Source organism: Pokkaliibacter sp. MBI-7 (assembly GCF_029846635.1).
Classification (GTDB): Bacteria; Pseudomonadota; Gammaproteobacteria; order Pseudomonadales; family Balneatricaceae; genus Pokkaliibacter.
In genome coordinates this window covers 847,501-904,347 of record NZ_JARVTG010000002.1, presented here as the reverse complement: position 1 = coordinate 904,347, position 56,847 = coordinate 847,501, and the positions used below count along the sequence as shown (strand labels likewise).

The 56,847-nt window shown below is 56.3% G+C and carries 55 protein-coding genes (2 of these 55 cut by a window edge); 33 read left to right on the top strand and 22 right to left on the bottom strand.

Annotation, left to right across the window (positions count from 1 at the left end; translation table 11 throughout):
* Both QCD60_RS23795 and QCD60_RS23790 read left to right on the top strand, forming a co-directional pair.
* On the top strand, positions 1-101 hold the final stretch of the coding sequence (locus QCD60_RS23795; RefSeq protein ID WP_279789085.1) for a DHA2 family efflux MFS transporter permease subunit. It extends 1,495 nt beyond the left edge of the window; the window shows 101 of its 1,596 coding nt (coding positions 1,496-1,596); the start codon falls outside the window, past its left edge; it ends in the stop codon at positions 99-101.
* Positions 102-232: 131 nt separating this feature from the next.
* Positions 233-940: a LuxR C-terminal-related transcriptional regulator gene (locus QCD60_RS23790; protein WP_279789083.1), complete on the top strand. Its 708-nt coding sequence runs from the start codon at positions 233-235 to the stop codon at positions 938-940.
* Positions 941-955: 15 nt separating this feature from the next.
* Here the strand turns inward: QCD60_RS23790 and QCD60_RS23785 are convergent, their stop codons facing one another.
* The 6 genes from QCD60_RS23785 to glnH form a co-directional block, all read right to left on the bottom strand.
* Positions 956-2,707 (bottom strand): GGDEF domain-containing protein, encoded by a 1,752-nt coding sequence (locus QCD60_RS23785; RefSeq protein WP_279789081.1) that lies wholly within the window; start codon positions 2,705-2,707, stop codon positions 956-958.
* A 325-nt stretch (positions 2,708-3,032) separates the two neighbouring features.
* A complete protein-coding gene (locus tag QCD60_RS23780) occupies positions 3,033-3,986 on the bottom strand; it encodes a MurR/RpiR family transcriptional regulator (RefSeq protein WP_279789079.1) in 954 nt (317 codons plus the stop codon).
* On the bottom strand, positions 3,946-4,965 hold the full coding sequence (locus tag QCD60_RS23775; protein ID WP_279789077.1) for a C45 family autoproteolytic acyltransferase/hydolase: 1,020 nt from the start codon (positions 4,963-4,965) through the stop codon (positions 3,946-3,948). The genes QCD60_RS23780 and QCD60_RS23775 overlap by 41 nt, the downstream gene beginning before the upstream one ends.
* Positions 4,955-5,683 (bottom strand): glutamine ABC transporter ATP-binding protein GlnQ, encoded by a 729-nt coding sequence (glnQ, locus tag QCD60_RS23770; RefSeq protein WP_279789075.1) that lies wholly within the window; start codon positions 5,681-5,683, stop codon positions 4,955-4,957. The genes QCD60_RS23775 and glnQ overlap by 11 nt, the downstream gene beginning before the upstream one ends.
* Positions 5,680-6,336: a glutamine ABC transporter permease GlnP gene (gene glnP, locus QCD60_RS23765; protein ID WP_279789073.1), complete on the bottom strand. Its 657-nt coding sequence runs from the start codon at positions 6,334-6,336 to the stop codon at positions 5,680-5,682. The genes glnQ and glnP overlap by 4 nt, the downstream gene beginning before the upstream one ends.
* A gap of 118 nt (positions 6,337-6,454) precedes the next feature.
* Positions 6,455-7,192, bottom strand: coding sequence for a glutamine ABC transporter substrate-binding protein GlnH (gene glnH / locus QCD60_RS23760; RefSeq protein ID WP_279789071.1), 738 nt, complete (start codon positions 7,190-7,192; stop codon positions 6,455-6,457).
* 28 nt (positions 7,193-7,220) lie between these two features.
* Here glnH and QCD60_RS23755 point away from each other — a divergent pair, with 28 nt between their 5' ends.
* Both QCD60_RS23755 and QCD60_RS23750 read left to right on the top strand, forming a co-directional pair.
* Positions 7,221-7,592 (top strand): hypothetical protein, encoded by a 372-nt coding sequence (locus QCD60_RS23755; RefSeq protein WP_279789068.1) that lies wholly within the window; start codon positions 7,221-7,223, stop codon positions 7,590-7,592.
* A gap of 217 nt (positions 7,593-7,809) precedes the next feature.
* A complete protein-coding gene (locus QCD60_RS23750; protein ID WP_279789066.1) occupies positions 7,810-8,712 on the top strand; it encodes a transporter in 903 nt (300 codons plus the stop codon).
* Between the two features lie 255 nt (positions 8,713-8,967).
* Here QCD60_RS23750 and QCD60_RS23745 read toward each other — a convergent pair whose 3' ends face one another.
* The 7 genes from QCD60_RS23745 to QCD60_RS23715 all read right to left on the bottom strand — a co-directional run bounded on the left by QCD60_RS23745 (position 8,968) and on the right by QCD60_RS23715 (position 15,898).
* On the bottom strand, positions 8,968-9,771 hold the full coding sequence (locus tag QCD60_RS23745) for a cyclase family protein (RefSeq protein ID WP_279789064.1): 804 nt from the start codon (positions 9,769-9,771) through the stop codon (positions 8,968-8,970).
* A gap of 47 nt (positions 9,772-9,818) precedes the next feature.
* On the bottom strand, positions 9,819-10,802 hold the full coding sequence (locus tag QCD60_RS23740; RefSeq protein ID WP_279789062.1) for a fumarylacetoacetate hydrolase family protein: 984 nt from the start codon (positions 10,800-10,802) through the stop codon (positions 9,819-9,821).
* Positions 10,803-10,811: 9 nt separating this feature from the next.
* The gene (locus tag QCD60_RS23735; protein WP_279789060.1) at positions 10,812-12,005 is read right to left on the bottom strand and encodes an MFS transporter; all 1,194 of its coding nucleotides are present in this window, start codon (positions 12,003-12,005) and stop codon (positions 10,812-10,814) included.
* Between the two features lie 93 nt (positions 12,006-12,098).
* Positions 12,099-12,458 (bottom strand): Rieske 2Fe-2S domain-containing protein, encoded by a 360-nt coding sequence (locus QCD60_RS23730; protein WP_279789058.1) that lies wholly within the window; start codon positions 12,456-12,458, stop codon positions 12,099-12,101.
* A 14-nt stretch (positions 12,459-12,472) separates the two neighbouring features.
* A complete protein-coding gene (locus QCD60_RS23725; RefSeq protein ID WP_279789056.1) occupies positions 12,473-13,411 on the bottom strand; it encodes a VOC family protein in 939 nt (312 codons plus the stop codon).
* Positions 13,412-13,486: 75 nt separating this feature from the next.
* Entirely contained in the window at positions 13,487-14,617 is a 1,131-nt protein-coding gene (locus QCD60_RS23720; protein ID WP_279789053.1) for an FAD-dependent oxidoreductase, read from the bottom strand.
* A 111-nt stretch (positions 14,618-14,728) separates the two neighbouring features.
* A complete protein-coding gene (locus QCD60_RS23715) occupies positions 14,729-15,898 on the bottom strand; it encodes a prolyl oligopeptidase family serine peptidase (RefSeq protein WP_279789052.1) in 1,170 nt (389 codons plus the stop codon).
* 305 nt (positions 15,899-16,203) lie between these two features.
* Here QCD60_RS23715 and QCD60_RS23710 point away from each other — a divergent pair, with 305 nt between their 5' ends.
* Positions 16,204-17,127 carry a LysR family transcriptional regulator gene (locus tag QCD60_RS23710; RefSeq protein ID WP_279789050.1) on the top strand — a complete coding sequence of 308 codons (924 nt, stop codon included), beginning with the start codon at positions 16,204-16,206 and terminating at the stop codon, positions 17,125-17,127.
* A gap of 38 nt (positions 17,128-17,165) precedes the next feature.
* On the opposite strand, the gene QCD60_RS23705 is transcribed toward QCD60_RS23710, so the two are convergent.
* The 3 genes from QCD60_RS23705 to QCD60_RS23695 form a co-directional block, all read right to left on the bottom strand.
* Positions 17,166-18,350 carry a multidrug effflux MFS transporter gene (locus QCD60_RS23705; RefSeq protein ID WP_279789048.1) on the bottom strand — a complete coding sequence of 395 codons (1,185 nt, stop codon included), beginning with the start codon at positions 18,348-18,350 and terminating at the stop codon, positions 17,166-17,168.
* Between the two features lie 10 nt (positions 18,351-18,360).
* Positions 18,361-18,945, bottom strand: a complete 585-nt coding sequence (locus QCD60_RS23700) for a CerR family C-terminal domain-containing protein (protein WP_279789046.1) — start codon at positions 18,943-18,945, stop codon at positions 18,361-18,363.
* A 459-nt stretch (positions 18,946-19,404) separates the two neighbouring features.
* Positions 19,405-19,977, bottom strand: a complete 573-nt coding sequence (locus QCD60_RS23695) for a TetR family transcriptional regulator (protein ID WP_279789044.1) — start codon at positions 19,975-19,977, stop codon at positions 19,405-19,407.
* Between the two features lie 132 nt (positions 19,978-20,109).
* Between QCD60_RS23695 and QCD60_RS23690 the strand changes: the two genes are divergently transcribed.
* The 5 genes from QCD60_RS23690 (at position 20,110) to QCD60_RS23670 (ending at position 24,356) form a co-directional block, all read left to right on the top strand.
* On the top strand, positions 20,110-21,201 hold the full coding sequence (locus QCD60_RS23690; RefSeq protein ID WP_279789042.1) for an alkene reductase: 1,092 nt from the start codon (positions 20,110-20,112) through the stop codon (positions 21,199-21,201).
* Positions 21,202-21,269: 68 nt separating this feature from the next.
* Positions 21,270-22,052: an SDR family oxidoreductase gene (locus QCD60_RS23685; RefSeq protein ID WP_279789040.1), complete on the top strand. Its 783-nt coding sequence runs from the start codon at positions 21,270-21,272 to the stop codon at positions 22,050-22,052.
* Between the two features lie 72 nt (positions 22,053-22,124).
* Positions 22,125-22,937 carry an oxidoreductase gene (locus tag QCD60_RS23680; RefSeq protein WP_279789037.1) on the top strand — a complete coding sequence of 271 codons (813 nt, stop codon included), beginning with the start codon at positions 22,125-22,127 and terminating at the stop codon, positions 22,935-22,937.
* Between the two features lie 11 nt (positions 22,938-22,948).
* Positions 22,949-23,341: a hypothetical protein gene (locus QCD60_RS23675; RefSeq protein WP_279789035.1), complete on the top strand. Its 393-nt coding sequence runs from the start codon at positions 22,949-22,951 to the stop codon at positions 23,339-23,341.
* Between the two features lie 10 nt (positions 23,342-23,351).
* Positions 23,352-24,356, top strand: a complete 1,005-nt coding sequence (locus QCD60_RS23670; RefSeq protein ID WP_279789033.1) for an NADP-dependent oxidoreductase — start codon at positions 23,352-23,354, stop codon at positions 24,354-24,356.
* A 221-nt stretch (positions 24,357-24,577) separates the two neighbouring features.
* On the opposite strand, the gene prpF is transcribed toward QCD60_RS23670, so the two are convergent.
* The 3 genes from prpF to QCD60_RS23655 form a co-directional block, all read right to left on the bottom strand.
* The gene (gene prpF, locus QCD60_RS23665) at positions 24,578-25,771 is read right to left on the bottom strand and encodes a 2-methylaconitate cis-trans isomerase PrpF (RefSeq protein ID WP_279789031.1); all 1,194 of its coding nucleotides are present in this window, start codon (positions 25,769-25,771) and stop codon (positions 24,578-24,580) included.
* A gap of 90 nt (positions 25,772-25,861) precedes the next feature.
* The gene (gene acnD / locus QCD60_RS23660) at positions 25,862-28,492 is read right to left on the bottom strand and encodes a Fe/S-dependent 2-methylisocitrate dehydratase AcnD (protein WP_279789028.1); all 2,631 of its coding nucleotides are present in this window, start codon (positions 28,490-28,492) and stop codon (positions 25,862-25,864) included.
* A 33-nt stretch (positions 28,493-28,525) separates the two neighbouring features.
* Positions 28,526-29,224 carry a GntR family transcriptional regulator gene (locus QCD60_RS23655; protein WP_279789026.1) on the bottom strand — a complete coding sequence of 233 codons (699 nt, stop codon included), beginning with the start codon at positions 29,222-29,224 and terminating at the stop codon, positions 28,526-28,528.
* A 428-nt stretch (positions 29,225-29,652) separates the two neighbouring features.
* On the opposite strand from QCD60_RS23655, the gene QCD60_RS23650 reads away from it, so the two are divergent.
* The 21 genes from QCD60_RS23650 (at position 29,653) to QCD60_RS23550 (ending at position 50,269) form a co-directional block, all read left to right on the top strand.
* Positions 29,653-30,534 carry a Kdo hydroxylase family protein gene (locus tag QCD60_RS23650; protein WP_279789025.1) on the top strand — a complete coding sequence of 294 codons (882 nt, stop codon included), beginning with the start codon at positions 29,653-29,655 and terminating at the stop codon, positions 30,532-30,534.
* Positions 30,535-30,866: 332 nt separating this feature from the next.
* On the top strand, positions 30,867-32,183 hold the full coding sequence (locus QCD60_RS23645) for a hypothetical protein (protein ID WP_279789023.1): 1,317 nt from the start codon (positions 30,867-30,869) through the stop codon (positions 32,181-32,183).
* Between the two features lie 79 nt (positions 32,184-32,262).
* Positions 32,263-33,309, top strand: a complete 1,047-nt coding sequence (locus QCD60_RS23640) for a thiamine pyrophosphate-dependent dehydrogenase E1 component subunit alpha (protein WP_279789021.1) — start codon at positions 32,263-32,265, stop codon at positions 33,307-33,309.
* Positions 33,306-34,358: an alpha-ketoacid dehydrogenase subunit beta gene (locus tag QCD60_RS23635; RefSeq protein WP_279789019.1), complete on the top strand. Its 1,053-nt coding sequence runs from the start codon at positions 33,306-33,308 to the stop codon at positions 34,356-34,358. Before QCD60_RS23640 ends, QCD60_RS23635 begins: the two co-directional genes overlap by 4 nt.
* Entirely contained in the window at positions 34,348-35,712 is a 1,365-nt protein-coding gene (locus tag QCD60_RS23630; protein WP_279789017.1) for an acetoin dehydrogenase dihydrolipoyllysine-residue acetyltransferase subunit, read from the top strand. Before QCD60_RS23635 ends, QCD60_RS23630 begins: the two co-directional genes overlap by 11 nt.
* Positions 35,709-36,416 (top strand): HAD-IA family hydrolase, encoded by a 708-nt coding sequence (locus QCD60_RS23625; protein WP_279789015.1) that lies wholly within the window; start codon positions 35,709-35,711, stop codon positions 36,414-36,416. The genes QCD60_RS23630 and QCD60_RS23625 overlap by 4 nt, the downstream gene beginning before the upstream one ends.
* 131 nt (positions 36,417-36,547) lie before the next feature.
* On the top strand, positions 36,548-37,036 hold the full coding sequence (locus QCD60_RS23620; RefSeq protein ID WP_279789014.1) for a transcriptional regulator GutM: 489 nt from the start codon (positions 36,548-36,550) through the stop codon (positions 37,034-37,036).
* A gap of 90 nt (positions 37,037-37,126) precedes the next feature.
* Positions 37,127-37,744, top strand: a complete 618-nt coding sequence (locus QCD60_RS23615; protein WP_279789013.1) for a PTS glucitol/sorbitol transporter subunit IIC — start codon at positions 37,127-37,129, stop codon at positions 37,742-37,744.
* Between the two features lie 90 nt (positions 37,745-37,834).
* Complete coding sequence (locus QCD60_RS23610; RefSeq protein ID WP_279789012.1) at positions 37,835-38,851, top strand: PTS glucitol/sorbitol transporter subunit IIB; 1,017 nt, start codon at positions 37,835-37,837, stop codon at positions 38,849-38,851.
* Positions 38,852-38,941: 90 nt separating this feature from the next.
* The gene (locus QCD60_RS23605) at positions 38,942-39,316 is read left to right on the top strand and encodes a PTS glucitol/sorbitol transporter subunit IIA (RefSeq protein ID WP_279789011.1); all 375 of its coding nucleotides are present in this window, start codon (positions 38,942-38,944) and stop codon (positions 39,314-39,316) included.
* 142 nt (positions 39,317-39,458) lie between these two features.
* Positions 39,459-41,417: a phosphoenolpyruvate--protein phosphotransferase gene (gene ptsP, locus QCD60_RS23600; protein ID WP_279789009.1), complete on the top strand. Its 1,959-nt coding sequence runs from the start codon at positions 39,459-39,461 to the stop codon at positions 41,415-41,417.
* 175 nt (positions 41,418-41,592) lie between these two features.
* Entirely contained in the window at positions 41,593-42,588 is a 996-nt protein-coding gene (locus QCD60_RS23595; protein WP_279789007.1) for a sugar-binding transcriptional regulator, read from the top strand.
* Between the two features lie 56 nt (positions 42,589-42,644).
* Entirely contained in the window at positions 42,645-43,202 is a 558-nt protein-coding gene (locus QCD60_RS23590) for an SIS domain-containing protein (protein WP_104154918.1), read from the top strand.
* Between the two features lie 257 nt (positions 43,203-43,459).
* The gene (locus QCD60_RS23585) at positions 43,460-43,876 is read left to right on the top strand and encodes a putative quinol monooxygenase (RefSeq protein ID WP_279789004.1); all 417 of its coding nucleotides are present in this window, start codon (positions 43,460-43,462) and stop codon (positions 43,874-43,876) included.
* A 211-nt stretch (positions 43,877-44,087) separates the two neighbouring features.
* Positions 44,088-44,342, top strand: coding sequence for an Atu4866 domain-containing protein (locus QCD60_RS23580; RefSeq protein WP_279789002.1), 255 nt, complete (start codon positions 44,088-44,090; stop codon positions 44,340-44,342).
* A 47-nt stretch (positions 44,343-44,389) separates the two neighbouring features.
* Positions 44,390-45,313 (top strand): AraC family transcriptional regulator, encoded by a 924-nt coding sequence (locus tag QCD60_RS23575; protein ID WP_279789001.1) that lies wholly within the window; start codon positions 44,390-44,392, stop codon positions 45,311-45,313.
* A gap of 510 nt (positions 45,314-45,823) precedes the next feature.
* Entirely contained in the window at positions 45,824-46,282 is a 459-nt protein-coding gene (locus QCD60_RS23570) for a 2Fe-2S iron-sulfur cluster-binding protein (RefSeq protein WP_279789000.1), read from the top strand.
* 3 nt (positions 46,283-46,285) lie between these two features.
* The gene (locus QCD60_RS23565) at positions 46,286-48,451 is read left to right on the top strand and encodes a molybdopterin cofactor-binding domain-containing protein (protein WP_279788998.1); all 2,166 of its coding nucleotides are present in this window, start codon (positions 46,286-46,288) and stop codon (positions 48,449-48,451) included.
* Positions 48,452-48,456: 5 nt separating this feature from the next.
* Positions 48,457-48,843 (top strand): c-type cytochrome, encoded by a 387-nt coding sequence (locus QCD60_RS23560; RefSeq protein ID WP_279788996.1) that lies wholly within the window; start codon positions 48,457-48,459, stop codon positions 48,841-48,843.
* 77 nt (positions 48,844-48,920) lie between these two features.
* Positions 48,921-49,889 carry an XdhC family protein gene (locus QCD60_RS23555; protein WP_279788994.1) on the top strand — a complete coding sequence of 323 codons (969 nt, stop codon included), beginning with the start codon at positions 48,921-48,923 and terminating at the stop codon, positions 49,887-49,889.
* A 74-nt stretch (positions 49,890-49,963) separates the two neighbouring features.
* Positions 49,964-50,269: a YciI-like protein gene (locus QCD60_RS23550; protein WP_279788992.1), complete on the top strand. Its 306-nt coding sequence runs from the start codon at positions 49,964-49,966 to the stop codon at positions 50,267-50,269.
* A gap of 65 nt (positions 50,270-50,334) precedes the next feature.
* Here the strand turns inward: QCD60_RS23550 and QCD60_RS23545 are convergent, their stop codons facing one another.
* Positions 50,335-52,197, bottom strand: a complete 1,863-nt coding sequence (locus tag QCD60_RS23545; protein WP_279788990.1) for a CocE/NonD family hydrolase — start codon at positions 52,195-52,197, stop codon at positions 50,335-50,337.
* A 121-nt stretch (positions 52,198-52,318) separates the two neighbouring features.
* Complete coding sequence (locus QCD60_RS23540) at positions 52,319-53,767, bottom strand: Na+/H+ antiporter NhaC family protein (RefSeq protein ID WP_279788988.1); 1,449 nt, start codon at positions 53,765-53,767, stop codon at positions 52,319-52,321.
* A gap of 186 nt (positions 53,768-53,953) precedes the next feature.
* Here QCD60_RS23540 and QCD60_RS23535 point away from each other — a divergent pair, with 186 nt between their 5' ends.
* Both QCD60_RS23535 and QCD60_RS23530 read left to right on the top strand, forming a co-directional pair.
* Entirely contained in the window at positions 53,954-54,853 is a 900-nt protein-coding gene (locus tag QCD60_RS23535) for a LysR family transcriptional regulator (protein ID WP_279788986.1), read from the top strand.
* Between the two features lie 128 nt (positions 54,854-54,981).
* On the top strand, positions 54,982-55,419 hold the full coding sequence (locus tag QCD60_RS23530; RefSeq protein WP_279788984.1) for a thermonuclease family protein: 438 nt from the start codon (positions 54,982-54,984) through the stop codon (positions 55,417-55,419).
* Between the two features lie 27 nt (positions 55,420-55,446).
* Here the strand turns inward: QCD60_RS23530 and QCD60_RS23525 are convergent, their stop codons facing one another.
* Positions 55,447-56,847, bottom strand: the 3' portion of a protein-coding gene (locus QCD60_RS23525; RefSeq protein ID WP_279788983.1) for an acyl-CoA dehydrogenase. 183 nt of this gene lie beyond the right edge of the window; only the last 1,401 of its 1,584 coding nucleotides appear in the window; its start codon lies off the right edge, out of view; its stop codon occupies positions 55,447-55,449.

Genomic DNA, 56,847 nt, shown 5'->3' with positions numbered 1-56,847 from the left:
TGATGTGGGTCACCCTGTGCGCCTTGCCGCTGGTATTTCTGCTGGGCGGGCCCAAAGCCAGGCAGGCACCGGCCAGCAAGGACCATATCGCCATGGAATAACGTGAGGATATTCTCAGGAAGGTTGCGGTCACTTACCTTTCCAGAAAGCTATGTTCATCGCTACAAGGGATGGCTACACTGGCGGTCAGCTAAAGCACATTAATCAAGAATAATAAAAAGGGGAGATGACCATGCCCTACAACCCTGTTCCACACGCCGTTGACCCCTACGCCCTGCAGCAGGAGTGCATTCGCCTGCTGACCGGTATTGTTCCGGCTTCCGGTGCTGTGTCCTACACGGTGGACGGTAGCAAAGTCGTCCGTTATCTGACTCATGCCATTCATGCCCGTCAGCATCAGGCCTATCTCGACGGGCTATTTGAAATCGACCCCATGCACCCGAGCAAAATCATGACGACAGATATTCGGGTGCTGAAGATGAATGATCTGATCCCGTTTCAGCAGCGCAGCGCGAGCCCGTTCTACAGTGAATTTGTTCGTAGCTGGGGCATCCGCGATATCGTCGAGCTGTATTTGCGCGTCGATGATCAGCTGGTTGCCGGAGCTGCAGTCCTGCGGACGGAAGCGCTGCCCGAGTTTTCCTCCGCCGAGGTGAATCAGCTGCGGGCCGCCCAGCGGTTCATGGAATTCACTGCGCAGCAGTTGCTGCACACGCCGCAGCGACAGGCCTTCAGCCGCTTTTGCCACGAGTACGCCCTGACGGCCAAGGAAATACAGGTGCTTGAGCATCTGGCACAGGGCACGGCCAACAAGGTCATTGCCAGCGCACTGGACTGCTCGCTGGCGACGGTCAAAACCCACCTGCAACACATCTTTCGCAAGCTGGAAGTGAACAGCAAAGCCGAAATCATTGCTCTGCTGTACCGCACGAATCACTGACAGGCCAGTGATGGCTCAGGCGGCGTGGGGGTTATAGCAGTGTACGCAGTCACGCCCGGCATGCTTGGCAGCATAGAGCGCGGAGTCCGCATTACTGAGTAGCTCCTGCCAGCTGACGCCGCTCCCTTCTGCGATACCAAAGCTGGCAGTGACCCTGAGTGTCTTGCCATTGCCTGCTGGCAATAGCAGCTCCCGCAGCGCCTGCTGCAGGCGTGAGGCAAGATTGAGCGCGGCGTTGATGTCCGGTGCCAGCAGCAACACTGCGAATTCCTCACCACCGATACGGCCTACCAGATCATCGGGCCTGACATGGTTCGCCAGAGCCTCCGCCACGGCTATCAGCACCGCGTCACCGGTAGGATGGCCGTGGTTGTCATTGATCGCCTTGAAGTGATCAATGTCGAGCAGAATCAGAAAGCCACGACAGTGGCTAGTTGCCCTGTTCAGGCGGGACAGGACGGAACTGATAAAGGCGCGCCGGTTGAGCAGTTGGGTCAGTCCATCGGTATCAGCCTGATGTTTTAATTGCCGCGTCAGCGCGACCCGCTCCTGCAGGCGAAAGCCCAGGGTATCAATGGCCTCAAACAGCGGCTGTAGCTCCCTGACGTTACAGTGACGGCGCAGGCTGGTTTCCGTCTTTTCGTCCGCCAGAGCGATCACCACTTCACTGGCTTCAAGCAACGGTTTGAGTATGCGCAGATGCACCAGCAGCACGATGCCCGCAATCAGGCTGACAATTAGGGTGGCTACCAGTACGACGACGAAAAACTGACCGAGCGCCCGTTGTTTGTGCTGCTGAAATTCGCTGACCAGTTGATTGAGGTATGCATTGGACCAGTCTTCCAGTGGCGTCAGTACCTTGATGTAGTGCAGGGTGAATTCGGTAGCGTTCATGGAATAGGTACCACCATTCAGCCCTTCTCTGATCAGTCGGCGTACCAGCCGCCGACCATCGCCACTGAGCTGGGTAAGTGCCTGGTTTCCCAGCATGGCCACATCTCCCTGAGTGGGCAGGGCATCGGCATCAAACCACAGCATCTCCCAGTGCGACTCCATACGTGCCAGCGTTCGCTCACTGTCTTCCCGGTTTTGTGCCGGCATGGGGACGCCTGCCACCAGCGGTGCAATGATATGGGAGCCAAGGCGCCCGGCATCATCACGCAAACTGCACAGAACCAGAGCACGAATAATCGCTCCACTCAGTTCCGGGTCCTCACCGATCATCTGCGACGAACGGTTCAGCAGCAGTGCATTGAAGCTGTCGTAAGCCGCCATCATAGCCTTCACTGCTTGCTGCACATTGTCATAGGTATGCTGGGCGTCGGCATCGCTGTGGGGAAGCTGATCAGCACTGATGTCTACCTGCCGGCGGGAAGACGCCAGTACATTCACCACACGATCAAGCTGTGCGTCGGTAATGATGCCGTCACGCAGGCGTGCCAGAGCGTTATCGGTCTTTTGCCGTGCCTGCTGCAGTAACTGGCGCCTTGTGTTGAGGCCGTCAGCGTCACTGGCCAGCAGCAGATTGACAGGAGCGCGCTCAGCGCTGATCCGGTTGCCAGTTTCGATGATCAGATGCAGATCCTGCAGTATCTGGGCATTGAACTCGGCCCGTGTCAGCGAGTGATAAAGATGAGTGAGTACCGTCGCGGCCAGTGCTACCGACAGCAAGATAGCAGCCACTGCTCCCAGCCACAGCCGCCGGCTTATCTGGGCACGGTGGAAGGCGGGCGTTGTTGCAGTGTGGTCGATGGTTCGACGTTGCATAGTATTGTGGAAGGCTCCTGTCGGTCGTTCGGGCCAGCGCTGCGGGATACAGAGAAAGCCGTGCCTGATTTGCCAGAGCCGGAAGAGGTAACGTCATATTGCCGGCAGCAGTCAGGTAAGCATCAGGCAAAGAATAGGAAAGGAATACGGTACCCGTCAGTCCAGAACCAGAATATGGGCACCAGAACATCAGGGATTGGCGCTGAACGGGGCGTGTTGTTTACACATTGTGCGGTGAAGGGTTTACAGCATGAGCATGCCAGCAGGAGCAGACACTCCCGCTGGCAGGGAAGGGCGACCGCGATCTGCTGGCTGCAGATCTGCGTTACAGCTCGATATTAAGACGTTTGATCATCGCATCCCGCTCGGCCAGCGCCTGTTTGGCACTGTCGGGCATAGCGGCAGCACAGGCATTGATCAGACATTCTGCCAGCAGAATAAAGGTGGTGAGGGAGTTGGACAGGAAACTGGTGTCATGGGGGACAAAAAGTGCAGTCCTTGAGTGTTCAACCAGCGGTGAGCGCGCACCGTCAGTGATAGCCAGCAGAGTCAGACCTTTCTCCGCCGCCGCCGCTGCAGTATCGGCCACCAGTCGGGAGTAGGGCGAGCAGCTGGCGGAAATCAGCAAGTCATCCTTTGTCAGACTGGCCAGTGCTTCGGCATTACCCAGCGCGTTGCTATCGAGCAGGTGAACATCGCTGCGAATCATCCGCAGGCCATAGACCAGAAAACTGGCAAAGGCGTGAAACTGGCGAATGCCGTGGACGGCGATGCGCGGGGCGTGCGTGATCAGGCTGACGGCCTGATCAAAGCTGGCGGCATCGAAGGCATCAACAAAACGGTCAATATTGGCCTGATTCTCCCGGCACAGACGGGTTGCGACACCCTGACTGGGCAGGTGGCTGCTGTCCAGTGCGGACTGTGCCTGACGGGAGTAGAAGGAGCCGGAGGTAGACAGCGAGGTGCTGAGCAGCACCTCCTGAAAAGCACCGAAGCTTTTATAGCCCAGATTCCTCGCCAGCCGGGTGATGGTCGAGGGGTGAATATCCAGCCGGTCCGCCAGGGTGGTGATAGACAGCAACGCCGGATCACCCTTGAGATCCAGAATGCGGCCAAGAGCATGCAATGCCTTGGCACCGATAGCGATGTCGCTTTGTCCGCGGGCGATCTCAAACATCAGCTCACGCAGCCCCTGCAGCGTCGCCGGTGCCATACCGGCGCGCTCCTGAACGGCGGGTTCATCCACTGTGGTAGGCGGCACAGTCAGTGGCGTGGTCATAGATACTCCATGTGATCCCCTCTGCGCTGATCTGCATGACGGCAGTAGCGAGGGTGTTTTCGTCGTCCGGGTCATCGATGGCATCACGCCAGATGGGCAGGCCCGGTCCTGCGTTGTCCCGCAGAACTGATAAAGCATTTACCGCGGTGGCGTCAACCAGTATCTCCCCGCGCTGCTGCCGGTCGCGGGAGGAGTCGGTAATGATCTGCGCCTGCAGGCCACGCTGCAGATGCAACGCATGATTAGCGTGCAGCGATGGCGTCGTGACTTCACGCACCGAGCAATGGCCATCACCAAACTCGATACTCAGCAGCTGCGGGTGGCCCTGTTGCGCCAGACTGAAATGGAAGCCCCCGCAGTCAGGCTCGGCACGCAGCAGATCGACGGCTTCGGCAAGGTTCTGGCAGGCGAGTACGGCGCGGCCCAGCACCATGCGTGGAATAAGGGCCTCCACACCCAGCAGGCGCAGATTGTTCACCGCCTGCACCAGCCCGGCATCGGTCATGGCGAAGGTATGGCCGGGCAACGAAGCGGGGTAGCAGAATGCCCTGAAGCCCGGCTGGTTATCCGGCTGCACATCGGCAATAAAGCAGCTGCCACGGAAGAAGGGCAGACCGTCTTCATTGTGGGCAATGGTGATCTGCTCGCCCGGCAGCAGCACGGTGGTGCAACCGTCCGGCGCGGAGGCCAGCAGATCGCCCCGGCAATTCCAGGCCATCACCTGCTCGACAGGCAATCCCAGCCCTTCCGCCATGCCCAGCAGTTCCTGCCAGATAAACGGGAAGCGCTGCCGGGTCTGTTCGCTCATGCGGGCCACTCGTTGCTGATGCCTTGCATCAGTCACCTGTCGCCACAGCTCGCTGCTGATCAGATGTTGCTGCACGGCTGCGCGTCCCCGCTGGCCCAGCGTCAGACCGATCTGGAAGTGGTCACCACGGGCTGTGCACCAGCCAAGGTCGATGGGGCGATTAATCGACATGTTTCAGGAAGTCCTTCAGGCGGTCATTGGGAGGGGAATCAATGGTGCTGCGGGGTTCACCATCGACGGTGATCTTGCCGTGCTCCATAAAAATCAGGCGGGTGCCGACCTGTTTGGCGAAGCTGATCTCGTGGGTGACCACGATCATGGTCATGCCTTCTTCCGCCAGTTGACGCATGACGTTGAGCACTTCCTGCTTGAGCTCCGGGTCCAGCGCCGAGGTAGGCTCGTCAAACAGCATCACTTTGGGTTTGATGGCCAGCGCCCGGGCGATGGCCACACGCTGCTGCTGCCCACCGGAAAGCTCCGCAGGGTAATGGCCGGCGCGTGCGCCGAGTCCCACTTTCTCCAGCAGTGCCTGAGCCTGCAGCTGTGCGTCTTTCTTACTGGCACCGCGTACTTTCAGCGGGCCGAAGGCGACGTTTTCCAGCGCGGTCAGCTGGGGGAAAAGATTGAACTGCTGGAACACCATGCCGGCTTCCTGACGGATCAGGCGTAGTTGTCGGGCACCCGCTGTGACACTGATACCGTCAACAATTAAGTCCCCACCGGTAATGGTTTCCAGCCCGTTGATACAGCGCAGCAGGGTGGATTTGCCTGAGCCTGACGGGCCGATCAGCACGACCACTTCGCCACTGTTGATCGACAGGTCGACACCGTCTAGCACCTTGAGGTTGCCGAAGTGTTTTGAGGTGTTGTTGAACTGAATGATGCTCATAGAATTCTCATCCGCTTTTCGATGATGCGCAGCAGCAGGGTGAGTGTGCCGGTCATGACCAGATAGATGATGGCAACGGCGGCCCAGATTTCGACGGCGCGGAAGTTGGCGGCCATGATTTCCTGTCCGGTACGGGTCAGTTCACCGACACCGATGACAATAAACAGCGACGTATCCTTGAGGCTGACGATGCACTGGTTACCCAGTGGTGGGATCAGGCGGCGGAAGGCCAGCGGGCCGGTGATATACAGCAGCACCTTCCAGTGCGGCAGACCCATCGCCAGACCGGCTTCGGTCAGCCCTTTGGAAATAGAAAGCAGGGCACCTCGGGCTATTTCAGCAATGTAGGCACCGGCATTAACGATGATGGCGAGAATAGCTGCGGACATCGGGTCAATCCGAATGCCAGCCAGCACTGGCAGGGCAAAATACAGGAACATCACCTGCACCACGATGGGGGTGCCACGGATCAGCTCAATGTAGGTAAAGGCAATGGCATTCAGCACGCGGCCACCGTAGGCACGCATCAGCCCGGCGATACCACCGAGAATCAGGCCACCGACCAGACCAAACAGTGTGATATGAATCGTGACCTGTGCCCCTTTAAGTAACTGAGGCAGGAAGTCGAGAATGATCGACCAGTCGATCTGCATACAGATAACCCTCCGCGAGTAATCCGTTGTGTGACTGCAACCGGCTGCTGTCAGCCGGTTGCGTGGCTACCCTGCTGTGTGCTGAGGCACGCGGCCGTTCAGCTGTTACAGCCAGTGATTACTTGGGCGCTTTCTGACCAAACCACTTGACGTAAATAGCGTCGTAGCGGCCATCGGCTTTCATTTCCGCCAGCACCTTGTTGACTTTGGCCACCAGCTCGCTGCCCTTGGGGAAGGCGATGCCGTATTGCTGTGCCATCATCTGTTCACCCACCGCCTTGACCTGACCATTACCTGCCTTGTTGATGTAATACAGCACGTTAGGGGTGTCGTGCATGGCGGCATCCACACGGCCGGTGCGCAGTTCAAGGTAGGCATCATCGATGTTGGGGAATTTGCGCAGTTCAGTGCCTTTGAAATTCTTCTCGGCATAGTCAGACGCCGAGGTGCCTGTCTTCACGGCGACAGTTTTGCCCGCCAGATCTGCAGCACCAGTGATCTTGCTGTCAGCAGGGACCATCAGCAGAAAGCCGCTGTCGTAGTAACCATCAGAGAAGTCAATCACTTGCTGGCGCTCTGGCTTGATAGTGATGCCGGCCAGTGCCACGTCTACCTGACCGGTCTGCAGTGAAGGGATGATGCCGGAGAAGTCCATGGACCGTAGCTGGTAATCGAGCTTCAGTTCCGTGGCAATGGCATCCCACAGGTCAATGTCAAAACCGACATAGTGATCACCTTCCTTGAACTCGAAAGGGACGAATGCGGTATCGGTCGCCACGATCAGCTGGCTGGCGCCAGCAGTGGCCACGTTGAACGTCAGTAATGCGCCTGCGAGCAGTTTTACGAGTGTTCTCATCGACGTTTCCTCAAAAGAGTGAGTTCAAATGGTGCGTTTTCGAACAGCTTTGCTTTGTTTTTGTGCAATCATCGTTGCGCAATTTATTTATAAAGCACAAATATTTGCATTACAAAGGCGAAAGCACAGCAATGTGCACAGAGCTACTGTCCTTGAAGGGAATAGGGGCAAGGTCTGTGCCATAAAATCATCTAATGCAAAAATATTTGCTTATCTTGATGTTTTTACCTGCTGTTCAGGCGGTTTTTGGGTTGGTGACTGTCATGGGCAAGACAGATATGGCGCCTTTGTGCAAACATATTTGCAAAATGGCGTGGAGGTAATGGATCCAAACGTCCTGCAGCAAAGCGGGTGTGTGTGCTTGTCACCTGTCGGTCAGACCGTGCCGGAACGGCCATGAACTCGCGACCGAGTTTCAGGCCAATCTATCCATGACAGTGATACCTTGCATTGATTAAATGGCTTTTATCCATATTGCCAAGTCCATTAACCTGTCAAGGCAGCGCAATAAAGTCAGAGGAAAAATCGGTGTTGCATACCGAATATGATTGCTAATTCCCCATCCTCTTTTTTATTGCCGTTCATGAATAAGAATAACTCCATGAAAGAGATCCTTTATGAAAAAAGTAGCAATATGCTGCTGTCTTGCTGGTGCCGTGCCCGCAATGATGGCTACCCCGGTATTTTCTGCAGAAAACGGTAATACCCAATACGGATTAGGCAGCTCGCAATTCTATGCGGGTGCTATTCCTCCTTTCGCGGGCACTTATGCCATGTTCCAAACCAGCCAATACAGTGCCGACAAATTGAAAGATGGCAATGGCAAAGATATTCCTGCCGGCTTCAAGGTCGATGTGCTGGTAGAAACCAGCAGGCTGATCAAAGTAACTGAAACCAAAGCGGCTGGAGGTGATTTGTGGTTCCAGCTGGTCGCCCCCTACGTCATTGATCAGAAAACTCAGCTGTTTGGCGGTCAGGACAGCCGTGGCGGGCTGGCAGACATAACACTGACCGCCGGTTTGCACTGGCAGCGCGGACCGAACAGCTATGTGGTTGGCCTCGACACCGTGGCACCGACGGGCAGCTATGACGCTCATCGTCTGACCAATCCCGGCCTGAATCACTGGTCAGTGCAGCCCGTGCTGGGGTATCACTACGTCGATATGCAGCAGCCCGGCTGGGAGGCAGGTGCTGCAGCACGCTATATCGTCAACTTCGAGAATAAGGATACCGATTACCGTTCCGGCCAGGAGCTGGTGGTCGACTATGCCGCTGGCTACAACCTTAACCGCAGTCTGCGCCTCGGCGTGACGGGCTACTGGCTGAAGCAGACAACGGATGATAAGGGAGCGGGAGTCGCCGCTGATGGTAACCGCGGGCAGGCACTGGCCTTTGGCCCTTCGATTAACTGGCGTTTCAATACCGGAGCCGAGCTGAGCGTCAGCTATCAAAAAGAAACCCAAGTGAAAAATCGGGCTGAGGGTGCAAATCTCTGGCTAAATTTCGCTACGCGTTTTTAATACGCTACATCACTGATCTGATATTCATTTCCCTATTGAAAGCACTGACTAAATATCAGTGCTTTTTTTATGCCGAATAAAAACGCCAGAAACGGAAAAAGTGAAATCATTAGCAAGAAGGATGTGGCGGGTAAATAGCGAGCAGACTGCGGAAAGTAAAGTAGGTACAGAGATAAAAAAACGGATGGGTGTTAACCATCCGCAATCAGTGCAACACAGGTAAATGACGTTTGATGTGGTGTACTGTTCAAGTGGTTATTCAGCAAAGATCGCGACGGCGCGGGTAAAGCCTGCCGAGGCACCCTTGATCTTGTAAGGGAAACAGCTCACCAGAAAACCATCGGCAGGCAACTGCTCCAGATTGGCCAGCTTTTCCATCTGACCATAGCCAATATCCCGACCGGCCTTATGGCCTTCCCAGATCAGTGACGCATCGCCGCTGGCAGCGAAACGTTCGCGGGTAAACCTGAACGGGGCATCCCAGCTCCAGGCATCCGTGCCTACTACTCGCACGCCACGTTCCAGCAGATAAAGGGTTGCTTCACGGCCCATGCCGATACCGGCTTCCAGATACCCCGGCTGCCCATACACCGCTCCGGCGCGGGTGTTGACCAGCACAATATCCAGCGGCTGCAGTTGATGGCCGATACGCTGCAGTTCAGCCTCTACCTCGGCGGCGGTGACCACATAGCCATCGGGCAGATGGCGAAAGTCGAGCTTCACGCCGGGTTGCAGACACCAGTCCAGCGGCAGTTCATCGATGCCGTAAGCCGGCCGGCCTCCCTCTGTCAGAGCCGTATCGGTGACCGAGGCATAGTGCCAGGGGGCATCCATATGGGTACCGTTGTGCGGGGTAATGACCATACGTTCCGCCGCCCAGGACTCATCACCGGGCAGATCTTCCTTGTTGAGGCCGGGGAACATGCCGGCCATTTCCGCCCAGCCCTGCTGGTGATCGGTGTATTCGATCTTCGGCAGCAGTGGCGGCGGATCGGTGTAGGGGTTGTTTTCCAGGGTGACGGACAGGTCGACGATGCGACGCGTGGGGGAAGGCATCATGGTGTGGTTCTCAATTGACAGCAGAAGTGATTGCGATGGGGCATGCCTCAGCAGGCACGCACCACCTCCTGATCAATACCGCCGAACAGCGACAGGCCGTTTTCATCGCGGATGTCCATCTGAATGCGGTCGCCAAAAGCCATAAAGGGCGTGCTGGGCTGGCCTCCGCTGGCAATCATTTCAATGGCGCGGCGCTCGGAAATGCAGGCAGAACCCACCCGGCGATCCGGGTTGGAGAACGTACCTGAGCCGACCAGGGTACCTGCACTCAGGTTGCGGGTCAGGGCAGCGTGGGCAATCAGCTGATGAAAGCCAAACTGCATCGCGGCGCCACTCGGATTACCAAACCACTCACCATTCCATTGAACGGTCAGTGGCAGTGTGAGGCGGCCATCGTGCCAGTGCTCACCCAGCTCATCAGGGGTTATGGCCAGCGGCGCGAAGCTGGTCGAGGGTTTGGCCTGCAGAAAGCCAAAGCCGGTTTTCATTTCGCGCGGTGCCAGTGCGCGCAGGCTGACGTCGTTGAGTTGCACGATTAGCCTGATATGAGACAGCGCCTGTGCGGCAGAGCAGCCCATGGGTACGTCATCCACGATCACTGCTACTTCACCCTCGAAATCGATGCCATGTTGTTCGCTGGGCAACGGAATGGGGTCATAGCCGCCAATAAAGTCATCTCCGGCGCCCTGGTACATCAGTGGAATCTGCTCGATACCCTCAATCGCTGGCAGGTTGAAGGCGGTTTGCATCAGCGCCGAATGGCTGAGAAATGCTGAGCCGTCGAGCCATTGATAGGTACGTGGCAACGGTGCCGTGCAGGCACGCGGATCAAAGGCGAAACTCTCGACATCACCCTGATTCAAGGCCACATAGAGCGCGTTCAGTTCGCTGTGAACCTGCTGCCAGCGCTCCATGGCATCCAGCAGCGTCGAGGCGATGCCGTCGGCAAAGGCCGCCCGTTGCAGATCCCGGGAGACGACGATCAGGCGTCCGTCACGGCATGAGTTTGATTTCAGACTGGCCAGTTTCATAACAGCTCCTCAGGAGTCAAAAGCAACGGCAGGCGAGCGCACCGGCAATACCCGGATGACCACCAGAATGGCGATCAGCAGCTGCAGGGCAGCGATAATGGTCAGCGCATGGGGAATGACGGCAGTAACGCCGTGGGTGATGCTGAGCACCAGCAAGGGGCTGATAAATTCACCCAGAAAGATCATGGCATTGAACATGCCGGCAGCACGACCGCGCTGATCGAAGTCCACCAGCGCCATGATGCTGGTGATCAGACTCGGCAGCATGACACCCATGCCGATACCGCTGAGGGTGACAGCCAGTGTCAGCAGCAGATGCTGTGCCGCGCTGGCCATCAGCAGGCTGCCAGCGGCTGTCATGGCAAAGGCCACCATCAGCACCAGGCTGCGACGGTAATGGCTGATCAGACGAAAGGAGGCTGCGCCGATAAGAACGCCGAGCTGATTGGCGCCCATGGTCATACCGATTTTGGCCGGGTCATCAACGGACAGCAGATTCAGCAGATAGCCCGCCTGTACCGGTACGATAAACAGGCTGATACCGGCAAACAGACTGAGCAGACACAGGGGCAGGAGAGGCCGCCAGGGCATGGGTGCCAGTGTGGTATTTTCTGGATGTGAATCCGCCTGCTGTGCAGCAGGCTCCCACAGCAGAGCCGCCATTAAAGGCAGAAAGATGAAACCTGCGCTGTAAACCCAGAAGGGAATACGCCAGTCATGCTGTGCGAGTACTCCGCCCAGCGCGATAAAGATGGCGGCAGACAGCGATGTGGCAACCATTTGCAGGGCGAAGATGCGCTCACGCTGCCGACCATGAAAGTAGTCGCCCATCAGGGCGGTGCAACAGGTCATGATGCCCGCTTCGGCAATACCGATCCCGGCACGGCTGAGCACAATCAGACCCAGCGAATCGAGCCACAACGGCAGGATGCCGCACAGCGCATAGAAGCCGATGCAGATAAGCAGGCAGCGTTTGCGGCCAAAGCGATCAGCGATTGTGCCGGAGAGTGGGGCGAACAGGGCAATCATCAGTGCCGGAATCGTCAGGGAAATGGGTACCAGAGTGCTGACGTGCGGGTTATCAGCAAAATGCTGCTCCATCAAAGGCAGGACGGGGGCGAGTAATACCGCGCCCAGAATAGGCAGGCAGCAGCCTGCTAACAGAATAAACGCTTGCGGTATGCCCGCAGTTTTCTCTGACATGATTAAACCTCTTGATTTTATTGTTGTGGTTTCGGGTTTGTGAATGGCTTCAGTGATATGCCGAATAACCGCGTGCAATTACCCGGCGGGTATTCATGCCTGTATTAACTCCTCAAGATCGATATAAATATCGCCGTCCTGAATATGGGTTGTTATTCGCTGCAGGCTTTTCCCAAGACAGGGGCCGTGAATACATAGGCCCGTATCCTTTTCAAAACGGGCGCCGTGGGCGAAGCACATGATGTGTTGTCTTTTACCAGACAGAAATTTGTCTTTGCGGTACTCCATCGTCACGGGCTCATGAGGGCAGCGATTAAGATAGGCATGCACCTGCTCATCGCAGATCAGTGCCAGCAGGGCATCCTTGCCCTGCGCCAGCGGGTCGAATCCCGCGACCTCGCTGGCGTGCAGTTCAGCCAGTGAACACAATCTGAAGGGGCGTTGCAGGGCCATGGCTGCGGCTGCTGTCAGGCTGATTTGGGGGGCGGACCACCGGGCACCCATTTGGCGGCCCCGGTGAACAGGAACAGTTGCGAGGTGTCGGCACTCAGCGGTGCCTGTCGGGCGGCCCACTCATCATCATGCTTGTCCATGTCGGCGTCGTATTCGATATGGCAACCCAGCGGACTGTTGAAATACCAGAACCAGTTGGAGCCAAAGATATGGCGACCGGGGCCCCAGAAGCTGTTCCAGCCCTTGCTGGCCAGCTGGGTACCGGCCTGCAATACCTCGGTGCCGCTGCCCATATGGAAGGTGAAATGCTCACATCCTCTGACGAAGGGGGGCGTTTCGATCATGAACAGGCAGTGGTGATCATCGCTGCCTGCCGGACGCATAAAGGGGCCGACGCCTTCAAAGCGATCGGAGGTGCGAAAGCCCAGCCGTTCATAAAAGGCTTCGGCTTTGGCCGCGTTATTGACGAAGTACACCACGTGGGACAGGGTCAGGGGTCTGGCCGGACGTTGTGGGTCCACCCCAGGCTGATTCACCGGGCGCTGCGGGGTGTGTCCCGGCGTATTGGTCAGATCAGGTCGTGAATCAAGAGTGCGACGCTGGCTGACTTTGAATGCCAGTGCAAAGCCCTCGTCATCGACACTGTGCAGTGTGCCGTCTTCATCGCAGAGCACCTCGCGATCCTTGCTCAGCTCCTGCCTGATCTCATCCAGCACGCTGGCTGAGACCACACCGTAGACGGTTTCGCGTAGTGCAGGGGAGGGAATGTCGGTTTTCGGCAGTCCCGCCACATCGTCGGTATGAATTTCCACCGCTGTGCCGTCTTCAGCCTCAAAGCGTGCGCTGCTGGCGGACTGCGAAACACATTGCAGGCCGTAATCGCTGAGGAAAGCGCAGCAGGCTTCCAGCTCTTCGACGCTGAATACCAGCGTCTCCAGACCAATAATATTCATAGCATAAACCTCTATTCAGGCGAGCAGCGACAGGCGCCGCGATAACGTGCGTGTTGCTCCCGTTACGGGGAAAGGTCAGATGGGCTGCGCCAGCGCCTTGAAAGACTCGACGGTGATCTGCCCGTGTTCACGCTTGTCACCGTGTGTTATCTCGATCTGCGCCAGCCGGGCAGAGTTCTCCACCACCAGTCGGCAACGCTCCCAGCGCCGCTGATGGAACTGATCAAGCGCCTGCTGTAATGAGTCACAGCGCCCCAGTTCTTCAGCCAGCACAATGCCGCTTTCAATACCGATGCAGGCACCGGAGGCGAGGTGCGGTGTAGTGGCGGCGACGGTATCGCCAATCAGTACAATACGGCCCTGATTCCAAGGCATGGGCACCAGCAGATTGAACAGCGGGCGATAGTCGATATGGGCGTCGTCCGCGTACAGGTGTGGGATCAGCGCCTGCAGGAACGGGTCGGGGAACTGTTGCAGCAGGGCGGCCATGGCGTCCGCCCAGGTGGACGGCTCGATGTGCTCTCGGGTCGGGCGAATCTCGGTAATGAACATGTACATTCGCTCTTGCGAGCAGGGGTTCAGACCGACCTTGATACTGTCGCCCAGCCACAGCCGGGTCTGCTGGAACTCAGCAGGGCGCGGGAATACCGCTCGCCATACGCCCTGACCGACGTATTCCGGCGCGGGCAGTTGCGGGAACAGTTGCTGACGCAGCTGGGAATGCAGTCCTTCAGCACCGATGACCAGATCGTACTGGGCTGATGAGCCATCACTGAACTGGACTGCAACGCTGTCACCCTGCTGTTCCATGGACTGATAACTGATACCAAGACGCACCTCGGCACCGCTGGCCAGCACCTTGTCTGCCAGAATCTTGCCCAGTACCGGGCGCAGAATGCCCCCTTCGCCCTTGATGTCAGAGCCTACCGCAGGGCCAACGGACAGGGTGGCAATCTTTTGCCCTGCAGGCGTGACCAGATCGGCATCTTCCGAAGTAAAACCCTGCTGCTGGAAGGCCTCATAGACCCCCAGTCGGCTGAGAGCACGTAATGTGGCAGCACCCAGAGAAATACCAGCGCCTTCGGGGCGCCAGTCGGGGTCGCGCTCGATCAGGTCAACGGTAATACCCTGTTTGCGTAGTTCAATAGCGGCGGCAATGCCGGAAAAGCCACCGCCAACGATAAGCACCTTGTTAACTGCGGTCATAACCACCTCGTCTTGTTGTTCTTGGTATCGGAGTGCATGGGGTGACGACGCCTGTCAGTACCACATTGATGCGGCACTGTTCAGGCGTGATCAGCGATAACGGAGCGTGGCTCAGTGCGGTGGCAATGCGGTGTGGCCACCGAGGGTCTCAGCGACCCAGTCAGCAATGTACTGACCGGCATTCACTGAATTGTCGAAGCTGGAATGCTGCACACCGCCCTCACGTTCGGTGAAGATTTTCAATTCACGTTTGGGCGAGTTAATCAGCTGGTCGTAAGTACGTTGTGCCCAGTGCACCGGAATCTGCGAGTCCTTGCTGCCATGGGTAACGAGGAAGGGCACCTTGATTTTTTCGATGACACCATCGAGGTGGACGTTTTCGGCGATGGCCATAAACTCGTCCATGTCCTTTGCTCCCCACACCCAGCGCACATGCTCCCAGTAGTGAGGCACCGGGAAGCTGCCTTCACGCGCCAGACGCTTTTTCTGTACATCACGCCAGTCATGGTTGGCGCCCCACACCACACCGCAGGCAAAGCGTGGCTCGAATGCCACCGTGCGCGGGCAGTAATAGCCCCCCAGTGATACGCCTTCGCAGCCAATGTGGCTGGCATCGACGTCGTCACGTTGCTCCAGCCAGTCAACCACCTTGCTGGCCCAGACTTCGGTGTTGTAGACCGCATGCAGCCCCTGCAGGCGGATAGCCTCGCCGGTGCCGGGCTGGTCGAGAATCAGCGATGAAATACCGCGTCTGGCCAGCCATTGCGGCAGGCCAACGCGGTATTTCATCTCCTTGGTGGAATCCAGACCGTTGAGCTGCACCAGCAAGGGGGCCGGGCCTTCCACGTTCTCGGCACGTACCAGCAGACCGGAAAGGTGTTTGTCCTGATAGGGGATCTCGACCCGTTCGCAGTTTTCGCCGCCCAGCTCGATACCCCGGCGGAATGTCGTCTGTACGCGCTGGTAAAGCTCTGCACGGCCTGCTGAATTAGCGCCTTGCAGGCGCTCAGCGGTGAGGTAATAGATCGCGGCGCGATTGTATTTCTCCGCCGCTGAATAAAGACGTCCGCGTTGTTCATCCTCAATTGCCAGTTCGCACAATTTATCGGCCATTTTGGCCCAGGTCTGACGAAAGGCCTGAGAGGCGGCAGCATCGGGTTTGTCGGCATATTCTTTCAGGGGAGAACACATCTCTTCTATTTCACCAATTCTTGCTCCCATTTCGATAGCCAGATTGATGGACAGATCCCAGACGTAATTGGTGGGGAAATAACGGAACATAGCCGACTCCGAATTAGAATTGTTTTTATATCGCAGAGTGGCGCAATACATTCGCCATAGACTTATTGGTGAATACTGCGCTCTGCAGGAATAGAGGCATCCTAAGCAAAGCCCGGCTATTTTTTAAATTGATAATACGGGTTGGATATATTGATGAGATCGATTCATCGGCGAGGTGGGAATAGTCTTGTGCTATGCGTATCGACGGGCTAGCGTATGGATCCATAGATCCTGTCGATGGTTGTCTTTCGATCTATAGCTAAGATCGATGCATTGCAGGGTGGCACCGAAAGGAATAACAACAAATGCACTTTCGCAAACTTGATCTGAACCTGCTGGTGGCGCTTGACGCGCTGATTCGTAAAAAGAGCGTCAGTCTGGCGGCAGAAGAACTGCACCTCAGTCAGTCGGCCATGAGTAATTCGCTGTCACGTCTGCGCAGCTACTTCAATGATGAGCTGCTGACTCAGGTGGGGCGCAAAATGCTGCTGACGCCGCTGGCAGAAAAGCTGGAGCTGCCGGTCAGAGACATTCTGGTGCGCATTGATGCGTCGATTACCCTGAAGCCAGAGTTTGACCCGCAGACCACTGACCGCACTTTTCGTATCTGCGTGTCCGACTTCATCCTCAATACCCTGGTGCCCAGCGCCATGCAGGTAGCGCGCGAGCAGCAGAGCCGCGTACGGTTCAATTTCGTACCACAGGTGATTGATCCGAAGAAAGAGCTGGAGCGGGGCGAGGCCGATATGCTTATTTTGCCTGACGTGTTCTGCTCTTCCGAGCATCCGACTGAATCGGTGCTGACCGATGAACTGGCCTGCATCGTGTGGCAGGGCAGTCCGCTGGCAACAGGAGATATGACGCTGGAGCGGTTTATCTCGGCTGGCCATGCCATCATGCAGCCACCGGACTCCAACCCGTCGTTTGAGACACATAATTACGAGCGCTCTGATCTGCGCCGGCGCATAGAAGTGCAGACCTACAGCTTTTCCTGCCTGCCCAGCGTGATTATCGGCACGGATCTGATCGCTACCCTGCAGCGCCTGTTAATCGACAGGGCCATCAACTGCGGCATGCCGCTCAGGGTATTCCCGACCCCAGTGCCAATACCACCGCTTAACGAATGCATGCAGTGGCATAAGCACCAGAACAACGATCTGGGCATTCTCTGGTTACGGGGCTTAATGCGGGAAGCGGCCCGGCGGTTACGGCAGGCCATGTCTGAATAAGAGCGGTATAAGAAAGGGGAGCGGGTATGCAGCGATGGCTAGTGCCGACGTGACAGGAACAGGGCGATGCCCCAGCACAGCAGCGCGACCAGCATGCAGCCCAGCATTGCACAGGCTATGAGCAGCGCACTGCTAAAGACCAGCGGAACGACAATGCCGGAAATCAGCGAGAACACCAGCATCTGAAAGAAGTTCAGCAGTGAAGAAGACAGACCGCGCAGACTGGGGAAAATATCCAGCGTCTTCATACTCATGATGGGCAGCGCCAGACCCAGGCCGAAGGTGTATAGCATGATCGGCAGCACCACCCAGGGCAGCTCTGCAGCAAAAAAGCGGTTATAGGTGACATTGGCCAGCGTCGCCACAGCCATGGCACCGAGGCCCAGTGCCAGCAGGCTGTTGCTGCTAACACGATGAGCCAGTCTGGCATTGGTTGCCGAGCCCAGTATCATGCCGCCAATCATGGGGACGAACAGCCAGGCGAAGGCGGTTTCAGGCTTGTGCAGGATATCCATGACGAAGCTTGCCGCAGCAGAAATGTAGATCGCCATGCCACCAAAGGCCGCTGAGTACGCCAGTGCTCTGAACAGAAACTGTGGATGCGTCAGTGCCGTCAGATAGTTGCGTGTCAGGGTCGTCGGGTGGAATGGGGTACGTGCTGCTTCAGGCAGGCTTTCCTGCAGCCAGATAACGGAGGACAGCAGAAGCAGGGCGCCAATCAGTGCCATGAAGTAGAAGCCCGACTGCCAGCCAAAATGCTGCTGCAAAAAACCTCCGGCAATCGGTGCCACCGCAGGCGCCAGCCCAAACACCATCATGATGTGCGACATCAGTTTCTGTGCCTCTGCACCGGAAAAACGATCACGGGTAATGGCAAAACTGATAACCAGCCCGCCGCCAGCTGACAGCCCCTGCAATACACGACAGACCAGCAGCCATTCAAAACTGGGTGACAGCGCGGCTCCGACGGAAGCAAGGGTAAACAGGATCAGTGACCCGAGAATCACCGGGCGCCGGCCAAAGGAGTCCGACAGAGTGCCGTAGAACAGGCTCATGGCGGAAAACGCCAGCAGATAGACGCTCAGCGATTGCTGTACCTGCGTCATGCTGATGGAAAACTGGTTTGCAATGGCAGGAAAGGAGGGGAGAAAGGTATCGGTGGCAAAGGGGCCGATCATAGTCAGGCCAGCCAGCACCAGCGTCAATATCCATGTATTCATCATTAGTCCTGCGTCAGTGGTGCTGAATAGCATTGAGGGTAAAGGTGTAAATGTGGGTCGCTAGCTGTTCTATGCCCTGTTCGTCGTAGCTGAGCCCCGGGGCAATCACATCATTCAGGGGCCGGTTACTCAGGTAGAACAGGCACTGTCCTATCAGACTGAAGTTGATCTTCTGTACTTCTTCATCGCTGAGGCTGCGCCCCGCCAGCGTCGTCACCAGTTCGGCGAGGTAGCGATGCTGAGGTTTGATGTCCTGCTCGATAATGTTGCTCAAGGCACTGGTGGGGCTGGTCAGCTCGCCGGCAATCAGCCTGGTCAGATAGGTATTGGGCGTTGGCTGCAGCAGGTTCTGCAGGAAGGAGAGAATGAACTGATAGAGCCGCTGCTCGGCACTCAGGTGCTGGTTGACAATGCGTTGTTCTGCCAGGGGCTGATTCTCGTTATTGCGGGCGTAGTCGATGGCAGCGAGATAGAGCTTTTCCTTGCTGCCGAAGTAGTACTTGACCATCGAGACATTAACGTCTGCCTGCTCGCAAATCATTCTGACCGAAGTGCCTGCAAAGCCACGGGTGACAAATAGCTCTAGTGCGGTGAGCAAAATGCGCTGCTGCACAGAGTCCGATGGAAGAGTCGTAATAGGGGGCATCTCAATTCAAACGGCTGTTTAATAATGGCCGGCACCATATCAAACACTCGTTTGATTCTCAAACGCCTGTTTGACACAGGACTGTTGCAGAAGATCGTGGACAGATGCTCAGACGCTGCTGGTATTGCTTCTGTGGTTTGAGTAACGGTCACTTTTGGCCGGCGCTGGAGAGTGCAGGGGCAGATGAAACTCTCTGCGCCTGTTGAACTGTGATTGGAGGTCTGAGCCATATACGTTGGCTGGAGGTGTCGCTGCTTTGTAAAAATAGATATATGAGGTCAGTGATACTGTTGTTTTGTGAGACAGGGTGCCAGATATGCAAGGACTTCACCCTATCTCCAGCTAGGCAACAGATGAACGTCACCGAATAGCTAACGTGGTCTTGTATTTTCAGCGCTGTATCTACTCTGCTCATGCCTGACCAGACAGGCCAGCGATACTGTCAAGACAGGCTTCCAGGATTTCATCAGCGAGTGGTGAGTCTTGTGGGCAGGATCGTGATAAGACTATTGCTCCTACTGCCTGTGCTATTAATGCTATTTGCCTGGCGCGGCTTTGATTTACGTCTGCTCCGGTCAACTCCGCGTTTTTACTTGCCAGTATTGCCAGCTGTTTTTCAATGCCAGCAGCAAATGTTTCCTTAACTGATTCAGTTTGGCGTGACGCATCTGTGCAAAGTGCCGCCATGGTACATCCGTTGCCAGGCGCATCACGGTGCTCAGGTGACAGATAGTATTTTACAAAGTCAGCAATATTTGCCTTTGAGCTTAGTACTGCGGAATGCTCAAAACTGAACGCAGCTGCCTCTGCCATCAAGTCTGCTTTAGACCCAAAATGCTTGTAAAACCCACCGTGAGTAAAACCAGCTGTCGCCATTAGTTCTGCGACTCCTACACCATCGTAGCCACGCTCGCGAAACAGCACCGATGCCGTTTCAACAATGTGCTGACGGTTTTCGAGTGCCTGTGCTTTTGTGACTTTCATACCAGCCTATCTCTGATTGCGAAACGATCGCTGAAGTATACTTTGATTATGACCATAATCAAAACTGTTGACTATTTAGATTATGATCATCATCATTGCGACTGACATTGTTCCAACAACGGAAATGCAAAAATGACAGACCTCGCTCTATTTCAGCCTTACAAGCTTGGCTCGCTTACTCTCGCTAATCGCTTTGTAATGGCCCCACTAACACGTAACCGTGCTGGTGCTGGATTGGTCCCTAATGAGTTGGCCGCAACATACTATGCGCAGCGCGCATCCGCGGGCCTGATCATTACCGAAGCCACACAAATCTCTCCGCAAGCACAGGGTTATCAGGACACCCCGGGGCTCTACACACCGGCGCAAATTGCTGGCTGGCGTAAGGTGACTGACGCTGTGCATGCCAAAGGTGGAAAGATCTTCGTCCAGCTCTGGCATGTTGGTCGTATCTCTCATGTTGACTTGCAACCCAATGGCTCAGCACCTGTCGCGCCTTCAGCGATTCGAGCTGAAACCAAGGTGTTTGTGAACAATAGCTTTGCCGAAACCTCTGAGCCTCGTGCACTGGAAATAGATGAAATTCAAGACATCATTGAGGATTTCCGACAGGCCGCTGCCAACGCAATTCAAGCAGGTTTTGATGGTGTAGAAGTTCATGGCGCCAATGGTTATCTGCTGGAGCAATTCCTTAAAGATGGGGCGAATCAGCGGACCGATTCCTATGGTGGTTCGGTTGAAAATCGTGCTCGCCTGCTATTAGAAGTCACTAAAGCTGTCAGCGAAGAGATTGGTGCAGAGCGCACTGGTGTTCGTATTTCCCCTGTTTCACCTGCAAATGCTATTTCTATTAGCAATCCACAGGAACAATACGACTACGTGGCAGATGAGTTGAATAAGCTCGGCATTGTGTATCTGCATGTTGTCGAAGGTGCAACAGCTGGCCCGCGCGATAACGTGCCGTTTGATTATGACTCACTACGTCAACGCTTCAAGAACACCTACATGGGGAATAATGGCTATAACACAGAGCTGGCGTCTGCTCAGTTAGCTAAGGGAAAGGCAGATCTGTTTGCACTTGGTCGCCCATTTATCTCAAATCCTGATTTAGTTGAAAGATTGAAATTAAACGCACCGTTGAATGAGCTTGATGCAACAACACTGTATGGTGGTAGTGCAAAGGGTTATACCGATTACCCCATGCTTTCTGATACTCATTCCTGAGAATTAAAGTATTCGAAATGCTCTTTGTGTTTTGCAATGGTTATCTGAATACATAGTGAGTCACTGATATGTCTAATTCTACAGTCCTTATTACTGGCGCCTCTACGGGTATTGGTGCTGTGTACGCTGATCGATTTGCGCGCCGGGGTCATGATCTTGTGATTGTGGCCCGTGATCAGTCAAGGCTTGAAGCACTGGCTGTGCGGTTACGGCAGCAATACAGCATCAATGTTGATGTATTAAACGCTGATTTGACTAAATCCAGCGATCTTGCTTTGGTTGAGGAACGTCTGAAAAACGATACTCATATCGACACGCTGATTAATAACGCTGGTGTTGCCCAGTCGGGTAGTTTTGTTGAGCAGACACCGGAGCTAATTGAAAAACTGATTGCTCTGAATATCACCGCTTTAGCAAGACTCGCTGCCGCTGTATCACCTCGATTTGCCCAGCAAGGGAAAGGCTTTATTGTCAACATCTCTTCTGTCGTTGGCCTGGCACCTGAATACAAAATGTCTGTGTACGGGGCGAGTAAAGCGTTCGTCTTATTTTTATCTCAAGGCATGCATCAGGAATTGTCATCGAAAGGTGTCTATATCCAGGCTCTACTTCCAGCAGGTACTTACACCGAAATATGGGAGCGTGCTGGCATCGATATAAGTAATTCCTCCCCAATGATGGACGTGAACGAACTCGTTGATGCAGCACTGGTAGGTTTTGATAGGCGAGAGCTCGTCACTATTCCACCTTTACACAATGATACCCGTTGGGAATCGCTCGATATGGCAAGAAAAGAACTGCTTTCCGATATCAAAATGTCAGAAGCAGCTACCCGATATAAGGCAATTTAAGTAGCAATAAAGCCATGGCTAATTGCCCCTCAAAGACGTTGTTAATTATAAACCTGCCAAAGGAATTAAATCATGACTGATAAACTTGTCGCACTGGTAACGGGAGCCTCATCGGGAATCGGTGAGGCTACAGCTATCAAACTGCTGGCAGCAGGCTACAGCGTCTACGGCACCAGCCGGCGAGGGGCAACATCAAGTAACTCACGCTTTCCAATGCTATCGCTCGATGTAACAAATGATGAGTCCGTTACAGCTGCTGTTGATCAGTTGCTTCAGCTTGAGGGGCGTATCGATCTTTTGGTGAACAATGCTGGATTTGGATTATCCCCGGCAGGTGCAGAAGAAAGCTCCGTTGAGCTAGCCAAGGCCCTGTTTGACACCAACTTCCATGGCATCGTCAGAATGACACGTGCCGTAGTACCGCAAATGCGTCGCCAGGGTAGCGGCAGAATAATCAACATCGGGTCTATTCTTGGTGTTGTTCCCGTTCCCTACGCGGCTCTTTATTGTGCCAGTAAGCATGCCGTCGAGGGGTACTCAGAAGCGCTGGATCATGAGCTGCGTACGCAAGGTATCAGGGTCTCAGTAATTGAGCCTGCGTATGTGAAAACGAAATTTGAAGCCAATAATATCGAACCTGACGCAAAGATGAGCGAGTACGACGTTATTCGAGCGAAGTTGGTTCATGTCGTCAGTGAGGCTATGGCTAATGCTGACGAGCCAGAGGTGGCTGCGAATGTGGTGGTAAAAGCGGCAACAGCTTCACATCCAAAGCTACGCTATACCTCTGGAAAAACCGCGCGTTTGTTTAAGTTTTTACGCCGTTTTGCCCCTGATTCAGTATTGGATAAAGGGATTCGTAAAAATTTCAAACTTGATACTTAAGGAAAAATCCAGTGACCTTTCGGCATGTGGCAATAACGACCGCTCTCTTATTTATGGTTTTGGCAGTCGCGTGGATGTTTTTTCCTCAGCAAATGCTGGCTCAATGGGGAATAGAGTTTAGCGACGGTGCAGGTGTTATGTGCCGCCGTGGTGCAGCGTTTTATGCAGGTATTGCTTTCATTTTATTCATGGCGAGAAGAGTTGAGCAACATTCAACCCAGGTAGTACTAATTCAGGGAATGGTCACTATCTGTACTATACTCATAATACTAGCTATTTATGAATGTATTACCGGCCATGCCAGCTATCAGATACTCGCTGCTGCGGTAATAGAATTGATCATAGGACTGGCATTTCTTTATGCCCGTAATACTCCTGGCAAGGCCAAAAAAATTAGCAGATGAGAAATGTAAAATGAAAGCAGTCATTTTAAAGAAATACAGTAAGTCATCACCTGTTATTGAGTTTGGCGATGTTGAAAAACCACAAATAGAACCAAACGAAATGCTAGTACAGGTCCATGCTGCAGGGGTAAATCCCATAGACAACATGATACCGACCGGAATGTTCAAGCCAGTGCTCCAGTTTAAGTTACCAGCAACTCTGGGGAGTGATCTTGCCGGTATCGTGGTTGCGGTGGGTAGTAAAGTGACTCGTTTCAAGCCCGGTGATGCTGTTATGGCCAGTATCTTTGACCTTGGCATCGGCTCTTTCGCTGAATTTGCCGTTGTGCCAGAACATACCGCCGCATTAAAACCAGAAAATATGGATTTTGTGCAGGCTGCATCCATCCCCATGGTCGGTTTAACGTCATGGCAGGCATTGAAAGAGCGCGCCAGTCTCAAGCCTGGCCAGAAGATTTTTATTCCCGCCGGTTCGGGTGGCATCGGCAGCATGGCCATTCAGTTAGCTAAGCATTTTGGTGCCAGAGTGGCGACCACAACCAGCACTGGCAATATTGCATGGGTCGAAAGTCTTGGTGCAGATGAAACAATTGACTATACCCAGCAAAATTTTGAACAACTCCTGCAAGGTTACAATCTGGTGCTGGGCACCGTGAGGGGAGATGTAATTGAAAAATCAGTTAGTATTCTAAAGCCCGGCGGTAAAATTATATCGCTGGTTGGACCACTCGACGCGGCTTTTGCGAAATCACGGAAACTCAATTTTATGCTGAAGTTTGTATTTGGCTTAATGAGCAAAAAAATCATTGGTTTAGCTAAAAAACGTAATGTCAATTATGAGTTTCTGTTCGTGCGCCCAGATGGTATCCAGCTGAGTGAAATTGGAAAATTGATTGAATCTGAAAAAATTAAGCCGGTAATTGATAAGGTATTCCCATTTGAGGAAACAAAGGAGGCATTAGCTTATCTTGCTAAAGGACATGCTAAAGGCAAGGTTGTGATTAAGATCGTGTAATGCCGCTTGTGCAGTATGGCGTATATGACCCGAAGCGACATGTGTGAGTGGAAAGGGGAGCGAATGGAGGTGTTGTCCTTGTGCGAGCGGCATCCGCTGCACAGTGAATAAGCCTGTCAGGCTAACGCATAGTGTTGCATGAAGAATACAGACGAAGTGCACGGCGGGTGCGCTTCGTCTGCTCTGCAAAGCAGGGTGTGGAAGGATGAGGCTAAACGAGTCTAGAAACTGTCTCCCGGTACCCTGACCCAGCCTTCCATCAGTACACGGGCACTGCGGCTCATGATGGCTTTGGTCACCTGCCACTGGTCTCCGTTTCTTACCGCTTCAGCGCCCACGCGCAAGGTGCCGGACGGGTGGCCGAACCGCACCGCATTGCGCTCGCCACCGCCTGCTGCCAGATTCACCAGCGTGCCGGGAATGGCGGCGGCAGTACCGATGGCTACCGCGGCGGTGCCCATCATGGCATGGTGCAGCTTGCCCATGGACAGCGCCCGCACCAGCAGATCAACATCGGCTGCTTTCACTTCTTTACCGCTGGATGCCACGTAATCTCTGGGTTTGGCAACAAAGGCCACTTTGGGTGTGTGCTGGCGGGTAGCGGCTTCCTCTACTGATTTGATCAGCCCCATACGAATGGCACCGTGCGCCCGGATAGTTTCAAAACGGGCGAGGGCGTCGGCATCACCGTTGATGGCTTCCTGCAGCTCGGTGCCGCTGTAACCCAGCTCTTCCGCATTGAGGAAGATGGTGGGAATGCCAGCATTGATCATGGTGACCCTGAATGTGCCCACCCCCGGCACTTCCAGATCATCCACCAGTTGGCCGGTGGGGAACATGGCACCACCCCCTTCGCCATCACCCTCATCAGCAGGATCAAGAAATTCCAGTTGTACTTCAGCAGCAGGGAAGGTCACGCCATCCAGTTCAAAGTCACCGGTTTCCTGCACTTCGCTATCGGTGATCGGCACGTGAGCGACGATGGTCTTGCTGATATTGGCCTGCCAGATACGGACCGTGCAGATGCCGTTTTGTGGAATGCGATCTGCATCAACCAGCCCGCTGGCAATGGCAAAGGGGCCAACGGCAGCAGACAGGTTGCCGCAGTTGCCGCTCCAGTCGACAAAGGCTTTGTCGATGGCGACCTGCCCGAACAGATAATCAACATCGTGATCCGGACGTGTGGATTGGCTCAGAATGACGGTTTTGCTGGTACTGGAAGTGGCCGCTCCCATGCCATCAATCTGCTTGGCATAGGGGTCAGGGCTGCCAATGACGCGCATCAGCAGCGCATCGCGGGCAGTGCCCGGCACCTGACAGCGTTCCGGTAAATCCTGCAGACGAAAGAAAACACCTTTACTGGTGCCGCCACGGATATAGGTAGCGGGGATTTTTACCTGAGGAGCATGGGGCATGATGGGGTTCCTGAGCTGTAACAACGTCGTGGCCTGATGAAGTCTGACAGGGCATGAGTGTGATAGGGTCATGCCCTGTCCGGCTCAGACTTACGCCACTTCCGATTCCAAAAAGTCCTGAGCGAAGCGCTGCAGCACGCCGCCCGCTTCGTAGATCGACACCTCTTCTGCAGTATCCAGACGGCAGGTGACGGTCACTTCGATGCGTTCACCGTTTTGACGATGCACCACCAGTGTCAGGTCAGCACGCGGTTTGCGCTGGCCAGTGACGTCATAGGTTTCTGTGCCGTCGAGGCCCAGCGTCTTGCGGGTGGTGCCGGGTTTGAATTCCAGAGGCAGCACACCCATACCGATCAGGTTGGTGCGGTGAATACGCTCAAAGCCTTCCGCCACAATGGCCTCGACACCCGCCAGACGCACGCCTTTGGCAGCCCAGTCGCGGGATGAACCCTGACCGTAGTCGGCACCTGCCACGATGATCAGCGGCTGTTTGCGGTTCATGTAGGTTTCGATGGCTTCCCACATGCGCATCACCGTGCCATCGGGTTCGACGCGGGCCAGAGAACCTTTCTTCACTTCACCTTCAACGACGGCCATCTCGTTAACCAGCTGAGGGTTGGCGAAGGTGGCACGCTGGGCGGTCAGGTGGTCTCCGCGATGGGTGGCATAGGAGTTAAAGTCTTCCTCCGGCAGACCCATTTTGGCCAGATATTCACCTGCTGCTGAGCTGGCCAGAATGGCATTAGAAGGCGACAGGTGATCGGTGGTGATGTTGTCGGGCAGCACGGCCAGCGGGCGCATACCCTTGAGGGTTCGCTCACCTGCCAGCGCTCCTTCCCAGTAGGGCGGACGGCGGATGTAAGTGCTCATCGGGCGCCACTGGTACAGAGGATCAATCTGCTCTGCCTTGTCATCCTGTCTGGCAAACATGGGGATATAGACCTGACGGAACTGCTCAGGTTTGACCGCGGCTTTTACCACTGCATCGATTTCCTCGTCGGTCGGCCAGATGTCCTTGAGGCGAATTTCTTTGCCGTCAACCACGCCCAGCACGTCTTTCTCGATATCAAAGCGTATGGTGCCGGCGATGGAATAGGCCACGACTAGCGGTGGTGAGGCGAGAAATGCCTGCTTGGCATAGGGATGGATACGGCCATCGAAGTTACGGTTACCTGACAGTACCGCCGTGGCGTACAGATCACGGTCGATGATTTCCTGCTGGATCTTCGGATCAAGCGCACCGGACATGCCGTTACAGGTGGTGCAGGCAAAAGCGACGACACCAAAGCCCAGTTTATCCAGCTCGGCTTCAAGGCCTGACTCCTGCAGGTACAGCTGTACCGCTTTGGAGCCGGGTGCCAGTGAGGTCTTGACCCAGGGCTTGCGCACCAGTCCGTATTTATTGGCATTGCGTGCCAGCAGGCCCGCGGCAATCACGTTGCGCGGGTTACTGGTATTGGTGCAGCTGGTGATGGCGGCGATGATCACCGCGCCGTCCGGCATCAGGCCTTCAGCCTCTTCGGCTTTGGCTTTATCCAGATCGACGGCAATACCCCGCTCGGCCAGTGCAGAAACCGGCAGGCGGCGATGGGGATTGGAGGGGCCCGCCAGTGTGCGTACCACCGTAGACAGGTCAAAATGTAGCGTGCGCTCGAACTCCGCGTCTTTCAGCGTGTCTGCCCACAGGCCCGCTTCTTTGGCGTAGGTTTCCACCAGTTTGACCTGATCCGCATCGCGTCCGGTCAGGTTCAGGTAATCAATGGTTTGCTGGTCAATGTAGAACAGTGCCGCCGTGGCGCCGTATTCCGGGGCCATGTTGGAAATGGTGGCACGGTCGCCGAGTGTCAGAGCTGCAGCGCCTTCGCCACGGAACTCTAGATAGGCACCGACCACCTTTTCCTTGCGCAGGAATTCCGTCAGGGACAGCACCACATCGGTAGCCGTGATACCGGGCTGAGGTTTGCCTGTCAGTTCAACCGCGATGATATCGGGCAGTCGCATCCATGAAGCACGGCCGAGCATAACGTTTTCGGCTTCGAGGCCGCCGACACCTACGGCAATCACGCCCAGTGCATCCACGTGAGGAGTATGGCTGTCGGTGCCAACGCAGGTGTCGGGATAGGCCAGACCGTTGTCGTTGTGAATGACCGGCGACATTTTCTCCAGATTGATCTGGTGCATGATGCCGTTGCCGGGAGGAATCACGTCCACATTCTTGAACGCCTGCTTGGTCCAGTTGATGAAGTGGAAACGGTCATCATTGCGGCGGTCTTCCACCGCACGGTTCTTGCTGAAAGCATCCTGCTCGAAACCAGGGTGTTCAACGGCCAGTGAGTGGTCAACGATCAGCTGGACTGGCACCACCGGGTTGACCTTGGCGGGGTCACCGCCCTGATCGGCAATGGCATCACGCAATCCGGCAAGATCCACCAGCGCAGTCTGGCCAAGAATGTCGTGACACACCACGCGGGTAGGGAACCAGGGAAAGTCCAGCTCGCGTTTGCCTTCAACGATCTGGGTCAGGCACTCGGTCAGCATCGCCGGGTCACACTTGCGTACCAGGTTTTCAGCGTGAATGCGTGATGTGTAAGGCAGGCGTGCCCATGCTCCGGGCTGGATGGCTTCTACTGCGGCACGGGTGTCGAAATACTCCACAGAGGCACCGGGCAGGGGCTTGCGATACTGGGCGTTGACGGGAAGGGGGGTGTTGTTATGGGTCATCGCTAATCACTCCTTCAGAGTGTTTTTTGTCTTTTAACGCTCTGCTTGGCGTTCGATCTGTCGTTCGATGTTGCGGCGGGAGGCGCTGATATGACGGCGCATCAGCATCTCTGCCAGCTCACCATCGCCTTCGGCAATGGCGTCGAGAATCCGGTGATGTTCGGCAAATGCCTGTCGTGGCCGATTGGGCGTTGCCGAGTATTGAATGCGGTACATCCGCGCCAGCTGATAAAGCTCGTTGCAGAGAATGCGGATCAGCATCTGATTGCCGGTACCCTGCACGATGCGATAGTGGAAGTCGTAGTCGCCTTCCTGCTGGTAGTAGCCACGGCCCGCCTGAAAGGCTTCATCCTGTTCATGGGCGTCCAGTACGCGGCGCAGCTCTTCTATTTCATGGGGTTGCATTCGCTCCGCCGCCAGCCGGCAGGCCAGCCCTTCCAGTGATTCGCGCACCTGATACAGCTCAATCAGCTCTTCATGGCTGAGTGAAACGACCCGTGCGCCAACGTGAGGAATGCGTACCAGCAGCTTTTGTCCTTCGAGACGGCTCAACGCCTCACGCAGCGGGCCACGGCTGATGCCATAGGTACGGGCCAGTTCAGGCTCGGAAATTTTGCTGCCGGGCGCCATCTCGCCCTTGACGATGGCGGTCTGCAGCTTGCGGAAAACATGGTCCGACAAAGTTTTGTCGTCGTGGCTGTCAGGCAGCATCGGGCTGAGGATTTTGCTCATAGTGTTTTCAGTGGTGTTAACAATCATCAATGAAAGGCATTTTCTGGAGGTTAAAAAAGCAGATGAGGAGATTATTGTCAACAATGTGTGGGATTTGAAGCGAACTGAATTCTTGAAATTCGACTAATTGTCAACAATCAGCGTGAATATTAGCCCCGTTCTTAGTAGTGCATGTTCGCAGTCAGCTGTGCGCTATTTGTCCATAAAAGCTCCGCTAATCTTCCGTCTTTTCAAATGTAGTGATTGATACGATATTCGCCCGGACCTTGAAGGAATAGGGGATGTATCCAGCTGTCGCGTCGCCGCCAGCACTATGCACTGACTGCCTGTGCGATGAAGTGTAGCGTCTCATGGCTGCAGCCTGACTGCCAGCTGTGCATCCAGAGCGCCCCTCAAGGATTGTTTTACCCCACGTACGGCGCGCAATTATGACTCAATCACAGATTCTTGAAGTGACCTCCAGTGACTGGCATGGTCAGGATTTGCCCATCTCTCGCCAGCAGATGCTGGAGGCGCTTGAAAGCGGCAAGGTATTGTACTTCCCCAGACTGAACTTCAGCCTGCAGAGCAATGAAGCTCAGTTACTTGACCCTGCTATCGCTGACCCCAAACGTAAAAATATCAGCCTTGCCGCTAACGGTGGCGAGCTGCACGGTGTTCTGGCCGATGACAAAAAACAGGCGGTACGTGAGCTGGTGGGACGTTTCCAGCAACAGGCCTGTACGCTGGTAGAAGGGCTGTTTCCTGAGTATCGGCAGGGCCTGCGCACGGCACCGACCAGTCTGCGCCTGATGCAGGTGGAAGGGCGGCAAACCTCCTGGCGCAAGGATGACAGCAGGCTGCATATTGATGCCTTTCCCTCTAGGCCTAACTATGGCGAGCGGATCTTGCGGGTGTTTGCCAACGTCAATCCGGGCGGCGCGCCACGAGTGTGGCGGGTCGGTGAGCCCTTCGAGCAGGTGGCAAAGCGCTTTCTGCCGAAGATCAAATCACCGTTGCCGGGCTCGGCCAGACTGCTGCACTGGTTACATATCACCAAGCGTCCACGCAGTCGCTATGACCACCTGATGCTCAATCTGCATGACGCCATGAAGGCCGATATGGAATACCAGCGCAGTTGTAATCAGGAAACCATGCCGTTTCCGCAGGGGGCCGTTTGGATCTGCTTCTCTGATCAGACCTCCCATGCCGTAATGTCCGGTCAGCATATGCTGGAGCAAACCTTCTTCCTGCCAGTTAAGGCCATGGCCAGACCCGACTGGGCACCGCTGGGTATCCTGCAGCGCTTGCAGGGGCGGGCGCTGGTATAACCTCATTACCTGATCTTTCTTGCTGCGGCTATCCGCAGGCAACGACCTCAAAGGCGGACTTCTAGTCCGCCTTTTTGCTTTTATCTGTTCAGTCCCTCTCTGCCTTCCTGCCGCTGAACCCCGTCATATCGTGCCTGACTGCCCTCAACGGCTCGCTTTCTGCTTAGGCGATGGTCATTTGTGATGACTGAACATATGTTCTTTAAAAAATACTTATGTAATTTCTGTTGTGTTGGCTATTGAACATATGTATAAAAACAAAAAACAAATGTTCAGATAAAAATAACCCTCTGGACACCTCAGTGACCCTCATCACTCAATGGAGAAAAACAATGCATAACATCACTCCATGCGGTTTGGCCGCCGACCTCGATGCACGTGCCAGCGCAGGTAAACCCATCCGGATCGGGCTGATCGGGTGCGGCGAAATGGGGACGGACATCGTTACCCAGGTAAGACAGATGAGCGGTATCGAGGTGGCAGCTATTGCGGATATTCGCCCGGATGTCGCGCGCAAGGCGGTCATCACCGCCAATCAGGATGACAGTGGTTACCGTGTGGTGGATGCATCACAGTTAAACGCCACTATCGAGGCGGGTAATGTCGCGATTTGTGAGGATGCGCAGGCCATTTGCCGCAATGAGCTGATTGATGTGGTGATTGACGCTACGGGTCGTCCGGCTGTAGGCGCAGAGATTGGTCTGGGTGCCATGGAGCATGGCAAGCATCTGGTCATGATGAACGTCGAGGCAGACGTCACGATTGGCGCCTACCTGCAGCGTGAAGCAGCACGTTTAGGCGTGGTGTATTCCCTCGGTGCAGGTGATGAGCCCAGTTCGACCATTGAGCTGATCGACTTCGTCAGTGCGTTGGGGTATCCCATCGTGGCTGCAGGCAAGGGCAAAAATAACCCGCTGAATATTGATGCGACACCCGATCTGTATATGGAGGAAGCCATCCGCCGCAACATGAACCCGCGCATGCTGGTGGAGTTTGTGGATGGCTCCAAAACGGCGGTGGAAATGTGTGCCATAGGTAATGCCACCGGTCTGATTCCCGATGTGCCGGGTATGCACGGCCCGGCGGCCACGCTGGATGAGCTGCACAAAGTACTGTGCCCGGTAGAGGACGGCGGCGTGCTGACCCGTAAGGGTGTGGTCGATTACTCCATCGGCAAGGGCGTGGCCCCTGGCGTATTCGTGGTGGCGGAGCTGGCACATCCCCGTCTGCGCGAACGCATGCATGATCTGAAACTGGGCGCTGGCCCTTACTACACCTTCTATCGCCCTTATCATCTGACCAGCCTCGAAGTGCCGTTGACCTGCGCCCGCGCCGTGCTGTACGGCAAGGCCGACATGAAGCCGATGAATATTCCTGTGGCAGAAGTCTGTGCCGTCGCCAAGCGCGATCTCAAACCCGGTGATCGTCTTGATGCTATCGGTGAGTACACCTACCGCGCCTGGGCCATGGAAGCAGGGGACGCGCGCCGTAAAGAGGCGGTGCCCTGCGGCATTCTGGAAAACGCTGTGGTCACCCAGCCCATCAGATACGGCGAGCTGATCACCTACAGCAACACTCAGGTCGATACCACCTCGCGGCTGGTCGCCCTGCGTAAGCGTCAGGACGACATGGTGCTGGCCGCACGCTGATAACGGAGTGGTTTGTCAGGGTGTTTATGCACCCGGAAAAACTGCCTCGGTGACACCTAAATCAACACAGGACAGGGTTATGCCGTTACAACAAGTAAAAGAAACGGGCAGCCGTTCCGGTGAAGCGGAAATCTTAAGCCGTTACACCACTGCTCAACTGCGAGACGTATTACGCAAGATGCTCCTTATCCGCCGGTTTGAGGAGAGTGCCGAAGATGCCTACATGCGTGGCCATATTCACGGCACCATGCATTTGTCGATCGGTCAGGAAGCCAGCGCGGTGGGCATGTGCCTGCCGCTGACCAGCAGCGATTACATCACCTCCACCCACCGTGGCCACGGCCACTGCATTGCCAAAGGGGCGGACCCCAAGCGCATGTTTGCCGAGTTCTTCGGCAAGGAAACGGGATACTGCCGCGGGCGTGGCGGCTCTATGCATATTGCCGATACCGGTCAGGGCAATCTGGGTGCCAATGGCATCGTCGGCGGCGGGCTGCCCATCGCCGTTGGCGCGGCGCTGTCAATCAAGCGACGCGGCAGCAACGACGTGGCGATGTGTTTCTTCGGTGACGGTGCCAATAACGAAGGGGCCTTTCACGAGTCGCTGAACTTTGCGTCGATCTGGAAGCTGCCAGTGATTTTTGTTTGTGAAAACAACAAATACGGCATGTCCATGTCCGTGGAGCGTTCCACCGCCGTGGCGGATATTGCCAAGCGCGCAGCGGCGTACACCATGCCCGGCTACAGTATCGACGGCAACACCTTTGCTGCTGTGGTGTCCACCGCAGAAGAGGCCATTAGCCGGGCGCGGGCAGGCGAGGGGCCCAGTCTGGTGGTGTGCAATACCTACCGCTGGCGTGGCCACTCAAAAAGTGACCGGAACCGCTATCGTACCCGGGAGGAAATCGACGAGTGGAGTACCCAGCGCTGTCCTATCGCGCGCTTTGAAGCGGCCTTGTTGCAGCATGAGCTTTTACCGGCGGAAGACATCGAGCAGTTACGTCAGTCGGTGGAAGAGGAGATTCAGGCCGGTCTGGAGTTCGCTAAGAACAGTCCTATGCCTGACGTGAATGAGCTGACTCGCTATGTCTATGCCGACCAGCCTGCTATGGAGGTGCGCTCATGAACAGTCTGGCACTGGCCAACACCACTCAGGACGATACCGCAGATACGCCCGCACTGCGCGAGCTGACCTACGCCCAGGCCATACAGGAAGCGATGGCTATTGCACTGGAGCGTGATGAGCGGGTGTTCCTGATGGGGGAAGACATCGGTGTTTATGGCGGCGCTTTTCAGGTGACCGGCGATCTGTTCCAGCGTTTTGGGCCGGATCGGGTCATGGATACGCCCATTGCCGAGCTGGGTGGTGCCGGTATCGCGGTGGGAGCAGCAATGACCGGCAGCCGGCCGATCTATGAGTTTCAGTTTTCCGATTTCGCCACACTGGCGATGGAACAGATCGTCAATCAGGCGGCCAAGATGCGTTACATGCTGGGGGGTGAAGCCTCCGTGCCTCTGGTGATGCGATTTCCCGCCGGGTCGGGCACGGGGGCCGCGGCCCAGCACAGTCAAAGTCTGGAAGCATGGTTCGCTCATGTCCCCGGTCTGAAGGTGATTCAGCCCTCCACGCCGGAGGATGCCAAAGGGATGCTGCTGGCGGCACTTGAAGACCCGGACCCGGTGATGATTTTTGAGCACAAGCTGCTCTACAAAACCAAGGGTTATGTCCCTGAGGGCTACTACGTCACGGATATCAACAAGGCCCAGATCCGCAGGCAGGGTCAGGATGTCAGCATCGTTGCCACGTCACTGATGGTGCACAAGTCTCTGCAGGCTGCGGAGCTGCTCGCTGCTGAAGGTATCAGTGCCGAAGTCATCGACTTGTGCAGCCTGCGCCCCATTGACAGCGCTACGCTGATTGAAAGCGTCAAACGCACATCGCGGTTAGTGTGCGTCTACGAGGGAGTGAAACAGCTGGGAATCGGCGCAGAAATTTCGGCACTGATCTGCGAGAGCGATGCCTTCGATTATCTGGATGCACCGATTGTTCGTCTGGGCGGGGCTGACTGTCCGTTGCCTTACAACCCGGAGCTTGAGAAAGCGGCTGTACCTCAGGTGGACGATATTGTCCGCGCGGTGCGCAAACAGCTGGGGAGGGACGAAGATGCCAGTTGAGGTCATTCTGCCCCGTGTCGACATGGACATGACGGAGGCTGTGCTGGCGCAGTGGCTGGTGCAGGAAGGCGATGAAATCAGGCAGGGAGATATCCTGTTCGAGATTGAGACGACGAAGGCCAACATGGACGTGGAGGCGCCTGCCTCTGGCACCCTGCATTTCATCAGTGCCCGGCCCGGTGAGGAAATCCCGGTGGGCACCACTATGGCCTGGATATTTGCAGCCGGTGAGGAGGTCGTGCGGCCTTCTGCACCCACACATGCCGCCAGCGCGCAAGATGCTGCCGTGTCTGCTGCATCACCGGCTGCAGCACCCTCCACGGTTGCTGCCAGCGATGAAACTGCATCTGTCTCCTGTGCTGCAAACGACGCTGAGGCGCAGGCAGATAGCCTGCAACGCTGCCGGGCTACCCCCATGGCGCGCCGTCTGGCTCGGGAAAAGGGGGTTGAACTGCAGAGTGTGCAGGGCACGGGACCCAACGGTCGGATCTCTGCGGCCGATGTCATCCATCTGGCAGAGAAGCGCCACCCTGCGGTGCTGGCCTGTCACTGGCTGAATAAGGGCACAACGGGGGTTCCGCTGGTACTTATTCATGGTCTGGGCGCAGACAGTTTGAGCTGGCAGCCGCTGGTCAACAGTCTGCGGCGGGAACTGCCCCAGCAACCAGTGCTGGCGATTGATTTGCCTGCACACGGTGCCTCAGGCCAAAAGACGGCTGCACATTTTTTCGCAGTGGTACAGCAAGTCGCTGAAACCCTGCGTCAGCAGGGTATTCACACCTGTCACCTGCTTGGCCATTCGCTGGGAGGGGCTGTCGCCCTGACACTGACCAGCGGCAGTGAAGGTTTTGCCTTACAGGTTCTGAGCCTCACCCTGCTGGCACCCGCCGGTCTGGGCGCTGACATTCATGGTGGCTTTGTGGCCGCCATGCTCAACAACAGCAGGGAAGAGAGCCTGCGGCCCTGGCTGGGTCTGCTGCTGGCTGACGCCGACTATCTGGATGCGGCATTTATACGTGCCGTCAGTCAGCCACTGGCGGATCCTGAAATACGCATGCGCCGCCAGCAGTGGGTTGAGCACTGCGTGAGTGAGCATACCCAGTTGCTGGATTTACGCTCAGCCATGAAGGGGCTGACGATGCCAGCCAAAGTAATCTGGGGGCTGCAGGACCGGATCATTCCGGTGCGGCACGCCGATAATCTGCCCGGCTCGGTGGCACTGCATCGTTTCAATGACTGCGGGCACTTGCCACAACTGGAAGCCAGGGATGGCGTCGTGCAGCTGCTGTTACAGCAACTGTCATTGCCTGCCGGGCAGAAACACGGTGTGTGGGCCGGGGAGGCTGGCGGATGACGAGCGTGGGTTCGGGGTTGCTGATCTGTGACTGTGATGGCGTGCTGGTGGATACCGAGCATCTGGTCGCCAGTGTGATGAGCGACGTGCTGGCAGAGTGGCTGGATGCAGAGCAGGTCGAGCGAGCGCTGGCCTGCGGATTCGGTAAGCAGATCGAACAGATCATGGACGAGCTGGCTGAGCAGACGGAATTACCGGTGAACAGCGTCGAGCTGATCAATCAGCGTGTCAATACGGTGCTTGCCGCTGCCGACATCGCTATCCCGGGCATCCGTGCAGCGCTGGCGGCCGTCAGCCTGCCGGTTGCGGTGGTCTCGAACAGTCATACCGATCGTCTGCGGCTGTCAATTGACGCAGCCGGGCTGGCACCGCTGATTCGGGATCATTACTTCAGTGCCGATCTGGTTGGCCGGCCCAAGCCTTTTCCCGATGTATACCTCCATGCCAGTGAGGTGATGGGCGTGCCACCGCAGGGCTGTCTGGTCATTGAGGACAGCCTTGCCGGTGCGACAGCCGCGCTGGCAGCGGGGATGACCGTGTGGGGGTTCGTCGGTGGCAGTCATATTCCACCGGGTCATGCAGCGGCACTCAGGCAGCTGGGCGTGGCCGGCGTATTTGACGATATGTCGGCGCTCCCGGCACTGGTGCAGCAGTTTGCTGGCGGGCTGAAAACCCGCCAGCAAATGATGTTGAAACAAAAGTAAATTTGCTGAGTCAAAAGTTCAAAATTCATTGACATGAATATGAACAATTGTAGTATTCAAAAGAACATATGTTCTGAAAAGACTGGATAACCAGTCATGCTTCCTGACAAAAATAATTACAGGAGAAAGCCATGGAATACGTTCACTGGGGATTAGGCGCACTGGCTCTGTTATGGGGATTGCAATGCGTCGGATCCGTCTACCAGATTCGCAAATATCGTCGTGCGCTGGCGGCCACCATGAATGCCTGGCAGCGCGGTTACCTTGGCGTGGGCTGTCAGCGCGGCGTGGTATCTCAGGGGGCTCTGGTCATTCTGGTGCTCACTGAAGATCACGAGGTGGCGACATTCCAGGCGATGACAGGTCGCACGATTTTTTCCCGCTTTAAAACTTATCCGCAACTCTGTGGATACGACAAGACAGATCTGCTCACTGCTCTGTCTTCGTTGCCTGCTGCCGGAAAAGGGCTGCATCAGGCAACGGTTATGGCCTTCGATCAGGCCTGTGACGCTCATCCGCGCAAACTGGAGAAGGCACCCCGCAAGCCTTCTGCAGACACCGGGCAGGCAATGCAGGATCAGCCTCTGTCGCTGGCCGGTACGGCGCAGGCAAGCACCTGACGGTGCGATGTCTGTGACCGGATAAAGCTGCACCCATTTTCTGAATAACAACTACCTCTGTAACAACGATAACAATATCAGGAGAGCGTTATGCTGGAACTGTTGACCCATGCCGCCGAGGCTTTTATCGGTGTCTTCAATGAAGGGGGCAAAACCTTTGTCGGTTTTGTGAGTGGAATATTACCGACGCTGATCGTGCTGCTGACGGCGGTGTACGCCATCATCGAGCTGGTCGGTGAACAGCGTATTCAGGGAGTTGCGCGCATGGCGTCGCGCAACATTATCCTGCGCTACACCTTGCTGCCGCTGCTGGCGGTATTCTTTCTGACCAACCCGATGGCCTATACCTTCGGTGTGTTCCTCAAAGAGCGCTATAAACCTGCTTTTTATGACTCTGCCGTATCGCTGGTGCATCCCATCACCGGCCTGTTCCCGCACTGCAACCCGGGTGAACTCTTTGTCTGGCTGGGCGTTGCCACCGGTATCACTACGCTGGTGAATAACGGCACGGCGCCATTCTCTGTCGCCAAGCTGGCACTGTTCTATCTGCTGGTGGGCCTGCTGGTGAATCTGCTCAAAGGCATTCTGACCGAGCGCATTACCGTCTTTCTGGCACGCCGTGAAGGGATTGTGCTGGAAGGCAATGAAAGCGAGCAGTCTGGCAAAGCGGCACCTGCAAGCCCAGGTGATGCACTGCCTGTTAAATAACAGATCGGTCATCTGAGCGGGGGCAACGCAAGAGCAGGGCACCCGCCAGTCAGATCAAACGGCAATAACAAGAATAATGGAGTCGGCGACATGAAAGATGCGCAATACAGATCAGTCAAAGTAGAGCGGGGTAATGGTGGTTGGGGCGGTCCTCTGGTGATTACGCCCACCGCACAGCGCAACAAGATCGTTGCCGTTACCGGGGGTGATATCCCCGAGGTGGCACGCCGTCTGGCCGAGATGACAGGTGCCGAGGTGGTGGATGGGTTTCGCAGTCCTCCCATCGAAAGCGAGATCGCCGCGGTGGTGATCGACTGTGGCGGCACGGCACGTTGCGGGGTGTATCCGCGCAAGAACATTCCTACTATCAACCTCACTCCCGTCGGCCAGTCAGGGCCACTGGCACAGTTCATTCAGGAGCACATTTATGTGTCTGCGGTGAAGCCCGGCAACCTGAGTTACAGCGATGGCAGCGCACCCGCTGCAGCTCCGACCGCCTCAGAGAGCACGAGCAACAGTGCTCAGTCAGCAGTGGCGGCGGCACGAGCCTCAGTCAACAGTCAGGACAGCGGCAAAGGGCTGGTCGGGCTGATTACCCGTATTGGGCGTGGCATGGGCGGTGTGGTCGGGGTGCTGTTCAACAGCGGCCGGCGTTCTATTGATACGGTTATCCGTAACGTTCTGCCCTTTATGGCATTTGTCACGATGCTGATCGGCATCATCAACAGCACCGGCATCGGTAATGGCCTTGCTCACCTGCTGGAACCGCTGGCCGGCAATATTATCGGCCTGTTTATTCTGGCCGCGATCTGTGGTCTGCCGTTTCTGTCACCGGTGCTTGGCCCGGGTGCGGTCATCGCGCAGGTGATTGGTGCGGCCATCATCGGCCCGGCCATTGGTAATGGCACCATTCCTCCGGCGATGGCATTACCTGCCCTGTTTGCTTATAACACCCAGGTGGGTTGCGATTTTGTGCCCGTGGGGCTGGCGCTCGGCGAAGCCAAACCAGAGACGATCAAGGTAGGGGTACCGGCGGTACTGCTGAGCCGTCAGATCATGGGCCCGGTATCGGTACTGATTGCCTGGGTAGCCAGTCTGGCACTGTAACCACCGCGAATGTTGCAGCCCGCAATAAACCTGAAATGCTCAGGGACAGACCTTTAATGGATTTACCCGGCTAGGAATGAGGAACACGTAATGCAGTACTACAAAACAACCATCACTGCAGTTGGACCCGAAGTAGAAGCCCTGTTGGATGGTGGCGTATTGATTCTGTATGCCGATGGCGCACCCGCAGAGCTGGCAGAAGTGTCTGTGCTGCATCAGGTTGAGCAGCAGGCAGACAGCACTCCGCCGGTCGGTAGTTTGTTGCGGGTGGGACAGGTGGAAGCGGTCGTTACCGCCGTAGGTGAAACGGCCTGGAACAAGGTCAGTGAGCTTGGCCATGTGGTGATCAACTTCAATGGTGAAGATGTCGCCGGGCGTCCGGGTGAAATCTGCGTGGAGCCCGTGAATATTGGTGCTCTGCAGGCACAGCTCAGTGCCGGTGCCAGTATCGAACTGGTGTTCTGACCTCGATTGCGGACCTGCAGCCATGCTGCGGGTCCTCGTTGTCGGATCATTGAAAGGCTATAAATGCGCCTGTCGGCAGGCATCCTGGTGATGCGGTGGATAGCGTTGTGGTCTCGAATAAGAATAAAAGGATCAGAATGAAATGTATGAGCTGAAGACACAGGTACGGGTTGAAGAGGGGCTGCACACCCGTCCCTCGACTCAGTTTGCCAAGCTGGCCAAGTCGTTCAAATCGGACGTTGAAGTGATCCGCGATGGCCTCGCTGCCAATGGTAAGAGCGCCGTCAAGATCATGCTGCTGGGTGTCAAGCAGTTTGAGGAAGTGGTGATTCGCGCCAGTGGCGAAGATGAAGAACAGGCTATCCTCAGTCTGAAACTGTTCCTGCTGGACGAGCAGGCTGGCGTCGGTATAGCGGCGGCAAGCAATGATGCCGTTGTGCCTGCTTCCTTGACCGCAGCGCCGCACACCGCATGCAGCCGTAAGGAAGGGGCGAACACGGCCTGCAAAGGCATCGGTGCCAGTGAAGGACATCGGGTTGCAGACGCCTTTGTCTATCTGCCTGAAGTGCTGAAAGCGCCCTGTCTGCGACTGGCGGCAGGTACCGAGGAAAAGGAATGGCAGCGTTTTGAGCAGATCTTCGGGCAGATGCGTGAACGGCTGATGGAGCAGCTGGATGCGTCGGAGGAAGATCGAAACATCATTGAATCGTTACTGGATGTCAGTGCGGATGAGGAATATCACGGCGCCATTCGCCAGCGCGTACTGAGTGGCTGCGACGCTGCCAGTGCTTGCCTTGCTGTGGGTGATGAGCTGGCGGCCGCGCTGGAAGGTGTGAACGATCCCTATATTCAGGCCCGGGCAGAAGATGTGAGAGGCATTACCCGGCAACTGACCCTGCGTCTGCTGGGCAAGGAAGATGTCTGTCTCAGTGAGCTGGAGCAGCCCTGTATCGTCATTGCTGAAGACCTGTCAGCGCTGGATTTTGCCCGTGCCAATCTGGCTCAGATACGCGGCATTGTGTGTATGCACGGCAGTGCGACGTCCCATGTAGCCATCATGGCCAGAGCCCACGGTATTCCTGCGGTGCTGGGCCTTGGGGTATCACTCGACAGTCTGCGCTCAGTCAGGCAGGTTGCCCTCAATGGCGCCGACGGTCATGTCTGGTTTGACCCGGAGGAGGCCGTAATTGAGCGCTGCCAGGCGGCTGAGCATCGCGAACAGCAACAGCTGCAGGCACTGCAGGATTTCAGACATCTGACACCCACCACCCGCGATGGCCGGGTCATCGAGGTTGCCGCCAATCTGGGTACCCTGAAAGAGATTCATGCTGCCATTGAAGCCGGTGCCATGGGGGTGGGGCTGTTCCGTACCGAGCTGTTGTTCATGGATCGCCGCTCCCTTCCTGATGAAGAAGAACAGACCAGGGTGTACACCGAGCTGGCGAAGGCCTTTGCGCCGCATCCTGTCATCATCCGCACGCTGGATGTTGGCGGAGACAAGCCATTGCCCGGCATTCAGTTTCCGCAGGAGGAAAACCCTTTTCTGGGGTGGCGCGGCTTACGCATGTGCCTCGACCGACCAGACATATTTCTCCCTCAGCTCCGGGCGCTGCTGCGTGCCTCGGTTGAGGGGAATATCAAAATCATGTTCCCCATGGTGAGTGATGTTGATGAACTGCGCCGAGCCAAGGCACTGCTGGCCGAATGTGCGCAGACTCTTGAGGCAGAAGGCATCGCCACGGGCCAGCCTAAGGTCGGCATCATGATTGAAACACCGGCAGCGGTGCTGACCGCCGAAACACTGGCGGCAGAGGTCGACTTCTTCTCCATCGGCACTAACGACCTGACCCAGTACGTCATGGCGGTGGATCGTATGAATGCCCGTCTGGCGCACTTGTACCGTACTGACCACCCGGCTGTGCTCAACGCCATTCGCATGGTGTGTAACGCAGCGGAGCAACACGGCATTCAGGTGGGTGTCTGTGGTGAAGCGGCAGCCAAGCCGGAAATGATTCCCTCGCTGGTGGCTCTGGGCGTGACGGAACTGAGCATGAGTTCAACCTCCATATTGCGGGCCAAGCAGGTGATTTCATCGCTTTGATGCCCTGTAGCAGCAATTTGCTGAACTCAGTACAGCAGCTCCTCATACGCTGATCTATAATGCGGCAGAACAGTTATACAAAGAACATAACAATAGTTCATGACCAGCGCGATCAACGCCGCGCTGACATGGGCAGGCTGGCGCACCATACGATTCCAACAGACATAAGGGCAGCATGAGTAATCAAGATAAACACTCAACGATAGACGACAGTGTGATCGAGTCGTCGGGGTCCAACAGCAGCCGCCTGCGGCTGCGGGCCGCCTGGATGTATTTTGTTGAAGGCATGACACAGAACGATATTGCCAAGCAGCTGGGGCTTGGCCGGGTGACCGTGCTGCGCATGCTGGCCACGGCCAAGGAACAGCAGGAGGTCAAGATCAGTATTGATCATGGTCTGGCTGACTGCGTGCGGCTGGAGCGGGCACTGGAGCAGCGCTTTGATATTGGCGAAGTGATCGTCGTCCCACTGTCAGAGCCTGACCGCGATGCCGCCATTCCCATCAGCGCCGCCACCGGGCGCTACGTGTCGTCCATTATCCGGCCCCATATGAAAATAGGCGTGGGCTGGGGACGCACCCTGTTGTCGTCGCTCAGCTTCATGCCGCAGAACGCCATAGAAGGGCTGTCGGTGGTGTCCATGCTGGGCGGCATCATGAAAGCCAGCAAATTCAACCCCGCCGAGTTTGCCTGGCGTTTTGCTGACACCTTCAATGCCGAGTGTTTCCTGATGACGGCACCGGCGCTGGTGGACTCTCCGGAAACCCGTGAACGTCTGGTCAGCCACTGTGGCCTGCACGAGGTGTTCAATCTGGCGGAAACGCTGGATGCGGTGCTGTTGAGTGCCGGTGCCATGTTGCCCGACGCGACCTATCGTCGTATCGGCATGATCTCGGCGGAAGAGCAGGAACATGCCCGACAGCAGGGCGCGGTGGGCGACATGATGCTGCATTTCTACAACGTGCAGGGGGAGCTGGTGGATTCTCCCCTCAATGATCGTGTCATGTCGGTGCCGCTGCCGACCCTGGCCAAGGTACCTATTCGCATCCTCTCTTCGGGTGGCATGGAGAAAGTCGAGGCGATGCTGGGTGCCATTCGTATGCTGAAGCCCACCGTGCTGATCACGGATGAATGGGCGGCGGCAAAAATATTGGCAATGACTGAAGCCTGAGACGTCACCTCGTAGCAGAGGCAGACCAGATCAACTGAATCACAAAGGACTAAACAATGTCATTTTCTGCGACCCTGGCCCGCCATCTGGACGCGGTCAGGACTCTCGGTGAGCTTGAACCTGAACTGAATGCCATGGCCGAGCGGGTGTATCGCTGTGTCAGTGGTCAGGGCAAGGTGCTGTTCATGGGCAACGGTGGCAGCGCCGCGGATTGCCAGCATCTGGCCACCGAATTTGTGGTGCGCTACAAGGAAGAACGCCGGCCACTGGCGTCACTGGCGCTGACGGTGGACACCTCCATTTTGACCGCGCATTCCAATGACTATGGCTTTGACTCGGTTTTTGTCCGGCAGATTCAGGCACTGGCACGACCTGAGGACGTGATTATTGGCCTGTCCACGTCCGGCAACAGTGCCAACGTGATTCAGGGTATTGAAGCAGCACGGGCGCTGGGATGCTTTACCTATGCATGGACCGGGCAGAGCGGTGGCAAGCTACTGGATATCGCCGATGTCACACTCCGCATGCCAACCACGGAAACCGCCCGTGTGCAGGAAGCCCACATGATTATCGGGCACTGGCTCTGCGAAGAGATGGATCGTCGCTTCGTTTGAGAAGGTATTGATATTCCATACCGCAAAAGCGGCCCGTCCTCCTGTTTGTGAGGGTCACAGGCAAACCGCTGCTCTGCCACCTGAGCAGAGCAGTCTGGAATATTGTGCAAGTCTTGCAGACCATCTGACTAATAGTGCTCGCATCGCCTGGTGCATCATGGTTGCCATGGATAACACCGCAGTTCCCCCGTTATCCATGAACTTACCCTCTTACTTTGATCAGGCAGATGCATGGCATCTGTCAGCCGGAGGACTCCATGGAAGCACTGACCATCATGGCCTATGTTCGCGCACAGCAGGGCCAATCTCTTCATTTAGGACGGGCACTGATCGAGCTGGTGGAGCCCAGTCGGGCGGAGGAAGGGTGCCAGGCATTTGATGTGCACCAGTCGCTGGATGACCAGGATCTGTGGGTCATCGTTGAGCGCTGGCGCAATGAGGATGACCTGCAGGCCCATTTTCGTCAGCCACATATGCAGCACTTTATCGACCGCCTGCCTGAACTGGTGCACGGCGTGTTTGACCTTTACCACTACCAGATGATGAGCACGCCTGCGCAAAGCAGCGGCGCTCAGCCTGACACCAGCCGCTCCCCGGCACGCCCGTCAGTGGCAGAACGGCTGGACTGGATCAACGTGACGCCGTTTCGCAATCTGCTGGGTAAAGCGTGCTGAATTTGCTTTGTCCCCACTTTTATAACCTGAATTAATCCCAAACATCGCCCTGAGCGTGTTCACGATCTCGTCAGCCCGGCCCCACCATTAGGGAATATCCCCGTGTCGCACAGCCCGCTCCCGGCAGATCGCAAACAGGCTCACAGGCCATCCGGCATCAGGTGCGCCTCCGCGCAGGATGGCTGTTTTACTCACAGAGGAGATCGCAATCATGAAGACCCAAGTCCACCCCTACGTAGGCATGTGGGTGACCACAGATGGCTATATTCGCCATGAACTGATGCTGGACGGACGTTATGTTGAGCACAGAGGTACACGGCATCATGCTTATCAAGGGTGGTATCAGATAGTCGATGACCACATTGACTATCAGGATGACAAGGGCTTCGATGCTGAAGGCGACTTTGTAAACGGTGTCCTGTACCACGCGGGGATGATTCTTTACCGGGAACGCCTGCATGGCTGAAGACATGTTGTCATGATGCACACGGTGTGTGCACAAGGAGAGGATTGATGAGCGACGATATCGCTGTACGTACCAAAGAGCTGGCAGGCATGCTGACGCGCTTCTGTGCATCGGATGGCCTCTATGATACGGCGATTCCACGTCTTGGCCTGGCGCGGCTGTCGGCTCCTACTGAGCCCCGCTTTGGGCTGCATGAACCGGCGTTGTGCCTGATTGTTCAGGGTGCGAAGAAAGCGACGCTGGGTAAGGAAACGTACATCTATGACCCTGCTCATTATCTGGTGGTGTCAGTGGATGTGCCGGTGTTCGGCCACGTCATTCAGGCATCAGCGGAAGAGCCGTATCTTGGCATCCGCCTGGATCTGGATGTCAAAGGGCTGAGCGACATGATGCTGGATCTCAATATCAGGCAGGATGCGACGCTGCGCTGCGACAGGGCAATGAATATCAATCTGGTCACACCACGTCTGCTGGACGCCATGATCAGGCTGGTTTCACTGCTCGACAGCCCCGGTGACATTTCCTATATCGCGCCGCTGGCCGAGCGGGAGATTCTGTACTGGCTGATCAATGGTGAGCAGGGGCCGCTGATTCAGCAGATTGCCAATCGTGATAGTCGGCTGCGCCGGATCAGCGCGGCGATCCAGCATATCCGTGAGCGCTTCCGTGAACCTTTTGATATCAGCGAGCTGCTGGACATTTCCTGTATGAGTTCAGCGGCATTCTTTCAGCACTTCAAGGCTGTCACGCATATGACGCCTTTGCAGTATCAGAAGCAGCTTCGTCTGCAGGAGGCACGCAGTCTGATGTTCTCGCAGGATCTGGAAGTGTCCAGAGCAGGGTATGAAGTAGGGTACGACAGCCCGTCACAGTTCAGCCGTGAATACTCACGGATGTTCGGTTTGTCACCTTCCAAGGACATGGAGCGCTATCGTACGCAGGAGGACATTAACACTGTCGTTATGGCTTGATAATAACGTTCTGCTTTCCTCTTCTGATAACTCACAGCCCGCCATCGTGCTCCCGATGCTCCCCGGAACAGGATGGCGGCTGCTTTATGGCTGAGGGCCCCGGTGTGCTACACCGAGTAATGGGGTGTCTTCGATATCTGCTCTGGATACCCGGCCTCAAGTCGCCTGGGGCCCTGTCTGCCAATTTGCCAGACAGGGCTTTGTCGCGTTGGCCATACAGCCGTTACTGGCTGCGAGTGGCTTCACAGCGTGCATTTGCCGTCCTCAGCATGGTCGGTACTGAATGCATTTATTCGCTGTTGCCGGCTGGGTATTCTGCAGTCCTTCCCTAACAGTTCTGCTTAACAGAACCCCTATTTCTGACCTCCTCCGGCAGAGGTTTGTCAGTCCTCCGTCAGCAGCTTCGGAGAATCAGGCAAGTCTGCCGTAGCAATGGGCATTCGGTCCTGACGCGGGTGACATAGGATGCTCAGATAAAAGCCGGCAGAGCGACTTGATGAGGGAAACACGATGGCCATCCAACTGCAGATCAACGGTAAACCCTATGACCTGGATGTGGACGATGATATGCCCCTGCTGTGGGCGATCCGCGATATCGTCGGACTGACAGGGACCAAATTTGGCTGTGGCAAAGCCCTGTGCGGTGCCTGCACCGTGATGCTCAATAATCAGGCCATTCGTTCTTGCCTGACACCCGTCAGTGTCGCCAAAGGCGGCAGTATCACCACTATCGAAGCGATTGATGCGCTGCCTCAGGGCAAAGCCCTGCAACAGGCATGGGTTGAGCTGGATGTGCCGCAATGTGGCTATTGCCAGTCTGGCCAGCTGATGTCAGCCACCGCGTTGCTGCTCAGCAATGCTCACCCGACCGATGCCGATATCGATGGCGCCATGTCCGGCAACGTCTGCCGCTGCGGTACGTATCAGCGTATCCGGCAGGCCATCAAGAACGCAGCGCAGGAGGTCTGAACCATGAGCGCAATCAATTCTCCTGCGTTGGATCGTCGTCAGTTTCTCAAACTCGGTGGCATGCTGGGCGGTGGTCTGATCGTCGGGCTGCAGTTGCCTGCTCAGGTGCTGGCAGCACAGCCTGAGGCCAGCCTCACGGATCTGGGTGCTTTTATCCGGATCGGCCATGACAACCAGGTCACGCTGGTGATGCCCATGGCGGAAGTCGGGCAGGGTGTGTACATGGCCCAGTCCATGCTGCTGGCGGAAGAGCTGGAAGTGGATGTCGATACCGTTAAGGTGCTGGCTTCTCCGGCCAATGCCGCGTTGTACGGTAACCCGGCCATCGGTGGCTATCAGGTGACTGGCGGTTCGACCACCATACGTGCCTTCTGGACGCCATTACGTCAGGCCGGTGCGGTAGCCCGCACGCTGCTGATTGCCGCGGCGGCGCAGGTGTGGAAGGTTGATCCGGCCAGCTGCAAGGCGAAAGGCGGCCATGTGTATGATGCCAGTGGCCAGCACAAGCTCAGCTACGGCGAGCTGGTCGACATCGCCGCCCGGCTGCCACAACCTGCTGCAGACAGTGTTGTGCTCAAAACGCCTGAACAGATGACGCTGCTTGGTAAACCCCATCACCGTATCGATACGCCGGATAAGGTCCGTGGTAAAGCGCAGTACGGTATCGATTTCCAGATCCCTGACCTCAAGCATGCTGCCATCGCCGTATGCCCCGTCGTGGGTGGCAAGCCTGTGTCCGTCGATGAAGCGGCTATCAAAGCCGTGCGTGGTGTGCAGCAAGTGGTGCTGACTGACGAGGCAGTGGCCGTCGTTGCTGACAACACCTGGGCTGCCATTAAAGGGCTGCGCGCTGCTGCCATCAAGTGGGATTTTGGCGATAACGCGAGCGTGGGTATGGATGAGCTGTTGCATCAGCTGGATACCGAATCGCAGCAACCGGGCGGGCTGGCCCGCAACGATGGCGATGTCGAAAAGGCGCTGGCGCAGGCAGCTACACGTCTGGAAGCGGTCTATCAGTTACCGTTTCTGTCTCATGCCCCCATGGAACCGATGAACTATACGGTTCAGATCACCGATAAGCGTTGTGATGTATGGGGTGGCTGCCAGACCCTGACACTGGCGCAGGCAACTGTTGCCCAGCTGACCGGGCTGCCGCCGGAGTCAGTGTTTATCAATAACTTCCTGATGGGCGGTGCCTTTGGCCGTCGCCTTGAACTGGACGGTATGATCCATGCTGTCAAGGTTGCCAAACAGGTCCAGGGGCCGGTGAAGGTCATCTGGAGCCGTGAGGAGGATATTCAGCACGGCTTCTACCGTCCCTATTACTATGACCGGCTGTGGGGTGGCCTTGATGCGGAAGGCAAACCGGTAGCGTGGTTTCACCGGGTATCCGGCTCGTCCATCATGGCGCGCGCCTTCCCCGGTGCCTTTGTGAACGGTGTCGACCCGGACGGGGTGGAGGGCGCCAAAGAGCCGCCGTATGAATTTGACAATATCCGTGTTGAATTCCGCCGTGTGGAGCCTCGCGGTGTGCTGACGTCCTGGTGGCGTGGAGTGGGCCCGACGCACAACGTCTTTATGGTGGAAAGCTTTATCGACGAAATGGCGGCAGCGGCCAAACAGGATCCGGCCAGCTATCGTCTGGCGTTGCTGGGTAACAACCCCCGTGCCAGGCAGGTACTGGAACTGGCGCTGAAGCAGGCGGGGTGGGGCAGGCAGTTGCCGGAACGTCACGGTCTGGGTGTGTCGGTGCAGTTTGCCTTTGGCAGCTATCTGGCAATGGTCGCGGAAGTGGCCGTCAGTGAGCAGGGCGCGGTGCGCTGCCAGCGTATTCATGCGGTGATTGACTGTGGTTTGACGGTCAACCCGGATACGGTCAAAGCGCAGATCGAAGGCGGGGCAGTTTTCGGCCTGACTGCGGCGCTCTACGGTGCCATTACCGTCAAGGACGGGCAGGTTCAGCAGAGTAACTTCGATACCTATCAGCCCGTGCGGATGTATGAGGCGCCGCATGTTGACGTGCATATCGTCGACAGCCTCGAAGCACCCGGTGGCGTCGGTGAGACGGGCACGGCCGCCGTATTCCCCGCGATTACCAACGCCGTCTTTGCTGCCACTGGCAAGCGTATTCGCACACTGCCTATCAACCCTTCTGAACTTAAGGTCTGACGTAGATGAAGGTTATTCGTCGTACTGCTTTACACCTGATGACACTGACCGCCATCGCCTATGCCGGTAGCACACTGGCGGCGGGGGACGCAGGCCATGGCCGTGAGCTGTTTACCGCTCAGTGCAGTGCCTGTCATACGACCAATGGATCACCACTGGTAGGCCCAAGCCTGCTGGGGGTCGTGGGGCGTCATGCCGGTTCGCTGGCTGGCGTGAACTACACCCCGGCACTGAAAAACTATGATGTGGTGTGGGATGCCAAAACGCTGGATACCTTCCTGACCTCTCCTTTTGCTGTCGTGCCGGGCACCACTATGCCGATCAGTATCCCTTCTGCATCTGACCGTGCCGATGTGATTGCTTATTTGCAGACGCTCAGTACCAGCCAGTAGAACCGGTTCCTGTTCACGGCCTGCACCATGAGTGGCAGGCGTGAACAGGGTGGTCAAGGTAACAGGAGTATGGCCACGTGATCATCAATCAGTTCGATAATCAGGAAGACGTCTGGCCCCGGCTGTTACGCTGGGCGCGACGCGGCTACCGTACCGCGCTGGTGTCTCTGATCCATATTGAAGGTTCGTCGCCGCGGGCTCTGGGTGCGCAGATGGCGGTAGCCGATTCCGGTGACTTTGTCGGTTATCTGTCAGGCGGCTGTGTGGAGAAAAGCGTGGCGCTGGAGGCGGTCGAGTGCCTGCAGCAACAACGTAACCGCACCAGTCGCTATGGTAAGGATTCTCCCTACGTCGATATTGAGCTGCCTTGTGGTAGTGGGCTGGATATCTATTATGACCAGAGCCTGAGTCTGGAACTCATCGAGCAGGTCATGCAGCTCAAGCAGCAACGCGTACCGTTCTGGCATGTGACGGATTTGCACAGTGGGCAGAGCCGTATTGTGGAAATGCAGCCCGGCCAACCGGCAGGCTCCCAGCGTCGCGATGACGAATTCTGGCGTGCCCATCTGCCTGCGCCACAGATGATTGTTATCGGTGCAGGCCCGGCGGTGGCGGCTATTGGTCATATTGCGGCGGCGATGGAGCTTGAGACCCAGAGCTACACCAACAACCAGACAACGCTGCGTGAAGTGGCGTCGGTCGGGATCAGTGCCAACCATCATTTCACTTCGGTGGCACGTCTGGATTTAACCGCCATCGATCCGTGGACGGCCGTGGTGCTGTGTTTCCATGACCACGATATCGAGGCCGATATTCTCCATCGGCTGCTCAGCACACCAGCGTTTTATATCGGTGCGATGGGCAGCCCCAGAGCGCATCAGCTGCGTTTGCAGTATCTGCAGGAGCAGGATGTGGCTGAGGCACAGATCGCCCGGGTGAAAGGTCCGATCGGACTGATCAGGGGGGCGAAGAGCCGTCTGCCATTGGCACTGGGCATCGTCGCAGAGGTGGTTGCAGAGGCTAGAACACAGGGGTTGATCGTCTGATCAGGCTATGTTGCAACAACGTGTGAAAGCGTTGTCAGATGGTGCGGATGTGCAGCTACAAAGAGGCCGTCAGAATGAAACATGTTTTGCTTACCTATGATTATGTCGACGATTATCTCGAACAGCGTGGCCAGTATCGTCAGGCCCATCTGGCGCACTGCGAGCCTTTTCTGACGTCCGGGCAACTGGTGCTGGGCGGTGCCATCACCGAAGGTCCGATGCAGGGCGTGATGGTGTTCAAAGTCACCGATGTCGCTGAGGTGGAAGCCTTCGCCGGGGCTGATCCCTACGTTATCAACGGGCTGGTGCGGCAGTGGCAGGCAAGAGAGTGGTTTACGGTCGTGGGCGAGCAGGCGTTGCACCCGATCCCGCCGGGCTGAACTCCGGTAAAGATAGGAACTCAGGCAGCACACAGGCTGCCTGAATCGTTTTTAGTACAGGGCGATCAGGCGTTCGCTCCACTGCAGGCACTATCCGCGCTTTGTGCTGGCAGTACGTTGAGTGTCAGATGGGATGGATAGCGTGCAGACAGGTGCACCCTGTTGTTGGCAATGCGTTTGAGTCGGGCTTGCCCTTCGGGTTCGCCGCTATTGGGGTTGACGTCGTATTTGGGGAAGTTGCTGCCGGCAATATCCAGACGCAGTCGATGTCCCTTACGGAACAGGTTGCAGGTGGCGAACGGCTCAATGGTGATTTCCACCACTTCACCGGCCGTCAGCAGCTGCGGTTTGTCAAAGCCGTGACGATAACGACAGCGGAAGATGCCATCGGTGATATTCAGGGCAAAGCCCTGCGGATAGTCTTCGCTGGCGGGGTAGACGTCCACCAGCTTGACGGTGAAGTCGGTATCCGGCGCATCACTGTCGATATAGAGCTGCACTTTGATCGCACCCGCCACCTGCATATCCTCCGCCAGAGGTGCAGTTTCGAAGACCAGTACGTCATGGCGGGCACTGAGTGGTAAGCCATCACCGCGAGCGCCGAAAAATCTGGCCTCTTCGCGCTGATCAAATCCTCCACCGGCAAAGACAGGCATACCAGAAGTCAGCGAGCCACCCACCGTAGGCACCGGATTATGCGGGTCCGCCTGCAAACATGCACAAGCCTCAGCGGTTTGTGGTTTGCCGGGTGAAAGCACGCCTCCGGCATGCAGATACAGCCGTTCTGTACGACTGTCCGGCATGGGCCAGTGGGTACTTTGCAGCCACTGGCCACCGTGCTCCATCCGGCCATTGGCGTCTTTGCTGCCACTTCCGCCCCCCATCTGGAAGATATGGATAGTGTCGGCTTGCGGTTGAGTGACTGCGGCCTGCTCATTCTTCATCCAGCGTATGAACCAGTCGATGCGATAACGCAGCCAGTCGCTCGCTACCTGACCGTCAAAGCAGCTTTGTGGCCCGAAGGACACATCACCGGCAAAGGTGTCATTCCTGTCGCCGTGCAGCCAGGGGCCCATGACCAGTGCCAGAGATGAAGTCTTGCGACTTCTCAGTGCGGCATAGTTGTCCAGCGTGGTTTTGACATAGGCGTCGTACCAGCTGGACATCAGCATGACCGGGATATCAGGAAGGGTGTCATAAAAGCCTTCGGCATAAATGCCCAGCTGTTGCCAGAACGGGCCAAAGGTGCCGTTCTGCCATTGCTGCAGCAGGTAGTCTTCGTAGTCGGGCAGGTGACGTAACGGAGAGTGGCCTTTGCTCCAGGGCATTCGACTGAACCAGTGGCGAATGTCTTCCTGCTCCAGCGCCTTTTTGAGAACAGGGTCCGCTTCAGCTTCAGGGCTTTGCAAGGCCTGACGATAGGCCCAGGTCGCCTGTTTTAGTTCAAAAGCGCCACCCTGACGGATGCCGCACTGGTAGGCATTGGAGAAACCACCGGAGTCGAGCACCATGCAGGCCAGTCCGGGTGGGTTGAGGCAGGCCAGTGCCAGTTGCGTGTGGGCCGCATAAGACAGTCCCATGGTGCCAATCTTGCCGTTACACCAGGGCTGCTCCACGATCCATTGCAGGGTGTCATAGCCATCTTCGGCTTCGTTAACGTATTTGATAAATACTCCGTCGGAACCATGTCGCCCACGGCAGTCCTGAAACACGGTGGCGAAACCCGCTGCGGCGAACGCCTCAGCCATTTCCTCACGGGACAGGCGATGGCCCCTGCGGTCTACTTCAGAGCGGGAGGGGGCGTTTTTGTTATAGGGGGTGCGCTCCAGTACCACGGGCCAGGGGCCGAGCCCCTCGGGCATATAGACGTCAGTGGCCAGTGAGATGCCATCACGGGTGCTGACGGTTTGATTGAGTAACAGCTGCATAGTAGAAATCTGCTTTTACAGGAGAGAGGGCGGCGCGTTTTGCGGCGATGAGCATTGCCCTGGAGCGTGTTCACGATCTGGCAAGCCAGAACCCGAGCACGTCCGGGGCAGGGCGCTTCTATCAGCCGTATACCGCCAGGCTGATGGCCAGGAAGCCCATGGACAGCAAGGCGACGATCAGACACAGCGGCAGGATAAAGCGTGCCCACTGGCCCCAGCCTACCTGAGCGGTGGCGAGGAAGATCAGCAGACCGCTTGAGGTGGGGGTAATCATGTTGGTCAGCCCATTGCCGAGCAGGAACGCCAGTACGGTGGTGTGAGGGTCAACGCCCGCCAGTTGTCCCACGGGAGACAGAATGGGCATGGTGACGGCGGCCTGACCGGAAGTAGAGGGGATGGCGATATCGATCAGCAACTGCGAGAAGAACATGCCCACAGAGGCAAGGAAGGGATTATCACCGCCTACCAGCCCCACCAGCGAGTGGACGATGGAGTCGAGAATCTGGCCCTTCTTCAGAATGATCGCAACCGACGTGGCCAGGGCAATCAGCACACCCGCTGCCAGCACTTTCTTCATGCCTTCAAGGAAGGCATCAGCCGTATCGCTGGCACTCAGTCCGCCGAGCATGGCAAAAGCCACCGCCAGTGTCAGGTAGTAGGCGGACAGGTGCTCTTCTTCCCAGTGCCACGTCTGCGAGCCGTACACCAGAAAGGCAATCCCCAGACCCAAGGTGATCAGCACCCAGAGATGGCGGACTGGCAACGGTGCGCTATTCCATTGCGCAGTAACGGACGTGTCTTTCTCTGCGCGGTGAATGGTCCACAACATAAAGGCGATGCCCACCACCATCAGTACCGCGTAAACAAAGATGCGCATGCCGATGCCGCTGAACACCGGGATGCCAACCAGAGGCTGTGCCACTGACAGGGCATAGGGATTGGTGATCGAGGAGAGGTAGCCCATCTTGACCGGAATGGCGACGATGGCGAGGCCAATCAGACTCGACAGACCCATGCGTTGCATCATGGCGATCACCATGGGGATCAGCAGCAGGTACTCCTTGGCCATCCCCATAAAGGTGCTGCCGAAGGAAAAGATGATCATCATGGTGGGGACCAGCACGTAGACGTTGCCACGCGTCAGCGACAGCATGCGTTCGAGGCCCGTTTCCACTGCACCTATACGGGTCAGTACGCCAAACATGCCACCGATAAACAGCACCATGAAGATCAGCCCGGCACTTTTCTCCAGTGCTTCAGGGATACTGACCACCGCATCGATCAGGCTGACAGGTTGTGCCTGTCCCTTGGCCACTTCCCCCACGCCCAGCAGCTGCAGGGGTGATCGACTTTTGTCGATGACGTGATAGCTGTCAGGAAGAATGCTTTTACCTTCGCGCTGATAGGCGCCTGAATCCAGCAGATAGGTCAGGGCCACTGCGATGGCGACCACCAGAAGCAAAATCAAGACCGGGTTCAGTTTCTTCTGCAGTGCCGCCTGAGAGGGGGATGCACCGTGCGGGGTGATAGGTTCCGGCGAGCCTAGCGCCGGGCTGCTGTTTGTTGCCATTCGACTACTCCGCTTCACTGTTCTCTAAAAGTCAGTGTTTGTGGTAATTGTTGTTTCGGTGTGTGGCTCGCGAACCGCTGAATTGCAACATAACCGCCACAATCCAGCCTGTGCAACGGTATGCATTTTTCGCATTACGCTATGCAGGATGCGCTGCCAGTGGCTTGGCGAATTATCTGGAATGCTATGAATATCAAACAGTTGGAAGTATTTACTGCGATCATGTCGCTTGGCTCGACCAAGGCCGCAGCGGAGAGCCTGGGTCAGTCGCAGTCGGCCATCAGCCGTATGCTGGCGCAACTGGAGGCAGATCTTGGTCTGGAGCTGTTCATCCGCAGCAAAGGCCGCCTGCTGGCGAAACCGGAAGCGGAAGAACTGCTGATTTCCGCCGTCGACATCATGGAGCGCGTCAACGGTATGGCCAGACATGCCGAAGAGATACGGCTGGGGCGATTTCGTAATCAACTGGTCAAAGTGGCCGTGCCTTACACCCTTGCACTCAACTATATGCCTAGGCTGATCGAGCGGCTGATGGCAGAAAACCCCGGTATTGTGTTTGAGGTGCTCACGGGGAGCTATGTCAGCATTGAAAGCAAGGTGGAGAACCGTGAGGCTGATCTCGGGTTTACGCGCGTCTATGAAAATCCGCATTTTGAATTCGACAAGATCGATCAGTGCGAAGCCGTTTGTGTCATGCCCAAGGGCCATCCGCTGAGCGAACTCAAGGTGATTGCTGCTAACGATCTGGCGGCGGTGCCCATGGTGCTGCTGGGCAGGCAAAGCAGTGCCCGCAAGGATATTGATTTTTACTTTCACCGTCAGGGCGTCAAGCCCAAGGTCAAGATTGAAGTGCACTCCGTCGGCGTCGCCTGCCAGTTTGTGGCGAAAGGGCTGGGCGTCTCCATCGTCAATAGCATATTGCTGGACAGTCTGGAGGATAACGGTCTCGACTGGCGCCCGCTGGTGGAGCCTCCACTGTATTCCTACGGTCTGATTTATAAGGCAGGGCGGCCAAGGTCGAAAATGGTTGAGCGTGTAGCGCACACCATGAAAGCTGACTTGCAGGCTCGTTCACACAAGGCGTGATCTTGCATAATTAACTAACCAATTGAATTTGTTACGTTTTTAAACATCAAAATGCACCTGTGTTCCGCACTGCTGGCCTACAATGCGGGCGTGGTTATTGGTAGTCCCACGTATAGGTGTGTGCTTTTATGTTGTCGCTCCGTCGTACCTTGTTATGCGCTACTGCATTACTTGTTTCGTTTTCTGTTCACTCTGCTCCCCGGGAATATGGCACGGTGCGAGTCAGTGAGGTCACCTCCATCTATGATGCTGATACCTTCACGGTGAATATTCAGAACTGGCCCGGGATTGTCGGTGAGCGGGTGCCGGTCAGGGTATACGGCATCGATGCACCGGAGATCAGGGGCCAGTGCCCGCGTGAAAAGAATCTGGCGCAGCAGGCCAAACAGGTGACCGTGGCCGCTCTGCGTGGCGCGCGGGTGATCGAGCTGCGTCATCTGCAGCGTGACAAGTACTTCCGCATACTTGCAGATGTTTATATCGACAACGTCAAGCTGGCCGACCTGCTGATCAAAAAGCGTCTTGCCTATCCCTATTTTGGTGAAACCAAGCAGAAGTGGTGTTAAGGGCAGGTACTGCGCAGCGCCTGCTGGTCATATGTTGAAGCGATAGTCGGCAAGACCGGTCTCTGCGGTGGCGACGGTCTGCAGCAAAGCAGGGACTTTGACCAGATGATGGGCAGTATAGAACTGCGCCAGCGCCACCATATTCTGCTGATAGGTGGTTTCGTATTCGGCCAGCTGCGGTGAGCTGGCCAGTTCAGCTAGTTGCCAGCCCGTGAGCAGATAGCCGAGGGTATCCAGAAGCGGGACGGCACCTGCGTAGCAACGCAGTTGTACTGTTTTATCATCGGTGAGTAATTCGTCAATAACCTGTTGCAGCTGCTCGCTGCAGGCCATTAGCTGTTGAGCCGGCAATCGCAAGGCAGTGGAAGAAAGTAGGCGATCTGCGCAGGCTTTGACCTGAATGCCGGTGGTACCTTCATAGATAGTGGTAATGCGACTGTCACGCATGAGTTGTGCGACACCGGTTTCTTCAATAAAGCCCATACCGCCAAAGATCTGAATGGCCGTACCACTCATTTCGTGGCCCTGCTCGGTGGCGAAGGCTTTAAAAATGGGGGTTAGTAACGCCACATTTGCGAGCAGGGTATGCTGCTCGTTCTGGTCGGTGCAGTGATTGGCCAGATCAATGCGAGCAGAGATCAGATAGGCGAGGGAGCGCAGACCGAGTACCCGAGATCGCATCGATAGCAGCATACGAGCTACATCGGGATGCTCAATCAAGGCGACGCGGCGCTTGTTGTCCTGCCAGTGATTTCCCTGCATACGCTCACTGGCGTAGCTCAAAGCGCGCTGATAGGCCATTTCACCTGTTGCGACCCCTTGGAGGCCGGTACTCAACCGCGCTTCATTCATCAGGATGAACATCAATGACAGCCCCTGACCTTCGTTGCCAATCAGCTCACCGATACAGTTATCCTGATCGCCATAGCTGATGGAGCAAGTAGGGCTGCCGTGCAGACCGAGCTTGTGTTCTATCGACACACAGCGAAGATCATTTTCATCACCCAGGGTGCCATCGGGGTTGATCCGATATTTGGGAACGATGAACAGCGACAGGCCACGGGAGCCGGGGGCAGCATCGGGAGTACGGGCCAGTACCAGATGAACAGTGTTTTCCGTCAGATCATGCTCACCATAGGTAATGAATAGCTTCTGGCCTTTGATCCGGTACTGTCCATCTCCCAGTGGAAAGGCTCTGGTCGTTGTGGGTGCCAGGTCTGAGCCTGCGTTCGGCTCGGTCAGTGCCATGGCTAAAGACCACTGACCCGAGGCCAGTGCGGGGAGATAGCGCGCCTGCTGTGCTGCATTCGCGGCATTCAGCAGAATCTCGCAGCCGCCTTGTGATAGTGCATGGAACATGACGAAGGCCATGTTGGCAGACAGCCACATTTCATTTACAGCCATGGCCAGCAGTTTGGGCAAGCCTTG

What these genes read in the sequence shown, in the direction of transcription:
- QCD60_RS23790 (WP_279789083.1), top strand. Translation starts at nt 233, where the DNA reads ATGCCCTACAACCCTGTTCCACACGCCGTTGACCCCTACGCCCTGCAG.
- QCD60_RS23785 (WP_279789081.1), bottom strand. Translation starts at nt 2,707, where the DNA reads ATGCAACGTCGAACCATCGACCACACTGCAACAACGCCCGCCTTCCAC.
- QCD60_RS23780 (WP_279789079.1), bottom strand. Translation starts at nt 3,986, where the DNA reads ATGACCACGCCACTGACTGTGCCGCCTACCACAGTGGATGAACCCGCC.
- QCD60_RS23775 (WP_279789077.1), bottom strand. Translation starts at nt 4,965, where the DNA reads ATGTCGATTAATCGCCCCATCGACCTTGGCTGGTGCACAGCCCGTGGT.
- glnQ (WP_279789075.1), bottom strand. Translation starts at nt 5,683, where the DNA reads ATGAGCATCATTCAGTTCAACAACACCTCAAAACACTTCGGCAACCTC.
- glnP (WP_279789073.1), bottom strand. Translation starts at nt 6,336, where the DNA reads ATGCAGATCGACTGGTCGATCATTCTCGACTTCCTGCCTCAGTTACTT.
- glnH (WP_279789071.1), bottom strand. Translation starts at nt 7,192, where the DNA reads ATGAGAACACTCGTAAAACTGCTCGCAGGCGCATTACTGACGTTCAAC.
- QCD60_RS23755 (WP_279789068.1), top strand. Translation starts at nt 7,221, where the DNA reads ATGGTGCGTTTTCGAACAGCTTTGCTTTGTTTTTGTGCAATCATCGTT.
- QCD60_RS23750 (WP_279789066.1), top strand. Translation starts at nt 7,810, where the DNA reads ATGAAAAAAGTAGCAATATGCTGCTGTCTTGCTGGTGCCGTGCCCGCA.
- QCD60_RS23745 (WP_279789064.1), bottom strand. Translation starts at nt 9,771, where the DNA reads ATGATGCCTTCCCCCACGCGTCGCATCGTCGACCTGTCCGTCACCCTG.
- QCD60_RS23740 (WP_279789062.1), bottom strand. Translation starts at nt 10,802, where the DNA reads ATGAAACTGGCCAGTCTGAAATCAAACTCATGCCGTGACGGACGCCTG.
- QCD60_RS23735 (WP_279789060.1), bottom strand. Translation starts at nt 12,005, where the DNA reads ATGTCAGAGAAAACTGCGGGCATACCGCAAGCGTTTATTCTGTTAGCA.
- QCD60_RS23730 (WP_279789058.1), bottom strand. Translation starts at nt 12,458, where the DNA reads ATGGCCCTGCAACGCCCCTTCAGATTGTGTTCACTGGCTGAACTGCAC.
- QCD60_RS23725 (WP_279789056.1), bottom strand. Translation starts at nt 13,411, where the DNA reads ATGAATATTATTGGTCTGGAGACGCTGGTATTCAGCGTCGAAGAGCTG.
- QCD60_RS23720 (WP_279789053.1), bottom strand. Translation starts at nt 14,617, where the DNA reads ATGACCGCAGTTAACAAGGTGCTTATCGTTGGCGGTGGCTTTTCCGGC.
- QCD60_RS23715 (WP_279789052.1), bottom strand. Translation starts at nt 15,898, where the DNA reads ATGTTCCGTTATTTCCCCACCAATTACGTCTGGGATCTGTCCATCAAT.
- QCD60_RS23710 (WP_279789050.1), top strand. Translation starts at nt 16,204, where the DNA reads ATGCACTTTCGCAAACTTGATCTGAACCTGCTGGTGGCGCTTGACGCG.
- QCD60_RS23705 (WP_279789048.1), bottom strand. Translation starts at nt 18,350, where the DNA reads ATGATGAATACATGGATATTGACGCTGGTGCTGGCTGGCCTGACTATG.
- QCD60_RS23695 (WP_279789044.1), bottom strand. Translation starts at nt 19,977, where the DNA reads ATGAAAGTCACAAAAGCACAGGCACTCGAAAACCGTCAGCACATTGTT.
- QCD60_RS23690 (WP_279789042.1), top strand. Translation starts at nt 20,110, where the DNA reads ATGACAGACCTCGCTCTATTTCAGCCTTACAAGCTTGGCTCGCTTACT.
- QCD60_RS23685 (WP_279789040.1), top strand. Translation starts at nt 21,270, where the DNA reads ATGTCTAATTCTACAGTCCTTATTACTGGCGCCTCTACGGGTATTGGT.
- QCD60_RS23680 (WP_279789037.1), top strand. Translation starts at nt 22,125, where the DNA reads ATGACTGATAAACTTGTCGCACTGGTAACGGGAGCCTCATCGGGAATC.
- QCD60_RS23670 (WP_279789033.1), top strand. Translation starts at nt 23,352, where the DNA reads ATGAAAGCAGTCATTTTAAAGAAATACAGTAAGTCATCACCTGTTATT.
- prpF (WP_279789031.1), bottom strand. Translation starts at nt 25,771, where the DNA reads ATGCCCCATGCTCCTCAGGTAAAAATCCCCGCTACCTATATCCGTGGC.
- acnD (WP_279789028.1), bottom strand. Translation starts at nt 28,492, where the DNA reads ATGACCCATAACAACACCCCCCTTCCCGTCAACGCCCAGTATCGCAAG.
- QCD60_RS23655 (WP_279789026.1), bottom strand. Translation starts at nt 29,224, where the DNA reads ATGAGCAAAATCCTCAGCCCGATGCTGCCTGACAGCCACGACGACAAA.
- QCD60_RS23650 (WP_279789025.1), top strand. Translation starts at nt 29,653, where the DNA reads ATGACTCAATCACAGATTCTTGAAGTGACCTCCAGTGACTGGCATGGT.
- QCD60_RS23645 (WP_279789023.1), top strand. Translation starts at nt 30,867, where the DNA reads ATGCATAACATCACTCCATGCGGTTTGGCCGCCGACCTCGATGCACGT.
- QCD60_RS23640 (WP_279789021.1), top strand. Translation starts at nt 32,263, where the DNA reads ATGCCGTTACAACAAGTAAAAGAAACGGGCAGCCGTTCCGGTGAAGCG.
- QCD60_RS23635 (WP_279789019.1), top strand. Translation starts at nt 33,306, where the DNA reads ATGAACAGTCTGGCACTGGCCAACACCACTCAGGACGATACCGCAGAT.
- QCD60_RS23630 (WP_279789017.1), top strand. Translation starts at nt 34,348, where the DNA reads ATGCCAGTTGAGGTCATTCTGCCCCGTGTCGACATGGACATGACGGAG.
- QCD60_RS23625 (WP_279789015.1), top strand. Translation starts at nt 35,709, where the DNA reads ATGACGAGCGTGGGTTCGGGGTTGCTGATCTGTGACTGTGATGGCGTG.
- QCD60_RS23620 (WP_279789014.1), top strand. Translation starts at nt 36,548, where the DNA reads ATGGAATACGTTCACTGGGGATTAGGCGCACTGGCTCTGTTATGGGGA.
- QCD60_RS23615 (WP_279789013.1), top strand. Translation starts at nt 37,127, where the DNA reads ATGCTGGAACTGTTGACCCATGCCGCCGAGGCTTTTATCGGTGTCTTC.
- QCD60_RS23610 (WP_279789012.1), top strand. Translation starts at nt 37,835, where the DNA reads ATGAAAGATGCGCAATACAGATCAGTCAAAGTAGAGCGGGGTAATGGT.
- QCD60_RS23605 (WP_279789011.1), top strand. Translation starts at nt 38,942, where the DNA reads ATGCAGTACTACAAAACAACCATCACTGCAGTTGGACCCGAAGTAGAA.
- ptsP (WP_279789009.1), top strand. Translation starts at nt 39,459, where the DNA reads ATGTATGAGCTGAAGACACAGGTACGGGTTGAAGAGGGGCTGCACACC.
- QCD60_RS23595 (WP_279789007.1), top strand. Translation starts at nt 41,593, where the DNA reads ATGAGTAATCAAGATAAACACTCAACGATAGACGACAGTGTGATCGAG.
- QCD60_RS23590 (WP_104154918.1), top strand. Translation starts at nt 42,645, where the DNA reads ATGTCATTTTCTGCGACCCTGGCCCGCCATCTGGACGCGGTCAGGACT.
- QCD60_RS23585 (WP_279789004.1), top strand. Translation starts at nt 43,460, where the DNA reads ATGGAAGCACTGACCATCATGGCCTATGTTCGCGCACAGCAGGGCCAA.
- QCD60_RS23580 (WP_279789002.1), top strand. Translation starts at nt 44,088, where the DNA reads ATGAAGACCCAAGTCCACCCCTACGTAGGCATGTGGGTGACCACAGAT.
- QCD60_RS23575 (WP_279789001.1), top strand. Translation starts at nt 44,390, where the DNA reads ATGAGCGACGATATCGCTGTACGTACCAAAGAGCTGGCAGGCATGCTG.
- QCD60_RS23570 (WP_279789000.1), top strand. Translation starts at nt 45,824, where the DNA reads ATGGCCATCCAACTGCAGATCAACGGTAAACCCTATGACCTGGATGTG.
- QCD60_RS23565 (WP_279788998.1), top strand. Translation starts at nt 46,286, where the DNA reads ATGAGCGCAATCAATTCTCCTGCGTTGGATCGTCGTCAGTTTCTCAAA.
- QCD60_RS23560 (WP_279788996.1), top strand. Translation starts at nt 48,457, where the DNA reads ATGAAGGTTATTCGTCGTACTGCTTTACACCTGATGACACTGACCGCC.
- QCD60_RS23550 (WP_279788992.1), top strand. Translation starts at nt 49,964, where the DNA reads ATGAAACATGTTTTGCTTACCTATGATTATGTCGACGATTATCTCGAA.
- QCD60_RS23545 (WP_279788990.1), bottom strand. Translation starts at nt 52,197, where the DNA reads ATGCAGCTGTTACTCAATCAAACCGTCAGCACCCGTGATGGCATCTCA.
- QCD60_RS23540 (WP_279788988.1), bottom strand. Translation starts at nt 53,767, where the DNA reads ATGGCAACAAACAGCAGCCCGGCGCTAGGCTCGCCGGAACCTATCACC.
- QCD60_RS23535 (WP_279788986.1), top strand. Translation starts at nt 53,954, where the DNA reads ATGAATATCAAACAGTTGGAAGTATTTACTGCGATCATGTCGCTTGGC.
- QCD60_RS23530 (WP_279788984.1), top strand. Translation starts at nt 54,982, where the DNA reads ATGTTGTCGCTCCGTCGTACCTTGTTATGCGCTACTGCATTACTTGTT.